Origin of the sequence: Alteromonas sp. B31-7 (assembly GCF_015767655.1) — a bacterium.
GTDB lineage: Bacteria > Pseudomonadota > Gammaproteobacteria > Enterobacterales > Alteromonadaceae > Alteromonas > Alteromonas australica.
Genome location: NZ_CP065233.1, coordinates 4,152,344 through 4,210,014 on the forward strand (window position 1 = coordinate 4,152,344; position 57,671 = coordinate 4,210,014).

Annotated in this window: 49 protein-coding genes, 2 tRNA genes, 3 rRNA genes and 1 pseudogene (1 of these 55 cut by a window edge); 19 read left to right on the plus strand and 36 right to left on the minus strand. The window is 45.1% G+C overall.

Translation table 11 applies throughout. The annotated features are described in order from the left end of the window. The first annotated feature begins 218 nt into the window (after positions 1 to 218). Entirely contained in the window at positions 219 to 2,015 is a 1,797-nt protein-coding gene (locus tag IUA53_RS18165; protein WP_044055735.1) for a cation:proton antiporter, read from the plus strand. A gap of 295 nt (positions 2,016 to 2,310) precedes the next feature. Here IUA53_RS18165 and IUA53_RS18170 read toward each other — a convergent pair whose 3' ends face one another. Next, positions 2,311 to 3,624 carry a 3-deoxy-D-manno-octulosonic acid transferase gene (locus tag IUA53_RS18170; protein WP_196897514.1) on the minus strand — a complete coding sequence of 438 codons (1,314 nt, stop codon included), beginning with the start codon at positions 3,622 to 3,624 and terminating at the stop codon, positions 2,311 to 2,313. A gap of 213 nt (positions 3,625 to 3,837) precedes the next feature. Between IUA53_RS18170 and IUA53_RS18175 the strand changes: the two genes are divergently transcribed. Continuing rightward, a complete protein-coding gene (locus IUA53_RS18175) occupies positions 3,838 to 4,806 on the plus strand; it encodes a glycosyltransferase family 9 protein (protein ID WP_231401189.1) in 969 nt (322 codons plus the stop codon). After that, positions 4,803 to 5,897: a glycosyltransferase family 4 protein gene (locus tag IUA53_RS18180; protein ID WP_196897516.1), complete on the plus strand. Its 1,095-nt coding sequence runs from the start codon at positions 4,803 to 4,805 to the stop codon at positions 5,895 to 5,897. Before IUA53_RS18175 ends, IUA53_RS18180 begins: the two co-directional genes overlap by 4 nt. A gap of 51 nt (positions 5,898 to 5,948) precedes the next feature. Here the strand turns inward: IUA53_RS18180 and rpsQ are convergent, their stop codons facing one another. Genes rpsQ through rpsJ form a run of 11 tightly spaced genes read right to left on the minus strand, consistent with a single transcriptional unit; the run spans position 5,949 to position 10,886 of the window. Next, complete coding sequence (gene rpsQ / locus IUA53_RS18185) at positions 5,949 to 6,206, minus strand: 30S ribosomal protein S17 (protein WP_044055731.1); 258 nt, start codon at positions 6,204 to 6,206, stop codon at positions 5,949 to 5,951. After that, on the minus strand, positions 6,206 to 6,397 hold the full coding sequence (rpmC, locus tag IUA53_RS18190) for a 50S ribosomal protein L29 (protein WP_012516965.1): 192 nt from the start codon (positions 6,395 to 6,397) through the stop codon (positions 6,206 to 6,208). The genes rpsQ and rpmC overlap by 1 nt, the downstream gene beginning before the upstream one ends. Beyond that, positions 6,397 to 6,807 carry a 50S ribosomal protein L16 gene (gene rplP, locus IUA53_RS18195; RefSeq protein WP_044055730.1) on the minus strand — a complete coding sequence of 137 codons (411 nt, stop codon included), beginning with the start codon at positions 6,805 to 6,807 and terminating at the stop codon, positions 6,397 to 6,399. Before rplP ends, rpmC begins: the two co-directional genes overlap by 1 nt. Before the next feature lie 2 nt (positions 6,808 to 6,809). Further along, positions 6,810 to 7,514: a 30S ribosomal protein S3 gene (gene rpsC / locus IUA53_RS18200; RefSeq protein WP_044055729.1), complete on the minus strand. Its 705-nt coding sequence runs from the start codon at positions 7,512 to 7,514 to the stop codon at positions 6,810 to 6,812. 9 nt (positions 7,515 to 7,523) lie between these two features. Beyond that, positions 7,524 to 7,856, minus strand: coding sequence for a 50S ribosomal protein L22 (gene rplV, locus IUA53_RS18205; protein WP_012516962.1), 333 nt, complete (start codon positions 7,854 to 7,856; stop codon positions 7,524 to 7,526). 11 nt (positions 7,857 to 7,867) lie between these two features. Beyond that, positions 7,868 to 8,143 (minus strand): 30S ribosomal protein S19, encoded by a 276-nt coding sequence (rpsS, locus tag IUA53_RS18210; protein WP_012516961.1) that lies wholly within the window; start codon positions 8,141 to 8,143, stop codon positions 7,868 to 7,870. A gap of 15 nt (positions 8,144 to 8,158) precedes the next feature. Further along, positions 8,159 to 8,983, minus strand: coding sequence for a 50S ribosomal protein L2 (rplB, locus tag IUA53_RS18215; protein ID WP_044055727.1), 825 nt, complete (start codon positions 8,981 to 8,983; stop codon positions 8,159 to 8,161). A gap of 14 nt (positions 8,984 to 8,997) precedes the next feature. Continuing rightward, the gene (rplW, locus tag IUA53_RS18220) at positions 8,998 to 9,297 is read right to left on the minus strand and encodes a 50S ribosomal protein L23 (RefSeq protein WP_012516959.1); all 300 of its coding nucleotides are present in this window, start codon (positions 9,295 to 9,297) and stop codon (positions 8,998 to 9,000) included. Then, the gene (gene rplD / locus IUA53_RS18225; protein ID WP_044055726.1) at positions 9,294 to 9,899 is read right to left on the minus strand and encodes a 50S ribosomal protein L4; all 606 of its coding nucleotides are present in this window, start codon (positions 9,897 to 9,899) and stop codon (positions 9,294 to 9,296) included. The genes rplW and rplD overlap by 4 nt, the downstream gene beginning before the upstream one ends. An 18-nt stretch (positions 9,900 to 9,917) precedes the next feature. Beyond that, a complete protein-coding gene (gene rplC / locus IUA53_RS18230) occupies positions 9,918 to 10,556 on the minus strand; it encodes a 50S ribosomal protein L3 (RefSeq protein ID WP_044055725.1) in 639 nt (212 codons plus the stop codon). Between the two features lie 18 nt (positions 10,557 to 10,574). Further along, positions 10,575 to 10,886: a 30S ribosomal protein S10 gene (gene rpsJ / locus IUA53_RS18235; RefSeq protein ID WP_006012796.1), complete on the minus strand. Its 312-nt coding sequence runs from the start codon at positions 10,884 to 10,886 to the stop codon at positions 10,575 to 10,577. 440 nt (positions 10,887 to 11,326) lie between these two features. Here rpsJ and IUA53_RS18240 point away from each other — a divergent pair, with 440 nt between their 5' ends. Continuing rightward, positions 11,327 to 13,543, plus strand: a complete 2,217-nt coding sequence (locus IUA53_RS18240; protein WP_081869416.1) for a GspE/PulE family protein — start codon at positions 11,327 to 11,329, stop codon at positions 13,541 to 13,543. Positions 13,544 to 13,582: 39 nt separating this feature from the next. Here the strand turns inward: IUA53_RS18240 and acnA are convergent, their stop codons facing one another. Beyond that, positions 13,583 to 16,297 (minus strand): aconitate hydratase AcnA, encoded by a 2,715-nt coding sequence (gene acnA, locus IUA53_RS18245; protein WP_196897517.1) that lies wholly within the window; start codon positions 16,295 to 16,297, stop codon positions 13,583 to 13,585. A gap of 313 nt (positions 16,298 to 16,610) precedes the next feature. Here acnA and gpmA point away from each other — a divergent pair, with 313 nt between their 5' ends. Next, entirely contained in the window at positions 16,611 to 17,357 is a 747-nt protein-coding gene (gene gpmA, locus IUA53_RS18250) for a 2,3-diphosphoglycerate-dependent phosphoglycerate mutase (protein ID WP_044055722.1), read from the plus strand. Between the two features lie 138 nt (positions 17,358 to 17,495). Here the strand turns inward: gpmA and IUA53_RS18255 are convergent, their stop codons facing one another. The 7 genes from IUA53_RS18255 to IUA53_RS18285 all read right to left on the minus strand — a co-directional run bounded on the left by IUA53_RS18255 (position 17,496) and on the right by IUA53_RS18285 (position 25,443). After that, positions 17,496 to 18,035 (minus strand): PH domain-containing protein, encoded by a 540-nt coding sequence (locus tag IUA53_RS18255; RefSeq protein ID WP_044446026.1) that lies wholly within the window; start codon positions 18,033 to 18,035, stop codon positions 17,496 to 17,498. A 279-nt stretch (positions 18,036 to 18,314) separates the two neighbouring features. Next, positions 18,315 to 18,430: ribosomal RNA gene (gene rrf, locus IUA53_RS18260) — 5S ribosomal RNA — on the minus strand. Between the two features lie 127 nt (positions 18,431 to 18,557). Beyond that, positions 18,558 to 21,433, minus strand: a 23S ribosomal RNA gene (locus tag IUA53_RS18265). A 455-nt stretch (positions 21,434 to 21,888) separates the two neighbouring features. Then, positions 21,889 to 21,965 (minus strand) — tRNA-Ile (locus tag IUA53_RS18270). Positions 21,966 to 22,060: 95 nt separating this feature from the next. Further along, positions 22,061 to 22,136 (minus strand) — tRNA-Ala (locus tag IUA53_RS18275). Positions 22,137 to 22,216: 80 nt separating this feature from the next. After that, positions 22,217 to 23,749: ribosomal RNA gene (locus IUA53_RS18280) — 16S ribosomal RNA — on the minus strand. Together the 16S, 23S and 5S rRNA genes with 2 tRNA genes alongside form the textbook arrangement of a ribosomal RNA operon. A gap of 473 nt (positions 23,750 to 24,222) precedes the next feature. Further along, on the minus strand, positions 24,223 to 25,443 hold the full coding sequence (locus IUA53_RS18285; protein ID WP_044059093.1) for an MFS transporter: 1,221 nt from the start codon (positions 25,441 to 25,443) through the stop codon (positions 24,223 to 24,225). A 557-nt stretch (positions 25,444 to 26,000) separates the two neighbouring features. Here IUA53_RS18285 and IUA53_RS18290 point away from each other — a divergent pair. Next, positions 26,001 to 26,210 (plus strand): hypothetical protein, encoded by a 210-nt coding sequence (locus IUA53_RS18290; protein ID WP_044058314.1) that lies wholly within the window; start codon positions 26,001 to 26,003, stop codon positions 26,208 to 26,210. Positions 26,211 to 26,313: 103 nt separating this feature from the next. Here IUA53_RS18290 and folE read toward each other — a convergent pair whose 3' ends face one another. After that, positions 26,314 to 26,997, minus strand: a complete 684-nt coding sequence (gene folE, locus IUA53_RS18295; protein ID WP_044058315.1) for a GTP cyclohydrolase I FolE — start codon at positions 26,995 to 26,997, stop codon at positions 26,314 to 26,316. A 188-nt stretch (positions 26,998 to 27,185) separates the two neighbouring features. On the opposite strand from folE, the gene folM reads away from it, so the two are divergent. The 3 genes from folM to IUA53_RS18310 all read left to right on the plus strand — a co-directional run bounded on the left by folM (position 27,186) and on the right by IUA53_RS18310 (position 29,974). Beyond that, positions 27,186 to 27,893 (plus strand): dihydromonapterin reductase, encoded by a 708-nt coding sequence (gene folM / locus IUA53_RS18300; RefSeq protein ID WP_196897518.1) that lies wholly within the window; start codon positions 27,186 to 27,188, stop codon positions 27,891 to 27,893. Between the two features lie 136 nt (positions 27,894 to 28,029). Beyond that, positions 28,030 to 29,091: an agmatine deiminase family protein gene (locus IUA53_RS18305; protein WP_044058317.1), complete on the plus strand. Its 1,062-nt coding sequence runs from the start codon at positions 28,030 to 28,032 to the stop codon at positions 29,089 to 29,091. Further along, positions 29,081 to 29,974 carry a carbon-nitrogen hydrolase gene (locus IUA53_RS18310; protein ID WP_044058318.1) on the plus strand — a complete coding sequence of 298 codons (894 nt, stop codon included), beginning with the start codon at positions 29,081 to 29,083 and terminating at the stop codon, positions 29,972 to 29,974. Before IUA53_RS18305 ends, IUA53_RS18310 begins: the two co-directional genes overlap by 11 nt. Before the next feature lie 84 nt (positions 29,975 to 30,058). Here the strand turns inward: IUA53_RS18310 and pdeM are convergent, their stop codons facing one another. Together pdeM and IUA53_RS18320 are read right to left on the minus strand one after the other, a co-directional pair. Then, entirely contained in the window at positions 30,059 to 30,793 is a 735-nt protein-coding gene (pdeM, locus tag IUA53_RS18315) for a ligase-associated DNA damage response endonuclease PdeM (protein ID WP_196897519.1), read from the minus strand. Positions 30,794 to 30,808: 15 nt separating this feature from the next. Further along, entirely contained in the window at positions 30,809 to 32,761 is a 1,953-nt protein-coding gene (locus tag IUA53_RS18320) for a tetratricopeptide repeat-containing diguanylate cyclase (RefSeq protein ID WP_231401190.1), read from the minus strand. 287 nt (positions 32,762 to 33,048) lie between these two features. Between IUA53_RS18320 and IUA53_RS18325 the strand changes: the two genes are divergently transcribed. Beyond that, on the plus strand, positions 33,049 to 33,936 hold the full coding sequence (locus IUA53_RS18325; RefSeq protein WP_231401191.1) for a trypsin-like serine protease: 888 nt from the start codon (positions 33,049 to 33,051) through the stop codon (positions 33,934 to 33,936). Between the two features lie 339 nt (positions 33,937 to 34,275). Here the strand turns inward: IUA53_RS18325 and IUA53_RS18330 are convergent, their stop codons facing one another. Continuing rightward, a complete protein-coding gene (locus IUA53_RS18330) occupies positions 34,276 to 35,196 on the minus strand; it encodes an AraC family transcriptional regulator (protein ID WP_044448891.1) in 921 nt (306 codons plus the stop codon). A 211-nt stretch (positions 35,197 to 35,407) separates the two neighbouring features. On the opposite strand from IUA53_RS18330, the gene IUA53_RS18335 reads away from it, so the two are divergent. The 5 genes from IUA53_RS18335 to IUA53_RS18355 are packed head-to-tail and all read left to right on the plus strand — an operon-like array spanning position 35,408 to position 40,451. Further along, a complete protein-coding gene (locus IUA53_RS18335) occupies positions 35,408 to 36,463 on the plus strand; it encodes an alpha/beta hydrolase (protein WP_196897520.1) in 1,056 nt (351 codons plus the stop codon). 12 nt (positions 36,464 to 36,475) lie between these two features. Beyond that, positions 36,476 to 37,567, plus strand: coding sequence for an alpha/beta hydrolase (locus IUA53_RS18340; protein WP_044448893.1), 1,092 nt, complete (start codon positions 36,476 to 36,478; stop codon positions 37,565 to 37,567). Positions 37,568 to 37,601: 34 nt separating this feature from the next. Then, positions 37,602 to 38,750 carry a (R)-mandelonitrile lyase gene (locus IUA53_RS18345; protein WP_196897521.1) on the plus strand — a complete coding sequence of 383 codons (1,149 nt, stop codon included), beginning with the start codon at positions 37,602 to 37,604 and terminating at the stop codon, positions 38,748 to 38,750. Positions 38,751 to 38,782: 32 nt separating this feature from the next. Next, positions 38,783 to 39,910 (plus strand): aldo/keto reductase, encoded by a 1,128-nt coding sequence (locus IUA53_RS18350; protein WP_196897522.1) that lies wholly within the window; start codon positions 38,783 to 38,785, stop codon positions 39,908 to 39,910. 25 nt (positions 39,911 to 39,935) lie between these two features. Beyond that, on the plus strand, positions 39,936 to 40,451 hold the full coding sequence (locus IUA53_RS18355; protein WP_052806737.1) for a nuclear transport factor 2 family protein: 516 nt from the start codon (positions 39,936 to 39,938) through the stop codon (positions 40,449 to 40,451). Positions 40,452 to 40,621: 170 nt separating this feature from the next. Here IUA53_RS18355 and IUA53_RS18360 read toward each other — a convergent pair whose 3' ends face one another. The 6 genes and pseudogenes from IUA53_RS18360 to IUA53_RS18385 form a co-directional block, all read right to left on the minus strand. After that, entirely contained in the window at positions 40,622 to 41,647 is a 1,026-nt protein-coding gene (locus IUA53_RS18360; RefSeq protein WP_044448895.1) for a hypothetical protein, read from the minus strand. Positions 41,648 to 41,764: 117 nt separating this feature from the next. After that, positions 41,765 to 42,187, minus strand: coding sequence for a hypothetical protein (locus IUA53_RS18365; protein WP_196897523.1), 423 nt, complete (start codon positions 42,185 to 42,187; stop codon positions 41,765 to 41,767). 395 nt (positions 42,188 to 42,582) lie between these two features. Next, positions 42,583 to 42,819, minus strand: coding sequence for a serine hydrolase (locus IUA53_RS18370; protein ID WP_044448898.1), 237 nt, complete (start codon positions 42,817 to 42,819; stop codon positions 42,583 to 42,585). A 206-nt stretch (positions 42,820 to 43,025) separates the two neighbouring features. Beyond that, on the minus strand, positions 43,026 to 43,904 hold the full coding sequence (locus tag IUA53_RS18375; RefSeq protein WP_196897524.1) for a dioxygenase family protein: 879 nt from the start codon (positions 43,902 to 43,904) through the stop codon (positions 43,026 to 43,028). Positions 43,905 to 44,116: 212 nt separating this feature from the next. After that, positions 44,117 to 44,266, minus strand: a pseudogene (locus IUA53_RS20430) (DUF4112 domain-containing protein); the annotation flags it as partial. Between the two features lie 125 nt (positions 44,267 to 44,391). Then, on the minus strand, positions 44,392 to 46,845 hold the full coding sequence (locus IUA53_RS18385; protein WP_196897525.1) for a ligase-associated DNA damage response DEXH box helicase: 2,454 nt from the start codon (positions 46,843 to 46,845) through the stop codon (positions 44,392 to 44,394). Between the two features lie 146 nt (positions 46,846 to 46,991). On the opposite strand from IUA53_RS18385, the gene IUA53_RS18390 reads away from it, so the two are divergent. Both IUA53_RS18390 and IUA53_RS18395 read left to right on the plus strand, forming a co-directional pair. Next, complete coding sequence (locus tag IUA53_RS18390; protein ID WP_332310830.1) at positions 46,992 to 48,008, plus strand: ligase-associated DNA damage response exonuclease; 1,017 nt, start codon at positions 46,992 to 46,994, stop codon at positions 48,006 to 48,008. Beyond that, the gene (locus tag IUA53_RS18395) at positions 48,009 to 49,592 is read left to right on the plus strand and encodes a cisplatin damage response ATP-dependent DNA ligase (protein WP_196897527.1); all 1,584 of its coding nucleotides are present in this window, start codon (positions 48,009 to 48,011) and stop codon (positions 49,590 to 49,592) included. It abuts the gene before it with no gap. Positions 49,593 to 49,651: 59 nt separating this feature from the next. Here the strand turns inward: IUA53_RS18395 and IUA53_RS18400 are convergent, their stop codons facing one another. Next, a complete protein-coding gene (locus IUA53_RS18400) occupies positions 49,652 to 50,620 on the minus strand; it encodes a carbohydrate kinase family protein (protein WP_044058325.1) in 969 nt (322 codons plus the stop codon). A 473-nt stretch (positions 50,621 to 51,093) separates the two neighbouring features. On the opposite strand from IUA53_RS18400, the gene IUA53_RS18405 reads away from it, so the two are divergent. After that, a complete protein-coding gene (locus IUA53_RS18405; protein WP_196897528.1) occupies positions 51,094 to 52,257 on the plus strand; it encodes an ROK family transcriptional regulator in 1,164 nt (387 codons plus the stop codon). Positions 52,258 to 52,334: 77 nt separating this feature from the next. Here the strand turns inward: IUA53_RS18405 and IUA53_RS18410 are convergent, their stop codons facing one another. The 4 genes from IUA53_RS18410 to ubiG form a co-directional block, all read right to left on the minus strand. After that, positions 52,335 to 54,323, minus strand: a complete 1,989-nt coding sequence (locus IUA53_RS18410) for an alpha/beta hydrolase family protein (RefSeq protein WP_196897529.1) — start codon at positions 54,321 to 54,323, stop codon at positions 52,335 to 52,337. 107 nt (positions 54,324 to 54,430) lie between these two features. After that, the gene (locus IUA53_RS18415; protein ID WP_196897530.1) at positions 54,431 to 55,090 is read right to left on the minus strand and encodes a glutathione S-transferase family protein; all 660 of its coding nucleotides are present in this window, start codon (positions 55,088 to 55,090) and stop codon (positions 54,431 to 54,433) included. After that, positions 55,090 to 55,698, minus strand: coding sequence for a glutathione S-transferase family protein (locus IUA53_RS18420; RefSeq protein ID WP_196897531.1), 609 nt, complete (start codon positions 55,696 to 55,698; stop codon positions 55,090 to 55,092). The genes IUA53_RS18415 and IUA53_RS18420 overlap by 1 nt, the downstream gene beginning before the upstream one ends. A 140-nt stretch (positions 55,699 to 55,838) precedes the next feature. Next, entirely contained in the window at positions 55,839 to 56,597 is a 759-nt protein-coding gene (gene ubiG / locus IUA53_RS18425) for a bifunctional 2-polyprenyl-6-hydroxyphenol methylase/3-demethylubiquinol 3-O-methyltransferase UbiG (protein ID WP_196897532.1), read from the minus strand. A gap of 140 nt (positions 56,598 to 56,737) precedes the next feature. On the opposite strand from ubiG, the gene IUA53_RS18430 reads away from it, so the two are divergent. Further along, entirely contained in the window at positions 56,738 to 57,097 is a 360-nt protein-coding gene (locus IUA53_RS18430; RefSeq protein WP_081869591.1) for a DUF2237 family protein, read from the plus strand. A 48-nt stretch (positions 57,098 to 57,145) separates the two neighbouring features. Here IUA53_RS18430 and IUA53_RS18435 read toward each other — a convergent pair whose 3' ends face one another. Next, positions 57,146 to 57,671, minus strand: the end of a protein-coding gene (locus IUA53_RS18435) for an aldehyde dehydrogenase family protein (protein WP_196897533.1). The gene runs 902 nt beyond the window's last position; 526 of the gene's 1,428 nt are visible here — the last part of the coding sequence; its start codon lies off the right edge, out of view; the stop codon is at positions 57,146 to 57,148.

The window sequence follows — 57,671 nt, forward strand, 5'->3', positions numbered from 1 at the left end:
GCGCTCTACGTAAAAAGTGAAAAAGTAAGCAAGAAAAATACTATGCCTAGGGATGAACAACAATAGTAAAATAGTCTGCGTTCTGATCTGCCTTCGTCTAAACTGAGTTTTAACTATATTAGGCGCAACAAATCCCATGACGTTTCCAACTAACACGTAGCGTAAATACTAGGAAATAGGGAACAAAAAATACAACAATTACTCATAAGGAATGCACCTTGTCTGATCCGTTGATGTCGTTAGTCGCAGTCGGTTTACTTTCAATAGGATGCCAATACTTCGCATATAAAGTGCGACTGCCTGCAATTTTGCCCCTACTTATTGTAGGTATTCTTGTCGGGCCCGTTTGGGGTGTGCTAGATGCCGACGCATTATTTGGCAATTTATTATTTCCGGTGGTTTCATTATCGGTGGCCATTATTTTGTTTGAAGGCTCACTAACACTGAAATTCCGTGATATTGCTGGCCATGGCAACATGGTGAGAAACCTCTGCAGTATAGGGGTAGTAGTGACTTGGGGGATTGCAGCAGTAGCCGCCCACTACAGCTTAAATATTTCCTGGCAACTCGCCTTTTTATTTGGTGCTATTGTCACCGTTACCGGTCCCACCGTTATTGTCCCCATGTTGCGCACTGTCCGACCTAAGACTAACTTAGCCAATATTCTTCGCTGGGAAGGCATTGTGATTGACCCCATAGGCGCACTATTAGCTGTCTTGGTGTTTGAGTTCATTGTCGCATCGCAAGGAAACGCTATCAGCCACACATTTATTATGTTTGGCAAAACCATCGGTATCGGTGTGGTGCTTGGTCTCGGCTCTGGTTACCTATTGGGCCTATCTATCAGAAAGGACTGGATACCCCATTACCTATTAAATACCGCGGTGCTAACGATTATTCTTGGCGTATTTGCGGCTTCAAACTATGTGGCCCATGAATCAGGGTTATTAGCTGTGACCATTACAGGTATGGTACTGGCCAACATGAAGAACGTAGATGTAGAAGATATTCTTGAATTTAAAGAAACCCTTAGCGTGTTACTTATTTCAGGTTTATTCATTTTGCTCGCCACACGCTTGAACCTTCAGTCAGTTATTGATGTAGGCTGGGGGGCTATCATTATTTTAATTGCCATTATGTTTGTTGCCCGGCCACTGGCCGTTATCGCATCTTCCATTGGTACAGGGCTTAAGTGGAATGAATTGGCCTTGTTAAGCTGGATTGCACCGCGGGGGATTGTGGCCGCTGCGGTATCAGCTTTGTTCTCATTAAAGCTAGAAGAAATAGGTTATGAAGGCGCTGGTATCATCGTGCCCATGGTATTTTTGGTGATTATTGCCACCGTCGTCGTGCAAAGCCTCACGTCGCGAAGTGTGGCGAGTTTACTAAAGGTACGTGCCCCCGCGCCCACCGGTTATCTTATTTTTGGTGGCAGTAAGTTTAATCGCCTATTGGCTTGCGAAATGCTCAATCAAGATATTGCCGTTACTATCGCAGATACAAACTGGGACGCCATCAGGGAAGCCCGTATGATGGATATCCCCGTGTATTTTGGTAATCCTATGTCTGACCATGCGGCTCGGCATTTAGACATTGCCACCTTTGGCACTGTATTAATTATGTCGCCCTATAAGCAACTTAATCCGCTTATTTCCTATCATTTTGAATACACGCAAGGAAAGGACAAAGTTTGGTCACTAACCAGCAACGAACAAGCTACCCGTCCAAGCCATCAAGTGAGTGAGCAATACGCGAAAAAACTCACGCTTTTCGACGAAGGCGTAACGTATGGCTACTTAGCTTCTGCAGTTAGTAAGGGAGCCAGTGTAAAAACCACACGTTTAACCGACGAGTTTTCGTTTGAGGATTATAACGACAAGTACAATGACAGAGCGACGCCGTTGCTGGCAATCAATAAAGAAGGGAAAAGCTATACCTTTATCAACGGTAACAGTATAGAACCTAAATCTGGTTGGCGAATTATAAGCTTGGTATTGCCGGAAGAAGATAAGTAAAGAAGAGTAGATTTGTGTAAGAAAGCACCCCGCCAAACGGCAGGGTGCCTCTCCCTGGAAAACGTGTAATCTGGTGACCCTCTTAAGCGGGGTTTTATTGTTTGATTTTTACCATGACTACGCCGTCGCCGATATAATAGCAACCACTAGGCCAATACTGCAAAATCATTAGTAAACAACGAGTTAAATTTAAACTAAAGTATATATAGTAAATATGATATAAAGAATGTAAGGCTATGGTGCAAAGTGCGCACCACCGTGGTGACCAAATTTCAAACGACGCCTATAAAAACGGCTAAATGACGTTGTGAACACAGGCTAATGTCACGTCCAATGCGCCTTTATTTTCATCCAGAACATCCCTGCCTAACTGGCCTACTTTAAGGCGTAAGGCTTCGTCAGCTAACCAGGCTCCACAGTGTACCGCAATGTCGTCTGCGCCTTCGCAAATATGCAGCGCCCCTCGGGTGTTTAAATATTCGCAGATTACAGGGTTGTTATAGGTATTTGGACCCATAAGAATAGGCACAGAGAACGCGGCAGGCTCTAGCGCGTTATGCCCTCCTTTATCGGCAAGGGAGCCACCCACAAATGCCATACTAGCAATACTGTATGCGTGATTAAGCTTCCCCATCTCATCTAACAAAATGACTTTACTATCTTCGGTTCCTTGATTATCCCTAAGAGTACTTGTGCGCAAATAATCAAGTCCGTTTTCCTTCAATAACTTAGCTACCTGCTCAAACCGCTCAGGGTGGCGCGGTACAATAATAAGCGTCAAATTAGGATGATCTCGCCACAACTTTATACAGGTATCTATCACTGCCTGTTCTTCAGGTTCGTGGGTACTGCCTGCAACAAAGACAGGGCGACTTCCCTTGGTGATTCCCACAAACGTATCGCTGGCATGGGGTAGTGACGCTACTTGGTCAAATTTTATATTGTTAGTGAGGGTTAGTTTATCGCTTGGCATACCGAGAAATAGGTAATTATTGTAATCACGCTGCCCTTGTGCACATACATGGCTAAGCTTATTGAGCATGGGGCTGAAAAGCTTACCTATTTTTTTGTACCGTCTGGCAGAACGATCTGTCATTCTGGCATTTATCACCATGACAGGTATATCACGCTTCCAACATGCATGAATAAGATTGGGCCACAATTCCACTTCAGTGATAAATACCGCTTTGGGCTTAATTCGCTTAATCATTCCTGCCATCGCCATATGTAAATCATAAGGAAGATAGAAATGATGCACCCCGTGGCCAAAAATATCTCTTACCCGAGCCGATCCGGTGGGCGTGGTTGTGGTGACAGTAATTTGCACGCCTGGCTCTTCTTGCATGATACGTTTAATCAAACACGAGGCTGCCACAACCTCACCCACAGACACACAATGAAAAAGATAGCCTTGCTTTTTCGGGGCATGCGAGACAAACCCGAATCGTTCGAATCGACGACGATTATAATCTTTATTCCTTGCTCGACCTCTACGCATTAATGTGACGAACGCAAAGGGGATCGCTAGCACTAAGAGAAAGGAATATCCCCATCGACAGATGTCTTCTACTAGCGTGGGACGATAGCTCTTGTTATTTACCACTGACATGACCCATGTTTACTCAAATGAAAGGCGACTGTGTAGATGACTCTACCTGCCTGAAACGTCAAATATATGAAGCTAATTCACAACGTCATTAAAGTGTCGCGAATTTATGATTAGCTAAAAGGATATTCTAAACTACTTCGAAGTATTATGCCGTCAACTTCACCTACGCCCAACGTATTGCTCATAAGGCTAAGCGCAATAGGCGACATTGTCATGGCTTCAGGACTGCCGTCAAGCATAAAACACGTTATGCCGAATGCGAAAGTGACATGGCTGGTTGAGCCAGCATACGCTGAAATGATGCGTCATCACTCACAAGTCGATGACGTGATAAGCTGGCCAAAAAACGAGTGGCGCAACTTAGCAAAGAAAAAGCGCTACTTCTCCTTATTAAAAGCCATCTTACATTTTCGTCAGACACTCAAGTCACACAGCTTTACTCATGCTATTGATGCACAGGGTCTACTCAAAAGTGCCTTTCTCGCTTGGTTAAGTGGCGCCGAAAAACGCATTGGCTTTATCAGTAAAGAACACAGCCATGTGTTGTTAACTGACCCAATACAAAAGCCTGTATCCAATGAAATAAGCAGCGAGTACCGCGCACTCGCTACCTTTATTGGCGCTTCGCATTACGCTTTAGATATGCAAGTGAGTCAGGCCGTTGATAATGACGCCCTCGCGAAACTCGGCGTACTTAATGTCACTCAGCCTTATATCGTACTTGCGCCCTTTACCACACGCCCACAAAAACACTGGCCTGTTGGGCATTGGCAAAGGTTAATAAAAGAGATAAGAAAAATGACGCCTTGGCCTATGGTTATTCTGGGCGGGCCAAGTGATGAGTGTGATGCCCAAGCCTTCTCGTTCACCGCAGACAATGTACATACACTGGCGGGTCATGCGAGTTTGGCGGAGTCAATTGCCTTGGTTGCCCACAGTGCACTTGTGGTTGGCGTTGATACTGGCCTTACCCATATGGGGACGGCATACAACAAACCCACCATTGCCATGTTTGGTTCAACCTGCCCATATACAAAAACCGATAACCCAGACACCCATGTTATCTATAAAAATTTGTCTTGCGCTCCCTGTAAACGAAAGCCTATCTGTGCAGGCACTTACGATTGTATGTGGGAAATATCCCCTGAAGACATCACTGCTATCATTAGGAAGTATCTGTGACCTTACGCGTATTGCACATTGAACTCGGCAGACACCTCTACGGAGGAGCCAAACAAGTTACCTATTTACTTAATGCTTTAGCTGATAGCCACGACATCGAGAATCATTTGCTGTGCCCGGTAAATAGCGAAATTAGCATCGCTCCGCTTTCAAAATGCCAGTTACATACTATTGCCTACCACGGTGAAACAGACCTCTTCGCGCTGGGTAAAATGATGCGTATTTGTCGCTCGGTAAAACCTGACTTGATCCATATACACAGTCGAAGAGGCGCGGATGTTTGGGGCGCGCTACTAACGAAATTCACTAAGATACCGGCAATTTGCACCCGGCGCGTAGATAATACGGAATCAAAGTTTGCTAAGTACAAGTATGGAAAATATGCCGCGGTAGCGAGTATATCCCACGGTGTGCATGAGGTGGTCAAACAGCATTGTGATAATGTTCAATATCAACCTGTTATTCACTCAAGCGTAGATTTAAGTGAATTTCACCACTACGCCGATAGAGAGTGGCTGCACGAGCGCTTTGCGATACCAAAGCATCATAAGGTGGTGGCTAATTTTGCGCAGCTTATTTCTCGAAAAGGGCAAGCCGATATCGTTTTGGCCATGAAAAAAGTGGTGCAGACCCACCCTGACGTCACCTGTTTACTATTCGGAAAAGGCAAGTTGCAAGAAAGCTATCTGGCACTGATAGAAAAGATGCGGTTAACTGAGCATGTGAAACTGTGTGGCTTTACTCAGAAAGTAGCAAAAATATTGCCTTGCGTAGACATAGTATTACATCCAGCCTACGCAGAGGGTCTAGGCGTTATTTTATTGCAAGCGGGCGCTGCTAAACGCGCCGTCATTGCCTGTCCAGTGGGTGGTATACCAGAAATTATTCATCATGAAGAAACCGGCTTAATGGTGTCGCCCGGCGATATTAACGGCATGAGCGCAGCCATTGAAAGATTATTAAATGACGAGGAACTTACTACAAAATTAGGGGAGCGACTTTTCCAACATATTAAAAGTGAATTTAGCCCTCAGGAAATGGCAAGACGATACCTTGCATTATATAAACAGGTCTGCGAGAAAAATGCATAAAAAAAGCCGCTCAATAGAGCGGCTTTTTAAGACTTTTTGAAAAGTTAGCGATTAAACGCCAGCTTTTTCAACAACGTCAACTAGAGTCCAAGTTTTGCTCTTAGACAATGGGCGACATTCACGAATAGTTACTACGTCACCTTTGTTGCACACGTTGCTTTCGTCGTGGGCGTGAAGCTTAGTAGAACGCTTGATGAACTTCCCGTAGATAGGGTGCTTAACAAAACGTTCAACAACAACAGTAATGGTTTTATCCATTTTGTTGCTAACCACACGACCTTGAACTGTACGAATTTTTTGCTCAGTCATTACGCATCAGCCTTTTGAGTCAGAATGGTTTTAACACGCGCGATGTTACGACGTACTTTTCTCAACTGATCAGTTTTTTCAAGCTGACCGGTTGTGTGCTGCATGCGCAGGTTGAACTGTTCGCGTAGCAGGTTAATCAACTCTGCGTTCAGCTCTTCTACGCTTTTGTCTTTCAGTTCAGTCGCTTTCATTACATCACCGTCCGAGTTACAAAGGTTGTTTTAAATGGCAGTTTAGCCGCTGCCAATTCAAACGCTTCGCGTGCAAGAGACTCAGGAACACCTTCCATCTCGTATAAAACACGACCAGGCTGAATTTGGCATACCCAGTACTCAACGTTACCTTTACCTTTACCTTGACGCACTTCAAGAGGCTTCTCAGTAATTGGTTTGTCAGGAAAAACTCGAATCCAAATTTTACCTTGACGCTTAACGTGACGAGTCATAGCACGACGCGCTGCTTCGATTTGACGCGCAGTCATTCGACCGCGGCCAGTCGCTTTAAGGCCGTAAGTACCAAAGGCTACAGTGCTTCCTGCAGCATAGCCGCGGTTGCGGCCTTTGTGCATCTTACGGAACTTCATGCGTTTTGGTTGTAACATGATTAGCCCTCTCGCTTAGCGTTGCGGCCTTTCTTCTTAGGTTGAGCAGCTGGTGCTTGCTCTTGAGTTGTAGGTAGTCCACCTAGAACCTCACCTTTGAAGATCCATACTTTAACGCCGATGATACCGTAGGTAGTTGCAGCTTCTGAGGTTGCGTAATCGATGTCCGCACGGAAAGTGTGCAGAGGAACGCGACCTTCACGGTACCATTCAGAACGTGCAATTTCTGCTCCGCCTAAACGACCGCTAACTTCAACTTTGATACCTTTCGCGCCTAGACGCATTGCGTTTTGTACTGCGCGCTTCATAGCACGACGGAACATAACACGACGCTCTAGCTGGCTAGAGATGCTGTCAGCGACTAACTGACCATCTAGCTCTGGCTTACGTACTTCAGCGATATTGATCTGAGCTGGCACGCCGGCTAGCTTAGATACGTGATTACGCAACTTCTCTACGTCTTCACCTTTCTTACCGATTACTACGCCTGGTCGAGCAGTGTGAATAGTCACACGGATGCTCTTAGCAGGACGCTCGATCACGATTTTAGAAAGTGAAGCGTTCTTAAGTTGCTTAGTCAGATACTGACGTACCTGATGATCGTTATACAGGTTATCTGCATAATCTGCAGTATTAGCGTACCAGGTAGAAGTCCATGGTTTGCTGATACCCAGGCGTATACCTGTAGGATGTACCTTCTGTCCCATTATCTACTCCTAGTTATCCGCTACAACCACAGTGATGTGACTGCTGCGCTTAAAGATACGATCAGCACGGCCTTTAGCACGTGGCTTGATACGCTTCATAGTTGGACCTTCGTCAACAAAAACTTTGGCAACGACTAGCTCGTCGATATCCGCGCCTTCGTTGTGCTCTGCGTTTGCAATTGCAGATTCCAAAACTTTCTTTACTAGCGCTGCGCTTTTCTTCGGGCTGTACGCAAGAACTTCTAAAGCTTTCTCAACGTGTAAACCACGAATTTGATCCGCAACCAAGCGTGCTTTTTGAGCCGACGTGCGGGCAAAACGGTGTTTAGCTAATGCTTCCATCTTCCTACCCCTTAACGTTTAGCTTTCTTGTCCGCGACATGGCCGCGGTAAGTACGCGTTGGCGCAAATTCGCCCAACTTGTGGCCGACCATTTCGTCACTAATAATGACAGGTACATGTTGGCGACCGTTATGGACCGCAATGGTCAACCCAATCATATCTGGGATGATCATAGAACGACGAGACCAAGTTTTAATTGGTTTACGTTCGTTCTTTTCCACTGCAGCCTCTACCTTCTTCAGCAAGTGAAGGTCAATAAATGGACCTTTCTTGAGAGAACGTGGCATGGTGAATCCTCGCTATTACTTGTTTCGACGACGTACGATAAGCTTATCAGTACGCTTGTTGCTTCGGGTTTTCTTACCTTTGGTAGGAACACCCCAAGGAGTTACTGGGTGACGACCACCTGACGTACGTCCTTCACCACCACCGTGTGGGTGATCAACCGGGTTCATGGCAACACCACGAACGGTAGGACGGATACCACGCCAGCGAGTTGCACCAGCTTTACCTAGTGAACGAAGCATGTGTTCTGCATTACCTACTTCACCAATGGTGGCGCGGCAATCAGATAGAACTTTACGCATTTCGCCAGAACGTAGACGTAAGGTAACGTAGTTTCCATCACGTGCTAGTATCTGAGCGTAAGCGCCAGCAGAGCGTGCAATTTGTGCACCCTTACCAGGCTTCATTTCAATGGCGTGTACAACAGTACCTACAGGAATGTTACGCATAGGTAGTGTGTTGCCAGACTTGATCGGAGCACCCGAACCAGACTGGATAGCATCACCTGCTTTCATACCTTTAGGAGCCAGAATGTAACGACGTTCACCATCTGCGTACAATACTAGAGCAATGTTTGCAGAACGGTTTGGATCATATTCTAAACGCTCAACTTTAGCTGGAATGCCGTCTTTGTTGCGTTTAAAGTCGATTACACGGTAGTGTTGCTTATGACCACCACCAATGTGACGAGTGGTAATACGACCATTGTTGTTACGACCGCCAGATTTGCTGTTCTTTTCAAGCAAAGGTGCGTACGGTGCACCTTTGTGCAGGTCAGGGTTAGTAACCTGAACAACGTGACGACGACCGGCAGAAGTTGGCTTAGCTTTCAATAATGGCATTTCTAATCCCCTTCTTACTCAGCGCCACCGACAAAGTCGATGTCCTGACCTTCTTTAAGAACCACGTAGGCCTTTTTCCAGTCGCTGCGTTTACCGAATGACATGCCGTGACGCTTGGTTTTACCCTTAACGTTCACAGTACGAACACCTTCAACCTCAACTTCAAACAGTTTTTCAACTGCTGCTTTGATTTCAGCTTTGTTCGCGTCTTTCGCTACTTTAAATACAACTGTGTTATTCGCTTCAGCAGCCATAGTAGACTTTTCTGAAACGTGCGGTGCTACTAGCACCTTCAGTAGACGTTCTTCTTTCATGCTAACGCCTCCTCAAGTTGTTTAACCGCATCAGCAGTGATTAGCACTTTTTCAAATGCAATCAAGCTCACTGGGTCGATGCCTGCTACGTCACGTACGTCAACTTTGTACAAGTTGCGTGCCGCTAGGAACAAGTTTTCATCAACTTCAGGAGTAACGATAAGAACATCATTTAGTTCATATTCGTTCAGTGCTGAAATAAGTGCTTTTGTCTTAGGTGCGTCAACACCAAACTTCTCAACAACAACCAAACGGTCTTGACGAATAAGTTCAGACAAGATGCTCTTAATTGCACCGCGATACATTTTCTTGTTAACTTTTTGATCAAAGTCACGAGGCTTAGCAGCGAATGCACGGCCACCACCAACCCAAATTGGGCTGCGGATAGTACCGGCACGAGCACGACCTGTGCCTTTTTGACGCCATGGCTTCTTACCACCACCACGTACTTCAGCGCGAGTTTTCTGCGCCTTTGTACCCTGACGAGCACCTGCACCGTAAGCTACAACGACCTGGTGTACCAGGGCTTCGTTGAATTCACGTCCAAAGGTCGCTTCGGATACTTCAAGAGCGCTTTGCGCATCTTTCAATGTTAATTCCATCAGTTCACTCCCCAGACGTTACGCTTTAACAGCTGGCAAAACGATAACATCGCCGCCAGTTGCGCCAGGTACGGCACCTTTAACAAGGATAAGGCTGTTTTCTACGTCTACACGTACAACTTCTAAAGACTGCGTAGTCACTTGCTTGTTACCAAGCTGACCGGCCATTTTCTTGCCTTTAAAAACTTTACCAGGTGATTGGTTTTGACCAATCGAACCAGGTGCGCGGTGAGACAAAGAGTTACCGTGAGTCATACGCTGTGAACTGAAGTTCCAACGTTTGATTGCGCCAGCAAAACCTTTACCCTTTGATGTACCAGTTACATCAATTTTCTTAGTGTCGTTAAAGATTTCAACAGTGATTTCACCGCCTACTTCAATATCAACACCTTCATTTTCTTCCAGGCGAAACTCAACTAGAGTGCGACCAGCTTCAACACCAGCTTTAGCAAAATGACCTGCTTCAGCTTTGTTGACGCGGTTAGCTTTCTTAGTTCCAGTAGTAACCTGAAGAGCGCGATAACCATCTGTTTCTTCAGTGCGTAACTGAGTAACACGGTTTGGGGTCGCTTCAATAACAGTCACAGGGATAGACGTACCATCTTCAGTGAAGATGCGAGTCATACCCACTTTACGACCGACTAGACCAATCGCCATTGTTATTACCCTCTCTTGTTAGCCCAGGCTGATTTGAACATCAACGCCGGCAGCCAAGTCCAAACGCATCAACGCGTCAACTGTTTTATCAGTTGGCTCGATGATGTCTACCAAACGCTTGTGAGTACGAATCTCATATTGGTCACGTGCATCTTTATTTACGTGAGGAGATGTCAATACTGTATAGCGTTCTTTGCGAGTAGGCAGAGGAATAGGACCGCTGACCTGAGCACCAGTACGTTTCGCCGTTTCAACGATTTCAGCCGTAGACTGATCGATCAACTTGTGATCAAACGCTTTCAAACGAATACGAATTCTTTGATTTGGCATCGATTAAGCTCCAATCGAAAGAACAAAAAAATTCACCCTTTCTCTTCCACTTATTTCGGAAAGAAAGGATGTGCGTAAACCGATGGTTCCCAATTGGAACCCTGTTCTTTATTCTCAGCACGCCCGCGACAGTCTTATCAGTAATGATGAACCTGCTGCTTCGACAACCACCCTAAAAACAGTGAGGTCGTGGCTAAAAATTCAATGCCTTATGTAGGCAGTGGGCGCGAATTATACAGAAGCCGCCCATCATTGCAACCACAAGATTGCTTTTTGTGCATCTTTTTTGCACAACGTCATATTTTCAAATAAACGCCTTCTTCTGCATTTACACGTGTCCCCGCCTTAAGTGCTATTGCAGCAATGGAGTCGGCGTTATATTGTGTGATGGAATTTAATGAATTGGATAAACCGCAGCCCTACGCTCGCGCTCAGTAATTATGGTAGAAGCACCTCAACCACCGCTTTTTGCAAACATAAAACGCATTCTTGATAATCATTCGTCATTATTAGACGCATACAGTTTGTTAGAGCCGATAATACTTGATTTGTTTAATGCTCAGCGTATGAGTATCTTCCAGCGTCGACGCCAACATCAAGACTTAGTGGCGCGTTTTAAAACCGGTAAAGAAACGCTAGAAATTAAAGTCCCCATCAGTCCCATGTCTATTGCTGGGTATGTGGCGCTTTCACAAACCCCATTGCTTATTGACAACCCTTACGATCAACAAGAGTTGAAAGCGGTTCATCCGCGCCTTCGCTTTGCCGATAAATTTGATAAAACAAGCGACTTTAAGACCCATAATATCCTTTGTATTCCTATCATGAATGCTGGTGTGCTGATGGGCGTCATGCAAATCATTAATAAGAAGGCCGGTGGGTTTACCCAGATTGATTTAAAGCGCGCTCAAGATTTGACCTTAGTATTAGGAGATAAGTTTCGCTTCGAACTTGGCGGCACTCACCATCCCTTCGACTTGCTTATTCACCGCCAGTTAGTGTCAAAAGCAGTTCTGTCTGAGTTAGAGGCGACAAGCAGCGACACCAAAACGCTCATTCAACGCCTAAGCTCTGAACACCGTATTGCAGACCAGGAAATTGGCAATGCGTTGTCGACACATTACCAAGTTCCCTATATTGGTTATCTCCCGGATAAATACCAAAGGTATGAGGGTGAAAGTAAGCTTAATCTTTCCTATTTAAAGCGAAATTTCGTTGCCGTTATTGCCGATGTACGAGACAACCCAATTGTGCTTATGGCTGAGCCGAATAATGCCGCGTTATTAATGGAAATTGAAAGCGCCCTTGGCATAGAAAGTTACGACATTGCGGTTGGCCTACCTAGTCAAATATTACAGTATTTAGGTGAAGGTTCTGGCGGTGGCACGCCTGGAGAAATGAGCGAAATTCTTGATGAGATTGGTACTACAGCGGAAGAAAAGGAAGAGCATCTTGACGAACTCTCTGATGACGCCCCGGCGGTGGTTCGCCTGGTAAGTCGCATTCTGCATGATGCAAAACGCTTGAGTGCTTCTGACATTCACATAGACCCCGAAAAGAATGCGCCCACGAGGGTGAGAATGCGAGTAGATGGTGTTTGTCGAGATATGAGCCAAGTACCTAACTCTCATCACAATGCGGTAATCGCACGGATTAAAATCATGTCTAATCTGAATATCGCAGAAAAACGGGTGCCTCAAGATGGCAAGCTCGCCTTTAACATGAACGGACAACTTGTGGAAGTTCGGGTTGCGACCATTCCCACGGTGGCTGGCGAAGGCGTTGTTATGCGTATTCTTGCTTCTGGTGGCGCTATGCCAATAGAAAAAATGAATTTAGCCCCCAGCAATCGTGCACGATTAGAAGACATGATTAAAAAGCCCCACGGCATACTCTTGGTCGTTGGCCCTACGGGTTCCGGTAAAACCACCACGTTGCATGCCATACTCGGCTACTTAAATACACCTGAAAAGAAAATATGGACAGCAGAAGACCCCGTTGAAATAACGCAGCCAGGTTTACAGCAGGTTCAGGTTAGCCCCAAAATTGGCTTTACCTTTGCAAACGCATTACGTGCATTCCTTCGTGCAGACCCCGATATCATTCTTATTGGCGAAATGCGCGATAAAGAAACCGCCCATGCAGGTATAGAAGCGTCGTTAACAGGGCACTTAGTTCTGTCAACACTGCATACAAATTCCGCCCCCGAAACCATTACGCGGTTATTAGATTTAGGCCTAGACCCGGTTAACTTTTCTGATGCCTGTGTGGGTATATTAGCTCAGCGTCTTATTCGAACCTTATGTAAGCAGTGTAAAGAAAAGTACGTGGCGTCAGAAAGTGACGTGGCTTTTATAAAACGTCAATATGGCAATGACTTTATAGAAGAACTCAAGCTTCCCGCGTCTCTTTCCTTGTTTAGAGCAAATGGCTGTGAAGAGTGTGGCCATACCGGCTATAAAGGAAGAACCGGTGTACACGAACTATTGGGGATGACGCCAGAGCTACGCTCGTTAGTCTACAAAGAGGCCAGTGTCGCGCAGATGAAACAGCAAGCTGCGAAAGATGGTATGCGAACCTTGGCGCAAGATGCCATTTTGAAAGTACTCAAAGGGGATACTGACATTGCCCAGGTTCAGATTGTCAGTGGTGAATAAAAAGGGAGCTTTACGCTCCCTTTCACATCGACTTACGAATTAAGCGTGTTTTAAATATTCACGAATCACGTAATGTAAAATTCCACCATGTTCGAAGTAGGTGAACTCATTAGATGTATCAATCCTAATATCCATCATGAACTTTGTGGTTTCCCCTTCGAAAGAGGTCATTTTCACTTGCACGTCTTTTTGGCCTCGCTCAATAGCATCTATAGAGAAGGTTTCATTCCCCTTAATGTTTAAGCTTTCAGCGCTGTCGCCAGATTTAAACTGAAGAGGTAAAATCCCCATCCCAATGAGGTTTGAGCGGTGAATTCGCTCATAGCTTTCAGCAAATACGACTTTGACGCCCATCAACGAGGGGCCTTTTGCCGCCCAATCTCGACTTGAGCCTGTACCATACTCCTTGCCGCCAATGACAATGGCTGGGGTACCTTCTTCTTTATAACGCATTGCCGCATCGAAGATAGACATGGCATCACCACTCGGGAAGTGAGTAGTAGCGCTGCCCGTTGTACCTGGTGCCAAATGGTTTTTTAACCTTACGTTAGCAAAGGTGCCGCGCATCATCACTTCATGGTTACCACGACGAGAGCCATAAGAATTGAAGTCTTTTACGTCAATACCATTTTCCTGTAAATACAAGCCTGCCGGACTGTTTGGTGCAATGGAGCCCGCCGGGGAAATGTGGTCGGTGGTAATGGAGTCGCCCACTTTAACGAGACAACGGGCGTTCTCAATAGACGTGAGAACTTCCGGTGTACTGCCCATGGTTTGAAAAAACGGGGGATGCTTAATATAGGTAGAGTCGGGCCAGTCATACACAGACGTTTTACTGACAGGCAAATCATTCCACACGCCGTTTCCTTTGAAAACGTCCGCATACTTTTCTTTGAACAAGTCACCAGACACATACTTCGCAATACGTGAATCAATTTCCTCTTTTGTTGGCCAGATATCTTTCAAATACACTGGATTTCCACTGTCATCAGTGCCCAAGGGTTCTCGAGTAATATCAATATTCATATTGCCCGCTATAGCGTAAGCCACAACCAACGGCGGTGAAGCCAGGTAGTTAGCCGCAATATCTGCATGAATCCGACCCTCGAAATTACGGTTACCAGATAAAACCGATGTCACCGTCAGCTTGGCCTTTCTAATGGCGCTTGAAATTTCGTCAGGCAGAGGACCTGAATTTCCAATACACGTGGTACAACCGTATCCCACTAAATTAAAACCAAGGGCTTTCAGGGGATCCATTAATTGCGCATCTTCAAGATACTGAGTGACAACTTGCGAACCAGGCGCGAGTGATGTTTTCACCCATGGCTTGCGCGCTAGGCCTTTTTCAACCGCTTTCTGGGCCAGCAAACCTGCCCCTATTAGCACGGAAGCATTTGACGTATTGGTACAGCTGGTGATAGCCGCAATAACAATTGCCCCATCTTCCAAATTAAATTTCTTGCCACCAAATTCAACATAGGAATCGTGTTCTTCATCAATTTCTGGTGCAACACCGCCTTCCGCTACAAATTTAGCCTCTTCTTCGATGACTTGTACATCAATCTGAGACTTATGCCACTCATTGAAGGCCTCCGCCGCGTTATCCAACGCGATTTTGTCTTGTGGACGCTTAGGCCCCGCAATGGAGGGAACCACTTCATTCAGATTGAGTTCTAGTGTTTCGTGGTACTGTGCATCTTTAGTGAAATCGTCATGCCACAGATTGGAAGATTTGGCGTAAGTTTCCACTAGCGTAATTTGCGCTTCGTCTCTTCCTGTCAGCCTTAAATAGTCGAGCGCCACATCATCAATAGGAAAAATACCACATGTGGCGCCGTATTCTGGTGCCATGTTTGCGATGGTCGCTCTGTCTGCAGTAGTGAGATGTTTTAACCCTGGACCATAAAACTCAACAAACTTACCCACCACGCCGTGTTGTCGTAACTGTTGGGTAATAGTGAGCACCATGTCGGTAGCCGTAACGCCGGCAGGCAATTCACCTGATAATCTAAACCCGACCACTTTGGGTAGTAACATAGTCACCGGTTGCCCCAACATTGCTGCTTCAGCTTCAATGCCACCTACGCCCCATCCCAATACACCTAACCCATTGATCATGGTGGTGTGGGAGTCGGTGCCAACTAACGTATCTGGATAAACTAGCGTGTCATTGCCGTCTTGCTTAGTAAACGCACATCGAGCTAAATACTCAAGGTTTACCTGATGCACAATACCTCGGCCAGGAGGAACCACTTTGAAGTTATCAAAGCTAGATTGCCCCCACTTAAGGAACTGGTAGCGCTCTTTGTTACGCTGAATTTCAATATCTGTGTTCTTCTCAAGGGCATCTTCTTCACCGAAGTGGTCAACCATAACAGAATGATCAATAACTAATTCCACTGGATTCAGTGGATTAATTGCCTGGGCATCACCACCAAGTTTGTTAATGGCATCTCGCATGGCGGCTAAATCAACAATGGCGGGAACACCAGTGAAATCCTGTAGGATTACCCTTGCCGGAACGAAAGAAATTTCATGTTGCGCATGGTTCTCGGTATCCCACTTAGCGACTTGCTCTATATCGTCGCTTGAGACAAACTCTTTGTCTTCATGACGTAACAAGTTTTCTAACAGGATTTTGATACAAAATGGAAGTCGGTCTAGTGCGTATTTTTCACTAAGATTGTCGAAACTAATTGCTTTATAAGCGTTGCCACTACTTTCTATAGTGGTAAATGATTGGTATTTCACGCGCTCACCTTCCTTATTTGCCTGTTCAATAAATAAAATTCACGGAGCAGCTAGTGTGTCTGCGTACACTTACCTGTTTCATTTCGTATCAGCACAAACCTATTTATGCTGATTGACCGTGACTTACCATGTATACGCAACAAAGGTGAAAAAAAGTTCATCAACACCGACCTGTAGAATTCCAGTTAAGGAAACTGGATTTTTTATTGCCAATCAAGGATGATAGCAGCACGATTTTCTATATACGTCTGAACGTCTATTTGATTAGGTGTTATTCAGATATATTCACTTTAACGCCACAGGTAACTTTACTATGTATAAACTGGTACTTATTCGTCACGGAGAGAGTCAGTGGAACCTTGAAAACCGTTTCACAGGCTGGCATGACGTGGATTTGACCGACACTGGCGTAGCGCAAGCTAAGACGGCTGGTCAATTAATGAAGGATGCAGGTTTTGAATTTGATCAGGCCTACACCTCAGTATTACTTCGCGCTATTAAAACCCTTAATATTGCGCTTGAAGAAATGGGACAACACTACCTTCCCGTTGAGCGTCATTGGCGCTTAAATGAACGCCACTACGGTGCGCTTACTGGCCTAGATAAAGCTGAAACTGCAGCTAAGCACGGTGAAGAGCAAGTTAAAATTTGGCGCCGTAGCTTTGATATTCCACCGCCAGCGGTAGAAACGGAAAGTGAACATTTCCCTGGACACGATGCACGTTATAACAACGTAGATGCAGAGATTCTTCCTCGCGGTGAAAGCCTTAAACTCACGATAGAACGCGTGTTACCTTACTGGCACGATGTTATTCGCCCAGACATTCAAGCTGGCAAACGCGTTATTATTGCGGCCCACGGGAACAGTTTACGTGCCCTAGTTAAATACTTAGACGGCATGTCTGATGAAGAAGTGCTTGGCTTAAATATCCCTACAGGTGTACCGCTAGTATATGAACTAGATGAGAACCTGAAGCCTATTTCTAAAGAGTATTTAGGTGATGCTGACGCAATTAAAGCAATGATGGATGCTGTAGCCAAACAGGGTCAAGCTAAGTAAAACACGTTTTGTTTTGATTAAGCTAAGCCAGCTGTGTGAAGAGCCTACATAGATGTACGTCTAATTAGAGCACTTTATTCAGCTGGTTTTTTTATGCGTGGCGAACCAGAGGTGTATAAAAACGACGTGGCGATAATACTACTGTTTTTTCTCTCTCAGCATTTCTTCTAAGAGCACTTCAATTCGCTTTACACTCGATAGTAGCTCTGTCATTTCGCTATCTTTTGTACGTTTGTTTTCATAGTTAGGCGTTGCAGCCGTATTCATTTTATCTTTTTGCGAAAGTATTGTTTCTCTAAAGCCCTCTGCATCATCAATTCCTATTAATGAAACTAGTGCACCTTGTGCTGACTGACCAGCAGTTTCAAAGCTAAGCCGGTATAGATCGAACATACGCATTAGGGGCCCCTGAATCATGGCTACGTCGGTAATTTTTTCTAACGGAATAGACTTCTCTTCTTTATGCCAAATACCGCGTTTAACAACTAACTTGCGTTCGGTAATCGTCGCAGACATTGCATTTATAATTTTGGAACTGAAAAATAAAAACAGGGGTATGGTAATAATCAGTAAAGGAATACCCACAACAGTGAAGGTTGAAAACAACAAAAAGCTAACTAGCCAATAGCGTTTAACCGCTGGGTTAAAGGCTGCGTTTAATATAACTGGTTCGGTCATCGAATATTCTCACCGTGTCTGAAAGTCATCCTAAACATGCCAACCTTCAAAAGCTTAAATCATACTATTAGCTTACTCGCTAAATGTTCACTTGTCTTGTGAAAGCAAAAGTAAGGACCAGCGTACTGGGTAAAGTGTAAACGGTGAGATTGATGGTGTGAGATTAATGGGGTCAGAGTACTTTATTGTGAATAAAAAAGTACTCTGACCCCATTTTTAGGCTTTGTCTAAACGCCAGAAAGCAAAAAACCCGCCGTAAGGCGGGTTTTTCTAATAGGGACTTGGCAGTGTCCTACTCTCACATGGGGAAACCCCACACTACCATCGGCGCTAATACGTTTCACTTCTGAGTTCGGAATGGGATCAGGTGGTACCGTATCGCTATGGCTGCCAAGAAATTTGGTAACAATTTGGGAAAGATAATATTAATTCAATCAGTGAGTAACTACTTTTTACTCTATCTTGCTTTTAGCTTGTCTTTGATTACAACGCCAACTTCTCACGAAGCCTTTTAGGCGTTGTATGGTTAAGCCTCTCGGGCAATTAGTACAGGTTAGCTTAACGCCTTACAACGCTTCCACACCCTGCCTATCAACGTCATCGTCTATAACAACCCTTCCAGACCTTAAAGGTCAGGGATGACTCATCTTTGGGCCGGCTTCCCGCTTAGATGCTTTCAGCGGTTATCCGTTCCGAACGTAGCTACCGGGCAATGCCATTGGCATGACAACCGAACACCAGCGGTTCGTCCACTCCGGTCCTCTCGTACTAGGAGCAGCTCCCATCAATCATCCAACGCCCACCCAGATAGGGACCGAACTGTCTCACGACGTTCTAAACCCAGCTCGCGTACCACTTTAAATGGCGAACAGCCATACCCTTGGGACCGACTTCAGCCCCAGGATGTGATGAGCCGACATCGAGGTGCCAAACACCGCCGTCGATATGAACTCTTGGGCGGTATCAGCCTGTTATCCCCGGAGTACCTTTTATCCGTTGAGCGATGGCCCTTCCATACAGAACCACCGGATCACTATGACCTACTTTCGTACCTGCTCGACGTGTCTGTCTCGCAGTTAAGCTAGCTTATGCCATTGCACTAACCTCACGATGTCCGACCGTGATTAGCTAACCTTCGTGCTCCTCCGTTACTATTTGGGAGGAGACCGCCCCAGTCAAACTACCCACCAGACACTGTCCACATTCCCGATAAGGGAACTATGTTAGAACATCAAACATACAAGGGTGGTATTTCAAGGACGGCTCCACATCATCTAGCGACAATGCTTCAAAGCCTCCCACCTATCCTACACATGTAGGTTCAATGTTCAGTGCCAAGCTGTAGTAAAGGTTCACGGGGTCTTTCCGTCTAGGTGCGGGTACACAGCATCTTCACTGCGATTTCAATTTCACTGAGTCTCGGGTGGAGACAGCGTGGCCATGGTTACACCATTCGTGCAGGTCGGAACTTACCCGACAAGGAATTTCGCTACCTTAGGACCGTTATAGTTACGGCCGCCGTTTACCGGGGCTTCGATCAAGAGCTTCGTCCGAAAACTAACCCCATCAATTAACCTTCCGGCACCGGGCAGGTGTCACACCCTATACGTCCTCTTACGAGTTTGCAGAGTGCTGTGTTTTTAATAAACAGTCCCAGCCACCTGGTCACTGCGGCCTCCATGTGCTTACGACGCGAAGTCTTCACACACAGAGGCGTACCTTCTCCCGAAGTTACGGTACAATTTTGCCGAGTTCCTTCACCCGAGTTCTCTCAAGCGCCTTAGTATTCTCTACCTGACCACCTGTGTCGGTTTGGGGTACGGTTCATATAATCATAAGTTTAGAAGCTTTTCCTGGAAGCAGGGCATCAACAACTTCACCACCTTGGTGGCTCGTCTCGTGTCTCGACTTTAAGAACCCGGATTTACCTAAGTTCTCGGTCTACGCACTTTCACTTGGACAACCAACGCCAAGCTTGCCTAGCCTTCTCCGTCCCTCCATCACTGATTATATAAGTACGGAAATATTAATCCGTTTCCCATCGACTACGCATTTCTGCCTCGCCTTAGGGGCCGACTTACCCTGCCCTGATTAGCATGGGACAGGAAACCTTGGTCTTCCGGCGTGGGAGTTTTTCACTCCCATTATCGTTACTCATGTCAGCATTCGCACTTGTGATATGTCCAGCAAGCTTTACAACTCACCTTCATCCACTTACACAACGCTCCCCTACCCAGCACAGTAAACTGTGCTGCCGCAGCTTCGGTATATTGCTTAGCCCCGTTACATCTTCCGCGCAGGCCGACTCGACTAGTGAGCTATTACGCTTTCTTTAAAGGGTGGCTGCTTCTAAGCCAACCTCCTAGCTGTCTGTGCCTTCCCACATCGTTTCCCACTTAGCAATATTTTGGGACCTTAGCTGGCGGTCTGGGTTGTTTCCCTCTCCACGACGGACGTTAGCACCCGCCGTGTGTCTCCCGGATAGTTCTCATTGGTATTCGGAGTTTGCAAAGGGTTGGTAAGTCGGGATGACCCCCTAGCCTTAACAGTGCTCTACCCCCAATGGAATTCGTCCGAGGCTCTACCTAAATAGATTTCGGGGAGAACCAGCTATCTCCCGGTTTGATTGGCCTTTCACCCCCAGCCACAAGTCATCCCCTAACTTTTCAACGTTAGTGGGTTCGGTCCTCCAGTTGATGTTACTCAACCTTCAACCTGCTCATGGCTAGATCACCGGGTTTCGGGTCTATACCTAGCAACTCAACGCGCAGTTAACACTCGCTTTCGCTACGGCTCCGCTATTCGCTTAACCTTGCTACTAAATATAAGTCGCTGACCCATTATACAAAAGGTACGCAGTCACCCCGAAGGGCTCCCACTGCTTGTACGTATACGGTTTCAGGTTCTATTTCACTCCCCTCACAGGGGTTCTTTTCGCCTTTCCCTCACGGTACTGGTTCACTATCGGTCAGTTAGGAGTATTTAGCCTTGGAGGATGGTCCCCCCATATTCAGTCAAGATAACACGTGTCCCGACCTACTCGATTTCACTGTAAAGCACGCTTTGTGTACGGGGCTATCACCCTGTATCGCTCCTCTTCCCAAAGGATTCCACTACACACTAAACAGCTTAAGGGCTGTTCCCCGTTCGCTCGCCGCTACTAGGGGAATCTCGTTTGATTTCTTTTCCTAAGGGTACTTAGATGTTTCAGTTCCCCTCGTTCGCCTCGTTACACTATGTATTCATGTAACGATACCTGTAAACAGGTGGGTTTCCCCATTCGGACATCTGTGGCTCAAATGCATTTTGTCGGCTCACCACAGCTTTTCGCAGACTTACACGTCCTTCATCGCCTCTAACTGCCAAGGCATCCACCGTATACGCTTCGTCACTTAACCATACAACCCTAAAAAGCCTTGAGTATCGGCCTCATGTCCGCCTTTTGAAATCGGACAAGGGTAATGTTGTATGCATGACAAGCTAATCGGAAGAATTGCCTTGCTATCAATCAATGTTGATAACAAGCAATTCAAGTCAAGTAGAGTAAAAAGTACGTCTTTCGACTTCTCAGTTACTCAATTTTGATTGATTACTATTAATATCAGCTTTCCAAATTGTTAAAGAACATTCGATGTTTCCTGCTAAAGCAGTACTTTCATCTTTAGAGTAAAAAACCCTAATCAATGCTTACTGAAACAGTAAATATTCATTAGGATTTGATGTCCATCTCGACACATACGCTAACGATGTGTATGACTACCAACACCTTTAGCGAGTAGCAAAATCGTCAGGAAGCTCTGCTTCCGGTAAAGCGATTTTTCACGACCACTTGCAAAGCAAGTAAGAAGGAGAATGGTAGGCTTGGGCAGACTTGAACTGCCGACCTCACCCTTATCAGGGGTGCGCTCTAACCAGCTGAGCTACAAGCCTATTTTCTTAGCCAGTCGGCGTTGTGACCTCACCGCTCTTATTCGAGGGCAGGGCTGCAACCATCCAAGCTACAAGCCTAGGGTAAAACAAGCAGATGGTGGAGCTAAGCAGGATCGAACTGCTGACCTCCTGCGTGCAAGGCAGGCGCTCTCCCAGCTGAGCTATAGCCCCATAAGCTTATGTCGTTCTTTATTTTTTAAACAAGACTATCTGTGTAGGCACTGCATCAAGTGCGTCTTTCGACGTAATGGTAAGGAGGTGATCCAACCCCAGGTTCCCCTAGGGTTACCTTGTTACGACTTCACCCCAGTCATGAAACACAAAGTGGTAATCGTCCTCCCGAAGGTTAGACTAACTACTTCTTTTGCATCCCACTCCCATGGTGTGACGGGCGGTGTGTACAAGGCCCGGGAACGTATTCACCGCAGTATTCTGACCTGCGATTACTAGCGATTCCGACTTCATGGAGTCGAGTTGCAGACTCCAATCCGGACTACGACATTCTTTAAGGGGTCCGCTCCACATCACTGTCTCGCTTCCCTCTGTAAATGCCATTGTAGCACGTGTGTAGCCCTACACGTAAGGGCCATGATGACTTGACGTCGTCCCCACCTTCCTCCGGTTTGTCACCGGCAGTCTCCTTAGAGTGCCCAACTTAAGGCTGGCAACTAAGGACAAGGGTTGCGCTCGTTGCGGGACTTAACCCAACATCTCACGACACGAGCTGACGACAGCCATGCAGCACCTGTGTCTGAGTTCCCGAAGGCACCAATCTATCTCTAGAAAGTTCTCAGCATGTCAAGTGTAGGTAAGGTTCTTCGCGTTGCATCGAATTAAACCACATGCTCCACCGCTTGTGCGGGCCCCCGTCAATTCATTTGAGTTTTAACCTTGCGGCCGTACTCCCCAGGCGGTCTACTTAGCGCGTTAGCTTCGCTACTCACGACTTAAAGTCACAAACAGCTAGTAGACAGCGTTTACGGTGTGGACTACCAGGGTATCTAATCCTGTTCGCTACCCACACTTTCGCACATGAGCGTCAGTCTTTGGCCAGGGAGTCGCCTTCGCCACTGATGTTCCTCCAGATATCTACGCATTTCACCGCTACACCTGGAATTCCACTCCCCTCTCCAAGACTCTAGTCTGCCAGTTCTAAATGACTATCCCAGGTTGAGCCCGGGGCTTTCACATCTAGCTTAACAAACCGCCTGCGTGCGCTTTACGCCCAGTAATTCCGATTAACGCTCGCACCCTCCGTATTACCGCGGCTGCTGGCACGGAGTTAGCCGGTGCTTCTTCTGTTGTTAACGTCACGGCTAGCAGGTATTAACTACTAACTTTTCCTCACAACTGAAAGTGCTTTACAACCCGAAGGCCTTCTTCACACACGCGGCATGGCTGCATCAGGGTTTCCCCCATTGTGCAATATTCCCCACTGCTGCCTCCCGTAGGAGTCTGGACCGTGTCTCAGTTCCAGTGTGGCTGATCTTCCTCTCAGAACAGCTAGAGATCGTTGCCTTGGTAAGCCATTACCTTACCAACTAGCTAATCTCACTTGGGCCTCTCTTTGCGCCGGAGCCTAAGCCCCGTTTGGTCCGTAGACATTATGCGGTATTAGCAGTCGTTTCCAACTGTTATCCCCCTCGCAAAGGCAAGTTCCCAAGCATTACTCACCCGTCCGCCACTCGTCATCTTCTAGCAAGCTAGAAATGTTACCGTTCGACTTGCATGTGTTAGGCCTGCCGCCAGCGTTCAATCTGAGCCATGATCAAACTCTTCAATTAAATATATCGAAATATGAATCGTCGTTGTGACACTCTTAACGAGTGCCCACACAGATTGTCTTGTCTAAATTGTTAAAGAACATCGTGCAGAATCATGACGCTTTTTGTCGTGACTTCTGCGCAAGGAGGACCAACATTACTCTCAGTTGATTCGTTTTCCTTGCTCACCCTGTTCGAGTGAGGTGCGCATTATACGCTGGAAGTTTTTGTTGTCAACACTTTTTGAAAATTTATTTTCTGAAGCGTTTCTTCTAAACTCCCGTCTTTACTGGCCTATAAAGGTAGTAGAGACTTACTTCAGGAGGTTTGCTGTTTTGCTTTTCCCCCGAAGCGGATGCGCATTTTAGGGAAATGAGCGCTCACGTCAACAAGTATTTTCAAAAAATAGGAAATTTGCGTTTTTTCGGTGCTTTTCTGTACACATGCATTAAATAGTGACCAGTAAACCTTGTTTAATGTTTACTGGTAGTACTTTACCCTTCACCATATTCGCTTGCTTCTAGCTCAGCTAACCTGGTTTGGGTTGGGTTTTTAACGTAGTTATAGCAAAGCCCTAAAAATAGAATAAGGGCAAAAACGGTCGCAACAATAAATCCGTATTTTGCATCGCCTCCATTCGCATCGCTCACCACCCCCATTATAAATGGACCCGCCGCTGCACCTGCAGCAGTAAAGAATAGAATGACGCCAGCCACACTACCGTGCTGATGTTTTGGAAAACAGCTAATTCCCTTTGAGTTAAACGTAGGGTAAATAACAGACATGAAGATGCCTGTTAAGGGGAACAAATACAGAGCAACGTGTTTGCCACCTACAAGGCCTAAGGTGAAACAGGTTACAATAGCACCGCTAAATAACATTAATACTAGTGCCCAGTTAAAGCGTGACATCATCCAAATACCTAAAAAGCGCCCTGCTGCTCGTAATATAAAGAAAGCAGTAACGGAATAAATGGCGAGCAATTGTGATGCGCCCTCACTGTAGCACTGGTAAGTTGCCTTCATACTTGTTGCATCACATACCAAATACGTTGGCATCCAAACATAAATAGCACTTTCAGCTGCCACATATAAAAATGCGCCTATCGAGAACCCCATTGCATAAGGGTTTTTGACCAAGGCTAGGCTGTTCCATAAAGACACTTTGTCTGTAGATGAAGAAGGTTGTGTATTGTAGGTGGGGTATTTCACGAACAGTGCGCCAAGGATAAGCAGCGTACATACGCCACCGGCAATAACGTAAAGCCATTGCCACGGCACCCCTTGGTGAATTAAGTACGCAACAATCAGCGGTCCTATAATTGCGCCTACACCAAAAAAGGCCTCGGCCCCGTTCATAGTAGAGGTATGCTGTTTGGTTGACGTTGATATATCGCCAATTAGCGCCAATGCGCCTGTTTTAAATATTCCAACAGCCACCCCAGACAAACTCATCAGACTTACAATAAGCAAAAAGTCATTGGCGACCAAAAAGCTATAGCAGGCTAATCCAAATAGAAGCAAACCAATAATAATAGTAGGTTTGCGTCCAATCTTATCTGCAAGAAAACCCAAAAATAAGCCAGATAGAGCAATTCCCAACATAGGTAGAGAGTGCATTAAGCTTGCTTGGGCGTTGGTGACAGAAAATGCCACTTTAACCTCTTTAATGATCTCGCCAACAGAGTCAGATGTCATCGCAAACATCATGAACATCAAATAGGTTAACCAGCGAATAACCCTGCTGTTTGGATCCTGGTTCGTCATAGTTTTACTCGTTATTAACTGCTTTTTGGTTTGGGTAAACTAGCCAACTTACACCCTACATTTACATGCTTTCAAAAATAACACGAATGTGAAATACGTAACTCAGCTGCTATACAAAACGAAACTTAATCGATTAAGATAAAAGTTAACAGAATATGAAAACCCTGTAAACCTTTTAATTTCGCCGGCACCAAGTGATCATTTTATTCATAACTAGGTAGAAGAACCTAGTTGATAACCAATAAGTGTTAAGTCGCAAGCGTATTATCCGCAGTCCCTTGTGACTAGCGCAGTAAAGGCAAACTCCCACCGAGGGAAAACTATTTTTCTTTACATTTTCTAGGGTTAGTTGAGTGCACTTAATTTATCGGCGCATTTCGTCAATAAGTGGCTATATTTTAGGGAACGAACTTATGCACGTAAAAGTATAAGCGCGTTGCACGTTACATGCGTGGTGATGTCAGCAAGGAGCATTAAAGATATGGAAAGTCTAATAAGGAAGTGTCATGAACAAAAACCAACCTCTCGAATACTTGTGTCCATACTGTGGCGTTATAAACGCGTTTGAACTCAATTCATTGCGAGACATGTATCACGAGCAGGTAGAAACGTGTTTTTGCTGCAAAAAGAAACTTAGCCTAACGGCGGCTGATGGCGTAGAAGGTCAAATCAACTTGGTGATTACTGAACTGGAAAATGAACTTCAGGTTAAATAACGTATTCCATCAATAGAAAGGAATTCGCCCACACTAGCCTAGCGCTTGCTTAACCTGGCTGTTGGTGTGGGCGTAAGCGAATCACCTATTCAATGAATTGTGCTTAGGCGAAGAATTGTCGTCTTAGTTCTGCATCTTCTAAGAACTTCCCACCTAACGCAGACGTCTTGGTGTAGGAATTGGTATCACGAATACCTCTTGCCTTCACACAATAATGTGTGGCGTTAATGCTCACCGCAACATCTTCAGAACCGGTTAAGGTTTGGATGGCAACCAACACTTGCTGAGTTAAGCGTTCTTGTACTTGTGGGCGCTGAGCAAAAAAGCCAACAAGACGATTGATTTTAGATAATCCTAGCACGGTGTCTTTCGGAATATAAGACACAGTAGCGGTTCCATCGATAGTGACAAAGTGATGTTCGCAAGTACTGGTAAGGCTGATATCAGATACCTGCACAGGCTGGTCTAAACGCATTTTATTTTCAATTTGCGTAATTTTTGGAAACTTACGGTAATCGAGGCCGCCAAAAATTTCATCGACGTACATTTTGGCGATGCGCTTGGGAGTATCGCATAGGCTATCGTCCGATAAATCGAGACCTAGCGTATCCATGACCTCTCTCATAGCACTTTCAATTTTCAGTCGCTTTTGCTCGTCAGAAAGGCCATTACCTGCCATAGGTGTTTCTAAACCTTTCTCTTCTAACGCTGCTCTTACACGCTGTGCCGATTCGGAAATGGAGGGATCCAGCGCATCGCGCACGATTACCGCTTCTTTTGCTAACATTAACTTATTCCGTAATTACTTCTTTTTTGACCTTATACGCCCAATAAAACGTAAAGATCCGTTGGGCATAAAGATGACATTATTTTAATCTAATGGCAGTCCTCTATACCTTACTGGTAGTGTGATTTCGTTACACTACTATACCTCATTAGAGTAGTCCGCCCCCTACACAGAAAAAGGAGACTTACTTGTCGTTACCTGTGTTAATTACCGGCGCTAGTCAGCGCCTTGGATTGGCTATGGCTGAAAGCCTTTTAGACCAAAAAATTCCCGTTGTTATCACCTACCGCACATACAAGCCGTCGGTGGCGTCACTTAAAGAGAGAGGGGCTACTGTTATACAGGCAGATTTTAGCACTGAGCAGGCTATTGATCGAGCAATTGCTGAGATTAAGGCAATCAATAAAAGCTATCGCGCCGTGATTCACAACGCCTCCGACTGGGCAATTGATGACAAATACGAGAACAAAGACCAATTAATGGCATATATGATGCGCATTCATGCCCTTGTGCCTTATCGCATAAATTTAGCGCTAGAAACCCACCTTACCAACCACAACTTGGTGGCCGACATTATTCACATGACCGATTATGTACAAGAAACCGGTAGTGAAAAGCACATGGCGTATGCGGCAAGCAAGGCTGCATTGCACAATTTGACCTTGTCCTTCGCGAAGCGCTTAGCCCCTAAAGTAAAAGTAAATAGTATCGCGCCTGCGTTATTGATGTTCAATGAAGGAGACTCGGATCACTATAAAGAAAAAGCGCGCACTAAGTCCTTACTTGAAGTTGTGCCAGGTGCACAAGAAGCAGTAAAGGCAATGCGCTATTTGATGCAAAGTGAATATATTACTGGGCAAACTCTTCATCTCGATGGTGGCAGGCACTTAAAATAAAGCGTGGGGTAAATGTTGCGTATTCAGTCACGCAAAATTTTATTCTTTTCCAGCAATTAAATTCATGAAACCAGCTATTGGTAGGCAACCATTCCCTAGCTATAATTGTGGGTTTACACAAATCAACGAGATTAACATGCAAGGTAACCGAGTCATGGCTCCGGAATGGAACCAAGTGGATGCAGTACTTTTAGCTTGGCCCCACGCTCAAACTGATTGGGCGCCGTGGCTTGAGCATGCACGATTAACCTATATTAACGTCATTAATGCGGTTAACCGTTATGGTGCCGGCGTAATCCTATTGTGCGCACCTGATGACATTGATGCGCTTCAAGCACGCCTACCTGAGCAAGCAAAAGTGCTGATTATTCCCGCGTCGTTCAACGATACTTGGATGCGTGACTACGGCTTTATGACTTGTATAGACAGTGAAGGTAACGGCGCACCTGTAGAGTTCAAATTCAATGGCTGGGGCGAAAAATTCGATGCCTCCGAAGACAACCTAGCTAACCAACGCTATTTAGCGTCTTTGTGTCAATTGCCCCTGCGCAGCAGTCCGATTGTTGTGGAAGGCGGCGCGCTTGAAATTGATAGCACAGGGCACCTGCTCACCACCGCGCAATGCTTACTTAACCCTAAACGAAATGGCGATATGGATTTAAACTCATACGCTGAAGTGTTTACGCAGATGCTTGGCTGTAACAAAGTCACCGTGCTTCATAATGGCCATCTTGAAGGTGATGATACCGATGGGCATATCGATACCCTAGTGCGCTTTACGCCAAACAATGGTTTGGTCATTCAAGCTGCCTTTAACCGGCCACAAGATAGCCACTATGCGGGGTTGAAAGCATTATGTGAAGAGTGCGAACAATACCTCCCTCAGCACACGCAGTATCATTTACCTTTGCCCTATATTGTGGACGAAGACGGGGTTAGGCTACCGGCTTCTTATGCCAACTTTTTGATCTGTAACGACGCTGTTCTGCTACCCATTTATAAGCAGGATGAAGACGCCATTGCCATTGACGTTATGCAAAGCGCCTATCCCAACCATGTTATCGAACCCATTGATTGTTCTGTTTTGGTTAAACAGTATGGCAGCTTGCATTGTATTTCGATGCAAGTTCCCACCAACACACTGCAGGCTTCTGTACTAGCGCTGCTGGAAAAAGGAGTATCAATTTATGCCCAATAAAACCCTTAAAGTAGGCGTGGTTCAGCAAGCTGTCGCCGACAATAACAAGCAAACTAATTGGAATAAAAGTGCTGAGCAAGTGGCTAAGTTAGCCGATGAAGGGTGTGAGTGCATATTATTGCAAGAGCTTCACAGTACCTTGTACTTTTGCCAGCAAGAAGATACCGATGCGTTTGATTTAGCCGAGCCGATTCCTGGGCCCGCTACCGATTTTTTTGGTGAACTTGCTGAGAAGCATAATATTGTGTTGGTGACCTCTTTATTTGAGAAACGCGGTTCTGGCTTGTATCACAACACCGCGGTGGTATTTGATAGAAGTAAAGAAATTGCAGGTAAATATCGTAAAATGCACATTCCCGATGATCCAGGTTTTTATGAGAAGTTTTACTTCACACCTGGCGATATGGGTTTTCAACCTATACAAACCAGTGTGGGTAAATTAGGTGTATTGGTTTGTTGGGATCAATGGTATCCAGAAGCGGCGAGATTAATGGCCATGGCAGGCGCGGACTTACTATTTTACCCGACGGCCATCGGCTGGGACCTCAACGACACTGATGATGAACGCGTTCGCCAACATGGTGCCTGGGAAACCATTCAACGTTCTCATGCTGTGGCCAATTCCGTGCCTGTTATTGTGGCTAACCGTACTGGATTTGAAGCTTCTCCTGTGGACGGCGACCCTGGTATTCAATTCTGGGGGCAAAGCTTTATCGTTGGCCCACAAGGTGAAATTCTTGCCAAGGCAGACGCCAACGAAGAAACCACATTAACTGTTGAACTTGACCTTGCCCGCACTGAGCAAGTTAAGCGTATCTGGCCTTACTTTAGAGACAGACGCATTGATGCATACGAAGATTTAACCAAACGGTGGCGCGATTAAGGCAGGACGCAAGTAAGTTTATGTGAAACGGGCTACGTGATTGCCCGTTTCTTTATGCGATGCTGTTGTCTGAAGGACACAGAATTACACCTTAAAAATCGCACGGTCATACAACATATAACAAGCACGGGATTTTTCGGACACTAATGCCAGCATAACCTCATCATTCACATCTAAGCCCCCGGTGAATTGACCAAACGCAGGCATGATGAATAAGTTGTCAGAAATCACGAAACACTTACCGGAAAATCGGCGTCGAGAAATGGTTTTTCGTGTTTTAGGGTGGTAATGCCCTATGACTTGCGGCGTGCTTTCAGCCTGGCCGGTTGCACTTACACTACTTTTCAGCGCGTCTGGTTCATGGCGAAACACCACACTATCGTGCGCTATTTCATGACAAGGGTTGCCGGGAATGCCTACAGGCAAATCAGGATCGTGATTCCCCTCTACCCAATCCCATTGGGAAACGCTATTGACGATATCGCACAACAGGTTTTTGTCTTGTAGCGTCATGCGGGACAGACTGTGATTATCGTGAAAGCTATCACCCAAGCTAATCACCCGAGCAGGCATATAGTCTTTTATAACCAGCTGCAACCGTTTCAGCGTAGCTACTGAATCTATACTTGGCAGCGGATTACCATAACTACGTAAATAGCTGCCTTTCTCAAGGTGTAAGTCGGATACCACCAGCCAATCGAGCGCAGGTAAATAGGCCACTCCTCTGGCATCTAATACCCAAAGCAGTTCTGAAAACTTCACAATACTGATGTTTCGCAAGGCCACCTGCGACGATAGCCACTGCTCACTTATTGCCACTCTTTATTTACTTCCTCAGTCGATGACGACTTGATTTCTACCGTTTTCTTTAGCTCTATACAAGAGGGTGTCTGCACGTTTAATTAAAGAATCCAAAGAATTAGGTGATTTGCTATTTAGCGTTGCTCCTACGCTAAATGTCATCTCTTTGTTTGGATTAAAAGCTTCAATGGCATCGCAATATTTTTGGAAGGCGACGGCAAGCTTTTGAAAGATGCTTCTAACTACTTTTTCATCTGCCGAATTTAAGACGAATAACCATTCCTCACCACCGTATCGGCCAAATTCGTCGCCTTTAGGTAGTGTATCTTTTGCTGCATTGGCAAAAGCAATTAGCACCATGTCGCCTATGTCGTGGCCATACTCGTCATTAATCTTTTTAAAGTAGTCTAGGTCAACAATAGCGAAGGATACACTATGATGAGCTAGCTTAACGCTGGCAGCATTAAGTATTCCCCTACGGTTGAGACAGTTTGATAAATGATCGGTTGATGCCATACGATGGTATTTTTTTCGTTGGCGCACTTGCCGATAAAATAAAAGCAAAGCCACAAGTACTAAAATAAACGCTATTGCCGCACTAAGGCGCCAAATTATTTTTTGTTGATACTCTTCTTTTGCCTGAAGTTCACTGATATTTTTTTGGTATTCTAACCTTCGAATTTCATCTTCTTTTTCTTTGACTTCAAACTTGACTTGCAGGGCTTTAATATTGCTTTCGCTGGTCGCTTCATAATGCTTATTAATGAAAAAAAGCTTTTTCTCCAGCGCTTCGAATGCTTCATCTACTTGATTAATCTTACGTTTTAGTTCATACCTTTCACCAAAAAACTCTGCTTTATAAATACTACGGCTAAATTTTTCAATGAGGTTAAAAACGTCATCATTTATTTGATTCGCTACTTCCAAGTTACCCTTTTCAATATATATATTACTCAGCAGGATCATAGAAGCCAGTTGCATATCATGAATACCCGAAGCCCGTGCAAGCTCTATATTTTCCTGAGCTAACTGTAAAGCCTCATCAAGATTGCCTTGAAGATATTGAACATTAGCAATGGAATATTGAGCAAAAGCCAACCCCTTTTTCATGTTTACTTTTTCAAAATAAGCTAGGGCTTTATGTAAGTAGAGCAACGCATTTTGGGTGTCATCGTTTTCTAGAAGTATATTGCCTAGGCTCCAATATGCCTTAGCAGTAAAAAGGCCGTCATTCGTTTTTTCAAACGTACTAACAGCCTTTTTAGCGTAATATATCCTTTTATCGTTTTCACTAAGGTAGGTGTAGGCGTCAGCTATTTTTCGGTAAAAATAGCCTTGAGAAGCTACATCGCCTGTTTGCATCGCCAACTCGAGGCCATCTAAAGCCGCTTTCAGCGTTTTGCGCAACGCATCATCAGCCGTATAGTAATAAGCTAAAGCTCGATAGATAGTAATTTTTTCATCGTTTGAATGTTGCGATAGCTCTACTTCTAGCTTTTTCGCAAGTGCTTGTGCTGGGGCTGGATCATCCATTAATGTTAAAGACTTTAATTTCGTCTCTAGAAATAATAAATGAATGTCTTCTCGTTCTATGAACTCTTTTTTATCTAAGTAATATTGAAGGTGTGACGTTAAATCGCTGTATTTTTCTTGTCTGAAAAGAAGCTCGGAATAAAGCGCTGCCGCTTCAGCGTGAAGCGAATTCCAACCCTTTTCTTTAGCCAAATTAAATACTTCCTTTAGGCTTTTTTCATTTTCAAGGTAATCAAGTCTGCTTTTTCTTACGTCACTAATAAACTGCTGAATCGCTTCACGATTCGGCGTATCTAGAGAGAGCTCGAGTGCTAGGCTCTGAAGGCTAAAAGAAAACACGGAAGCGAGCACGAATGCTCTGAAAAAATATCGAATACTTAGGCCTCTTGAGTGGGTGTTATTTTCAACAATTATCACTTTTGAACCAGCAAACTTAATCACACCATTTATCACTATAGCACTTCTTTACAAAGTTAAACCCATGTTTTTCGTTAATAATTTCCATCTAAATTGAAGTATTCAACGCTAACTCTAACTCACGCAGACAATCATGATTCAATAAGACTGCATGACAAGGTCTACTTTACCCTTATGATGATTGTTTAAAGGGTAGATTCACTTATCAATCTCACCCTAATACCTCTATCATCACGTTTTCGTCACGTTTTTTCACACAAAAATCATTACATTGATTCATAAATTGAGCACCCTGTAATAAATCAACAAGGGACGACTTAGTAATGAATTCAAACCTAATAATACGAACTTTAGCGCTGTTGCTGACACTGGCTGCCTTTCATTCATACGCGGTTATCACCCGACATGATGTGGACCCAGCCCGTTATAAAATCGATACACCACCAGAATATTTTATTGATATGCCTTTTCAAGGTGCAGCAGTCTTAATTGATAAACATTGGTTACTTGCTCCTGCACACGTTATCTACACGTTTATGTATGAATATGAAAACAAACCCATAGCCATACACGGGGTCGATAACGTAATTGCAGAGGTTATTTTGCACCCTGATTACGAACGAGTAGGGGCATCATCAGATAACTCCCTGTTGACGCAGCTTAATAACAGCGTAGATATTGCATTAATCAGGCTGGAACATCCGGTGACACATGTTTCGCCTATTCCACTTTATGGTAGCAACGATGAGAAAGGTATGAAAGTTACAGGATTTGGTCGCGGTGCCATAGGCACAGGGCTAACTGGCGAGGTTGAAGACAGTCAAGGACCAGGCTACGTGACCTATTATTGGTATCAAATCACAAAGTTCTTCTCAGACTGGGCATTTACTCAGGAAAACTATCAGCTTCAACAGTACAATAACCAGATAACTGAAGCCTCACAGCAATGGCTAAAATTTTCATTCGAAAAAGAAGACAACGCCATGCCCCTTGAAGGGACTATTGGTTCAGGGGACAGTGGTGGCGCGATTGTGATTTTTCGAGATGACAAGCCAGTTTTACTAGGCATGGCTTCATGGCGAGAATTTGAAGGAGATGTGAAGCAATTTAGCTTTGGACACTATGATGAGGTTGCAGTTTTTACACGGGTTTCATATTTTAAGGACTGGATAATGGAACATGTTGAAACTGCTGAGGTAATTTTTAGGTAGTTAGCTGCCTAGAAAGCAATGATGTATTCATCCTATGATTACACCATGAGGACGTCAGTCTCTCACACCGTTGGTATCAATGATTGTAAATTTCTCAAGATAGCGTGTGAGCGAAGCAGTTTCGTCGACTTACCTCACCAGCCCTTAAAATATTCAGTCAAACAGATTTGGATTCAGCGGTAAGTACTAATTGATGCTTCCGCGTGTGTCTGGCTGCTTAAGACAATTAGCGGACATTCACTTGCAGGGATTCAAGTAAATATGTCCGACTTCAATTTGCGAAAAATAGATAGTGAAGCTGATGCCTATGAATCACGCAGATTATTCACTTCATTACCTTTAATTTCCCGTTTGCGCCAATTTATATCGCAACTCGTTGACATCTTTCGCTGGGGAGCACCCGTACATTCGCCCGTATTCACGACTAAACTGGGAGGGACTTTCGTAACCAACCTGAAATGCCGCAGTTGCAGCGTCGAGGTGCTCGGTTAGCATTAAACGTCTGGCTTCCTGAAGTCGAACTTGCTTTATATATTGCAGCGGACTCATCGCAGTCATATTTCGGAAATGGTGGTGAAACGTTGAGACGCCCATATTAGCGACCCGAGCCAGATCCTCCACCCTGATATGTTCTGAAAATTGAGATTTGAGCCATGCGATTGCCTTTGCCACCTGATGCGTTTGCGTACCCATTGCGGCGAGTTGCCTAAGCTTTTCACCCTGGTCCCCGACAAGCAAACGATAAAATATTTCTCGTCTTATCATGGGCGCGAGCATCGGAATATTTGTACTCTCATCAGCCAAATCAAGTAGTCGTTGAAACCCGCTGATTAACGCTGGTGTTAGTTTACCCGTTGCCATACCACGATCTGAACGTTGCCCCTTGGGAGGCGGTAGTTGGCTGTCCGCCATCAATTGCGTGATGTCCTGATAGTCGAAAGTCAGCTTAAGACCAAGATAAGGATGTTCGGCACTTGCTTCCGTGATTTGAGCTACTACCGGTAAATGAACACCTGAAAACAAATAGTGCTCTGTGTCATAAAAGAAGGTTTCCTCACCTAATTGAACACGCTTTGCTCCCTGTGCAATCAGACACACACTGGGTTCATATGCGCCGGCCATCGGAATGTTCGCGTCAATTTTCTTGAATACCGTCAATCCAGGAACATCTGTCGGGCAGTAATCATCGTGTACGGTCAGCTTCGAAATGCTTGATGCTAAGTGCTTCATATTGTTTACATGGGTAGGATCGGTTTTCATCTTTATGCCACATTACAGATGTTTCAGATACAGTCAGTATAGCCACCCTGTAGGCGCTAATACATAGATCTAATTTGTACTCAGAGAAATAGGCAATTATTGAACAGAATTTGATTACTGACTTTTTCTCGCCGTTACTATCCTTAAAAGCATGAGATTAACTCTTGGTGTGTGAGCGCTATTTGGCACATTTTTAAGTATCGGGAAAAATATGAAATCACTGGTTAAAACGGCTGCATTCCTACTGTCGGCAAATCTATTGTCTGCTGAAGTATTGTCGGCGGACTATCGACAGAATCCATTTACGTTGACCTACAAAGGGGCCATTACGAAAAACGTTGAGGGTAAGGTCAATATTCATGCGGTGAGTTATAAATTAAATAACATCGACATCGCCGCGAATGTGTACACTCCACCTGGTTTTGACCCGTCGAAACAATATCCTGCGATTGTCATCGCTCACCCTAACGGTGGTGTGAAAGAGCAGGTTGCGGGGCTGTATGCTCAACGACTATCGGAACAAGGCTACATCACCATCACTGCTGATGCCGCTTACCAAGGTGCCAGCGGAGGTGAGCCTCGAAATATTGATAAACCGGCTAACCGTATTGAAGACATCCACGGCATGGCGGACGTCATTTCTACCTACCCTGGGGTTTCAACATCCAAGATTGGACTTCTTGGCATTTGTGGTGGCGGTGGCTACTCCCTTAAAGCAGCGCAATCCGACAAACGTTTCAAATCCATCGCGACACTTAGCATGTTTAATTCTGGACGTGTTCGCCGAAACGGTTACATGGACTCTGCGCTAGATACCATTCAGCAACGTTTAACGTCCGCTTCTGAAGCGCGAGAAATCGAAGCCAAGACTGGAGAAATCCGTTATGTCGGTGATGCAAAGCTAACCGACGAACAAATTGCAGCCTTGCCCTTCGATCTTTACCGACAAGGATTCGAATATTATGGCAAAACCCATGCCCATCCAAATTCGACTTTTCGCTATACAGAGAGCAGTTTGTTGTCGCTGATGAATTTTGATGCGGCGACGAATATGGATCTTATTAATCAGCCCTTATTGATGATTGCCGGTAGTAAAGCGGATTCATTGTACATGACCAAAAACGCGTTTGAATTAGCGACCAAGTCTGAGGATAAGCAATTATTTCTTATCGAGGGTGCTACACACATTGAGACCTATTGGAATCCTGAATACGTTTCAAAAGCCATGACGCAACTCAGCCACTTCTTTGATGACGTATTGAAGTAAGGAGTTAGTGACATGATTTCGATCATAAGAAGCTATCGTTCGTTGACTCTAGTGGCGTCAACAGTTCTGGTACTGAGTGCATGTAGCACTACCTATAAGACAAATGACTCAGCATCCCCTTTAATGCTCGCAGAACAAGGTAGTTTCGCAGTGGGTGGTACTGTCATTCAAAAAGAAGGGGAATTTGATCCGATAAAATTGACGTCTGCCGGGCAAACGTTACATGGCGATCACGCTTATGTCTTTTATCAAATTCCAGTCAATGAACGAAAATACCCGTTAGTAATGTGGCATGGTTTCGGGCAGTTCTCGAAAACGTGGGAATCTACACCAGATGGCCGTGAAGGTTACCAGAATATATTCCTACGCAAAGGGTACGGCGTTTATTTGATTGACCAACCCCGGCGTGGTAACGCCGCAAAAGGCACACAACCTGGTAGCTACGAGCCGATTCCGAATGAGCAAATGTGGTTCAATACTTTTCGCGTTGGTACATGGCCTGACTACTTCCCCAATGTACAGTTTCCGACAGATGAAGCGTCGTTAGAACAATATTTTCGACAAATGGTGCCTGATGTCGGCCCTATCAATATCAATGTAAATGCTGATGCGGTTGAAGCCTTATTTACCAAGATTGGCGATGGCATCCTGGTTACCCATTCACACAGTGGTGGCATGGGGTGGCAGGCAGCCATGCAGAGTCAGCACATTAAGGCCATTGTTTCTTATGAACCCGGTAGTAACTTTGTTTTCCCTGAAGGCGAAGCGCCTGCCCCCAAGCAGAGTAGCAGTGGTCTATTAACTGCGGTAGAGGTTCCTTTGGATGATTTTAATAAGCTGACTCAGATCCCAATTGTTATTTATTACGGTGACAATATTCCTGAAAAACCCAGTGAATTGCCTGGCGAAGATGGCTGGCGAATCAGGCTTGAGATGGCTTATGAGTGGGCTGATACCATAAACCAACATGGTGGAGATGCTACCGTTATTCACCTTCCCCAAATAGGTATTTATGGCAACACACACTTTCCATTTTCAGACCTGAATAACAACGAAATAGCAACGCTTATGTCGGATTGGTTGCATGAGAAAGGTTTAGATTAAAAGTACACGAATCATTCTATTACGGGAGGAAATCATGTCGCAAAGTATTAGTTTATCGTTAAAACAGGTCATCGTAACGCCGCTTCTTGGGTTATTTGCGTTGTTCGTCAGTGCCGTCGATGCCACAGAAGAAAGTCAGTCTCTAGACAAACGCCAAGCCGCTATGATTCCGATTGCTGCACTCACGGCATCAGGCGATGTACAAACGCTGAATGAAGCGCTCAAGGCTGGGTTGGAAAATGGGTTAACCGTCAACGAAATTAAAGAAATTTTCATCCACTCTTATGCGTATGCAGGGTTTCCCCGTGCACTAAACGGCATTATGACTTTTATGGATGTGGCTTCAGAACGAAAAGCGCAGGGAATGACCGATGAGGTAGGCAGAGAAGCGACACCGCTTCCGGATGATTACAACGCGGATAGTTATGGTCATCAGGTTCGCAATGCACTGGTAGGGCGAGATATGTCCAATCGCAAAACGGGCTACGCGGGCTTTGTACCAACTATAGAGACATTTCTCGTAGAGCATTTATTCGCAGATATATTTTATCGGGACGTACTAACCGTTAAAGACAGAGAGCTACTCACTATTAGTATGCTTTCTGCGATACCGGGGGTTGAAGCCCAATTGACGTCGCACATGAAGTTATCACTAAGGGTCGGTTACAGCCCCGCACAGTTGCTCGAATTCACACGCATTCTAAAGGACTCCGTGAGTCAGGACAGCGCAATAAGAGCCAGTCACGTTCTTAGTAGTGTTGCGAATATCGATGTGAACAACGAAACCACTAAGCACGTCACTGTGAGCACTGATTCAACAGTTACACAAGGCTCACCAACTAACTTTAGCGGTGTAGCGAAAGTCAGTTCTCGGTTCACGTCGCCAATAAAAGGCCATTATCGCGGAGCATTGGTGGAGTTTGAAGCGGGAGCTCGTACTGCCTGGCATACCCACCCGAAAGGCCAAACACTCATCATTATCTCAGGAAAAGGACTGGTTCAGAATGAAGGTGGGGATATTCAGCAGATGTTACCGGGTAATGTTATCACTATCCCACCCAATACCCGGCATTGGCACGGTGCTGCGCCAGATTCATTCATGTCACACATCGCAATTTCAACGCCAGACAATGGCGAGACCGTAACCTGGATGGAGTTGGTCTCGCAGGAACAGTCTCATTAATAATTTTAACCTGATTTGACCGGAACAGTTTTATGCAAAACAGAAGACAATTTCTTTTATCGGGGGCGAGCCTGGCGGCTGCATCACTGCTGAGTACCAATATACAGGCGTCAACCTCTGAACAAAAGAAGCGCACAATTTCAACAAGTCCAAACACACGAAAGCTTGGCAAACTGCAAGTTTCGTCTATTGGATTGGGCGTTCAGAACATGAGCCGGAAGTACGACACATCGGTTCCCAATCGACAGGAAATGCATCAAGTGATCCGAAGCGCCTACGAGGAGGGAGTCACATTTTTTGATGCGGCTGAAGCGTATGGTCCCTTCGAAGTCGAACGTATTCTTGGTGAAGGCGTTAAACCGTTTCGGGACAACATCGTCATTGCCACCAAATTTGGCTGGAATATTGACCAACAGACCGGGGAGAGATTACCGGGATTGAACAGTCGCCCTGCCCATATCAAGATGGTTGTCGAAGGCATGTTATCGAGGTTACAAACGGACCGTATTGATTTGCTTTACCAGCATAGAGTGGACCCCGATGTACCCATTGAAGATGTGGCCGGTGCAGTAGCAGATCTGATGAACGAAGGAAAAGTCCTGCACTGGGGGCTATCAGAAATGGGCATCAATACACTCAAACGCGCACATGCGACCTTACCTGTTAGTGCCGTACAAAGTGAATATTCGATGTTATGGCGCGGTCCTGAAAAATCTGTTTTGCCGTTGTGCGAGAAATTGGGCATCGGCTTTGTTCCCTGGAGTCCGCTGGGAGTACAGTTTTTAACAGGATGGATTGACGAAAATACTCGTTTTGCACAAGGCGATTTTAGAGCTACGGAGTCTCGATTTAATCCTGAAAACCTCGCTCATAATATGTCACTCGTAAAGCTATTAATGCAATGGTCTGAACGAAAAAATGCATCACCAGCGCAAATCGCGCTTGCCTGGTTACTGCATCAGAAACCCTGGATTGTACCAATACCAGGAACAACCAGTTTGGCACATATGCAGCAAAACACAGCTTCAAGAGATCTTTCTTTCTCTACGGCAGAGATGCGCGAGCTAAACGATTCGCTGGCTTCAATCACGATACAAGGCCAGCGACTACCCGACTTTGTTCAGGTGTTTTCTGACGTTGAAGCACCTGAAAAACTCTGATCAAACCCCATACCCCGGAGACACTATGAAATCAATAATCCCAGCACCATTTTGGCTAATGTTACTGCTATCGGTTTTTCCATTCGGCTCTGTGATGGCACAGCAAAGCCCTCAAGTGAACTTACAAGCCGAAATGCCTGCCGAAGGCGGCATGCAGAAAACAGAGGAAATACTTTCGGCCTTGTCAAAACAAAAATGGCAATGGATGGCTGACAAAAATGTCGATGCCCTTGCTCCTTTGTTTCACAAAGAATCAAAATTTGTCCATATGAGCGGTTCCTGGAAAAAAGATCGTGAGTTAGAAATTATTAAAAGCGGCAGTATTTGGTACCAAAATACCGTTGTCCATGACTGTGATGTGGAAATTGTTGGTCAAACCGGTGTTGTCTGGAGCCGCATTACCTTAGATGCCCATGTGCGTGGCCAGGACGTTTCAACCGAATTTACCACCACGGAAGTCTATGTAAACACCGCCGGAAATTGGCAGTTACTTGCCCTGACCTTCAGTAGTGTGCGTGACACTCACAAAATTGAGCACTAAGGGCTGCCGGTAACGTGGCCTGCGATACTCAATGACTAACAACGAAAATTAAGCCGTTTTAGACAAACAGCAGACGGTCAACGCCTGATTAACAGGCAATAATAGAATTGGCTAAAATAAGCGACGAATGAGCAAAAGCCAACTGTACTTTATCCTTGTTTAACAGATTTTTATGCATATTTGAACACCACATGTTTAGCTATTGTTGGTATTTCAAGATACTCATATGCAGCATTAACTTTTTTAATAAAATGCTCATCATTGGATAAAAGGAAATTACAAAATGATGCTATAGATGCGTGACTATTATCACTTGCTGCTGCAATAAATCGTCTTTCTTTGTGTACTTTTGAGTCAGGATAATACCCCAAAGTGTTTAACATATTATAAATAACCGTCACTTTTTGGTGTTTAAAATATGGCTGTTCTGGGTAAATAGGATTCTTCTTTAGTTGAAAAAACTCATCAATATCCATGTTTACTTGGCTATAAGTTGGGAGAGTTTTTAGTTTACCCCAAATTTTGACAAGCACATTTGGTGGTTCAATATTATTGAGTTGCTTGGGGCCAATTCCGACCTGTGAACGGAAATCTTTAATGCCATCCCAATTTTTATCATCTTCGATATTCTCAAGCATCATGCTTTCAGTTTTTTCTAATGTTGCTTTGTACTGGGAAATCATTTCCTGAGTGTAGCTTTGTAACTCGCTTTGAGTCTCTTCGGGAAACTCGTCAGAGTTATCCATTATTGATTCCATTAGCTCGGAGAATGCAGAGATTTGTTCATTATGAATATCATTTATGCTATCGCCTTTTCTTCCACCAGAGAATTTGAACAGCCATTGTTGCATTGCATATTCTATGTCGACACTATCGTCAATATTTTCACAATATTCTTTATAGACAACAAAAGGATCACGATCTCTTATTGTGGCGTTGTCAGTGATAGCAAAGCTAGGCGGTTCAACAATTAATTTTAAATAGTTAGCTTTAAGATCTTTAAGCACGTTAAGGAAAATCTCTTCAAAACCTTTAGAACGTCGAATTTCCTTGAGCGTTTCATCTGAATAAACTACTTGATAATCTTTTATAAGCATTTGGCCGAATTCACCTACTCCTTGTTTCGTGAAAAAATCTAAAACATTCTGATCAAGGTAAACAGTTGGCTTTCTTTTGTATGGTGGAATTGACTCCATTGCTTAATCCTTTATGCATAACTTTCCAATAACGGGCGCAGACATGTGGGGCATAATGGCGAAGCCGCCCCACGTGTATGCGTCCCAGCGAACGTAGTGAGTGTGTTGATTGGGTTGTTATGCACGTGCCAATTCAGGTTGATAAACCACTTTATCAAGCTTTAAGTTTTCTGATGCGCTCAACTTGTTCAATGCTTCACTAAATTCTACTGAGAATAATCGTCTGTTTACACAATGTATTTTTACTAAAACTTCAGCACGGCTTGTTTTAACTAACGTAAATGAAGAGAGTAGCACTTCTCCCGTTTGAATAGGAAGTAAAACACTGGGCTCGAGTAACTTACCAAACAGTGAACATTTATAGAAATTAAGAACTTTGTCTGAAACTTCTCGCTGAATTAAGTTGTATTCCGAAAGCTGTTTATCAAACGCGGTATGAACATTTTTAGGAACTGCTTGTAAACACGCCTTAATTGCGATGTGTTCGTGAACACTTAGTCGAGCTTTGCTATGAAATAATTTTAAGAGCAATGATTTCAAAATTTACACTCTAGTGCATAACAATTTAATAGCGCGCAAATCGCGCGTTTTTCTCCCGAGCGTGTGCTCGTTTTAATCTATAGTGCCATCGTTTCAAGTTTACTGAAAGTCAAAGAATACAAAGGTTGCGCATAATTGGAGCTAATTATGTTTAGGACAAAACGCGCGATTGGGTCGTTTTCCTGAATATAGGGGAAAGGTCGGTACAACTGTATATGCAAACAGATATCTAACTCTCAACTTCCGGTTTACGTACTTTGCTGCCTAACCTCGAACACTGACGGGCTTTAATAAACAAAATATAGTCACCACTACTTATAAGTTTGAGTTGAGCCTTGCGCTCAAGTGGTTGAGTGTATCGCTAACCTTAGTTGAGGATGAACGCACTGGAAACTTCAGGGTTCTTTAAACATCGTTGTAAGCAACCTTTCTCGTAGCGTTTTTCCGCTCACTTCGTCAATTAGAATAGTTAACAGCACATAGCCTATGTTGCCATAGTGCCATTTAATGTCTGGCGCATGGGCAAGAGGCAACGTTTTAACAAGAACGTGAAACTCTTCCACCGTAAGATAGTCTTCATTGCCAATACGAAACGGGTTACCCGATACAGCGGAAGACATCAATAAGGTCATAGGGTCCGCATCCCAAAAACGTATTCCACACCTTCGTCTTCTAACGCTTTTACAAACAAGTCAGACGCTTTCATGTGCTCCTCTCTCCTTTTAAGCTAAAAAATAATAGAGATCTTCGCTACGAGAAACCATCATAGGGATTTAAGACAGATAAAAAAATGCCCGCGAGCAAGCGCGGCATAATTTCAATGAAGGAAGAGGCGTGTTTATTCGCTAATAATAATACGTTTATAGGCAAGTAATGAGCCGTCTTCATTCTGTTCTATATCGAACAGGTAATCGTTATAGTCACTGCCAAAAACCGTATCTTGCCCTAGCAATGTATAAGGCTCTCCATGATGACTGTAGTCAACATGATTAGTACAAATGTCCTGACAAAACGCGTCAGTAAAGCCGAACTGAGAAATCAACTGATCATTGTTATTGCGACGAATGCGGAAGTGAATATGTATTGCTCTACTGCTATACCAACCAGGGAAGCAACTTTTTAGATTAACTCTGCCGCTGGAATCTGTTACCGCAATGCCTCGAAACCATTTGGCGCTCAGTGCGTCAGATTCATTGTCGGTACAGAAAGAGGAATTAAAATTGCTGCTGTCCGCACTGTCACTTGTATCACCAGAATAAATACCGTCAACATCACAGTGCCATACTTCAATTTCGTAGCCAGAAAGCGGATTACAACTTTCATCGATAAGCTGAAGACACAACATCATCGGTAGCCCGGTTTGCTCTTCGGAGATATCATCAAGATAGTCACTTTGAAAATAGCAAGGGCCTTCCGTTTGCGCGCCAGTTAGCGCAACGCTGCATACTGAACTGCTCTCGAACAAAGAATCATCTGGGAAGTCAGATACCATTGAGGCAGTGCCGCCACTTGCCCAGCCATCGGTACTCGTATCACTGCCATTATCGGTGCTATCGTCAGACCCAGTGGAACCATTTGTGTCAGAAGTGGTGGAATTAGAATCAGAACTACCGCAACCCCATAAGCCAATAGCGATAGGCGCTAGGGTAAGTCCAGCTGCCGTTTTAATGAAACGACGTCTCTTCAATGTTGTTTTATTATCTCGCTCTAAGGTCATTATTATGTTTCTTAAAAGTTGTGGTATTTGTAAAGACTACCTATACACAATTGCGTTCTACTCTTTACGCAAACTTTACGAGAGCTGACCAAATTATTAACTCAACATTGCGAATATTAGGCTCCATTGCTTTGCGACTTCCATTGTTCAAGTGCCTGTTGGGTCGCTTTGTCTACATTCGCTTTATTTTCAAAAATCCACCAACGCTCCATAATTCTTACATTCTTCTGATTTGCTTTGTAAAAAATATCAGCGACATCTCCGACAAAAGGAATAAGTTCCCTTTCAATGTAATCTAAGAAAGCATCCGCTTTACCGCTGGGTACATCGGCAGTTGCGTGTGGGGTAGGCGTATAATCTATCTATCAATATTCAAACTTACGAATGCTTTAGCAATAATGGTGAGTATTTCCAGGTAATGAGTTTGGTCTTCTCTCAAATACCTAGGCGTGTGTCAGACTTGTCCCTGCTCCACCGCTGTTAGCTTTTATGACAAAAGCGCCCGTACTTCATCCAGCATACTTTCCGCTTCGGCATACAAGTTAGCTTGTTCTAGCATGGCGTGGGCGCCAGCCCCCTTTATTTGCTCACTTCTTACATCTAAAACAATAGGAATGGCCATAGGAGACACCTTTTCAAGGTTGACTAATGTGGTTTTGCCTACATACCGAATAAGCAAATTCGCTAAGCGCTTTATGTCCAGCAGCTCACGCTCAGCATCTGCTCGGGCTACGGTTAGTAAGATATGGTCGGGGTCGTGCTCTCTCAGCGTATCGTAAATTAAATCGGTTGAGAAAGTGACTTGCTTCATGGTTTTTTGCGCCGCATGGTAGCGCTGCTCCGTTAATCCACTCACCACAGCCACCTGCCTGAATGAACGCTTCAGCATTGGCGCCTGTAACATCCAATCTTCTAACTCATCGCCTAAAATATCCGGTTGAAATAAGGTGGTAAGCTGCGCCTCACTAATACGATTTACCGCGCTAATCGACAGCCCATAGTCTGTCACACTAAAACTCAGCGGCTTAATGCCCATCTTTTCCATACGCCGGGTAATTAACATGCCTAAGGTTTGGTTGGCCTTTCTGCCATCAAAGGTATAAAAAAGCGTGTAATGGGTTTGTCTAAATGGAAATTGTTCAACCAACAGTTGCCCTGGAGACGGTAAGGTTGAGAAAGCTTGTTGCAAGCCTAACCACTCTTTCACTTGCGCGGGTAAATTACGCCACATGGAAGGGCTAGCAAGAATATCCCTTACGCCGTCGGCTAAGAACGTAGATAAGGGCATTTGCCCTCCGGCATAACTCGGTATTTTTGCTTCTTTCGCATTCGCCGGTTTTGCATGTAATTGCATGTCGCGGATAGCCTCAAATTTAAGTACTTGCCCCGCAAAGTAAAAGGTATCTCCTGGCACTAACTGTTGCGCGAAATACTCTTCAACTTCGCCGATAACTTTACCTTGATTGCCCCGCCGAATGCGCTTTACTTTTAATCTTCCTGCTTCGACTATGGTACCTATATTTTGCCGGTGCCGCTGAATCACTCGCTTGTTCGCGGGCGAATAGGTGCCATCGTTATTTTTAGTCAGCCGTTGGTATCGTTCATAGGCATTTAAGGCGCTACCGCCATCAAGGGTGAATTGCCACAATTTGTTAAAGTCGTCTTTGTCCAACCCTTGATAGGGCGTGGCGTTTAGTATTTCTTTATACAGCGCTTCAGGTGTACTAGGGTAACTACACAAACAATTTAGTATGAACTGAGGGATAATATCCATCGCCCCGGGCTGGGGAGACTCACCATCTAGCTGCCCTTTTTTGATCGCGGTAATCGCCGCCTGGCACTCTAGCGCCTCAAACCTATTTGCTGGCACAAGAAGCGCATCACTCGGTTCATCCAATCTATGGTTGGCTCGGCCTATTCGCTGGAGTAAACGGCTTACCCCTTTAGGCGCGCCAACTTGAATGACTTTATCCACATCCCCCCAGTCGATCCCAAGCTCAAGTGCTGACGTACACACTACAGCTCGTAGTTCTCCAGTAGCCATCAAGGATTCCGTTTTTCGCCTTTGCTCTTTACTCAAAGAGCCATGGTAAAGCGCAATGGGCAGCGCCTGTGTATTGGCTTCCCATAAATGTTGGAATAGCATCTCAGCTTGTGCTCGCGTATTGACAAACACTAAAGCAGTGCGTGCTTGAGCGATAGCGTGGTAAATATCATCAATAGCATAGCGCGCCATAAATCCGCCAAACGGTATCCTAGCCTTGGATTTCACTATTTTTATCTTTGGCTTTTTACCCGCTTTCACTTTTATAACGTGAGCCGTTTTTTCACTACCGGCCAACCAAGCACCTAACGTTTGGGGGTAAGCCACAGTGGCTGATAACCCTATCCGTTGAAGGTCGGGCGACAACGTATTTAGCCGCGCTAAGGCTAGCGATAAAAAGTCGCCCCGTTTGTTCGTATTTAAGCTGTGCGCTTCATCGATGATCACCCGCTTAAGCTTGCCAAATAAGGTGTCTGCGTCCGCATAACTTAGCATCAGCATAAGAGACTCTGGGGTAGTGAGCAAAATGTGCGGCGGCTTTCGTCGCTGCCTTTGCCGTTTATGAGAGGGGGTATCTCCGGTACGGGTTTCGGCAGTAATCGGCAATGCCATTTCTTCAATGGGCTGCAGCAAGTTTCTGTGAATATCTTGAGTCAGTGCTTTTAGCGGCGAGATATAAAGTGTATGTAGGCCCTTATGCTGATTTTCAGTTAGCTCGACTAAGCTAGGTAAAAACCCCGATAGGGTTTTCCCAGCGCCCGTAGGCGCTATTAGTAACGTCACCTTGTACTTATCTTTATTCACTAACATTTGCTTTTGATAAGGTCGCAAACGCCATGCCTTACTCGAAAACCAATGTGTAAAAACGTCAGGAATTGTTGGCCGCTTGGCTGTCATAAACGCTCGTTGGATGTCTTACATCAGAGTAAAATCTATACGTTGCTCATTCCCATAGGTTTATTTTGTTTCATATTCAACCAATTGCAACCTACCAACGTACCCATTTTCAACGTTGTTAAAACACCCTTAATGTAGGAGTCATGGTGCACCCGTCAAAGTGGATGAAGCCAGATGAGATTGGCTTGTTTTGCATACCCGGTGGTTTTTATATCGACCCCATGCAAAACGTGAGCACAGCCTTGATAACCCATGGACACGCAGACCATGCGAGGGCTGGTCATAAGCAGGTATTCGCTAGTCGCGAAACCCTCGCGATTATGCGTACTCGTTATGGTGACGACATGGCCGAAGAGCAGCACGTGGTTGATATGGAGGTGACCTATCATTTTGGTGAAGTGGCCGTTACCTTTTTCCCCGCAGGGCATATTTTAGGCTCGTGTCAGATACTGATTGAATATGGGGGCTATCGACTCGTGGTATCTGGAGATTACAAACGCAGACATGATCCTACTTGTCCGCCATTTAAGGTTATCCCATGCGACATTCTCATTACGGAAGCCACCTTTGGTTTACCGGTTTTTACTCACCCTCCCATTGACGTTGAAATTGCTAAATTGCTTCACTCTCTTACTGTGTTCCCTAACAGATGTCACCTTGTGGGTGCCTATGCATTAGGCAAATGTCAGCGAGTGATTTTGGCGCTAAGAAATGCGGGATACACGAAACCCATTTACCTTCATGGCGCTCAAATTAAGTTGTGCCTTCTGTATCAAGAAATGGGGATCGCATTAGGCGAGCTTGTACCGGTCAGCGAAGTGAACGACAAAGCTTCTCTGGCGGGAGAAATAGTGCTTGCGCCACCATCAGCCCTGGCCGACCGCTGGTCTCGAAGTTTGCCCCAAGTTCGCCCCGTCATGGCCTCTGGCTGGATGCAGATACGGGCGCGAGCGAAGCAACGGAATGCAGAGTTACCTTTAATTATTTCCGACCATTGCGATTGGCCAGAACTGTTACAGACCATCACAGAAGTTAACCCTAAAGAGGTCTGGGTTACTCATGGAAGGGAAGATGCGCTCATGTATCAAGCTGAAAAAATGGGTTACAAAGCAAGGGCTTTATCATTAGTGGGCTACGACGAAGATGAACAAGGGGCATCATGAGTGAAAGCGTTCAGTGAATTACTAGAACAAGTGTATTTTACATCGAGTAATAATGCGAAAGCGGAGCTTATTAAAGCCTATTTAGCCGCCACGCCCGATCCGGATAGGGGGTGGGCAATTGCAGCCATGGCCGGAACATTGAAGTTCGACTTTTTTAAGCGAAATACAATAAAGAAATTGATTAGCGAAAACGTGGATCCGGCCCTTTTTGCGATGAGTTATGATTATGTAGGCGAAGTCAGTGAAACTGTGGCGCATTTATGGCCTCACTACACGCCCGTTAGCCCTTTGCCTTCACTTAGTGAAACCGTAGAAACCTTTCAACATGTTAGCCGAAAAAACGTATCAACTACCTTAGCTCAATACCTTTCTAAAATGACACCCGCGCAACGCTGGGCACTACTTAAGCTGGGCACTAGAGGGCTTAGAATAGGAGTATCTGCCCGTTCCATTAAACACATATTGGCAGACTATGGAAATAAAGATATCAAGGACATTGAAACCTTGTGGCATGGCGTAAAGCCACCTTATACAGAACTGCTTGAATGGTTAGACAACAAGGCGCCAAAACCAGATATTTCTGGCCACGTGACCTTTCACCCCGTGATGCTATCCCACCCCATAGAAGACAAAGAGATTGATACGTTCACCCCCAAGGATTGGCAAATAGAAAACAAGTTTGATGGTATACGGGTACAACTTTCTTGCCACACTGGTGCCGCCGCCCCTGAAAAGGCACTTTATTCAAGAACGGGGGATGATATTAGCCAGAGTTTTCCTGACTTGCTAGGCGCGGTATCGGGTCATATGGTATTAGATGGTGAGCTGCTCGTCATGCATGGCGACACGGTAGACACCTTCAATGCGTTACAGCAACGCTTGAACAAAAAGCGCCCTTCTCAAACTCTACTTTCCTCCTTGCCCGCTGCCCTTATGGTATATGACGCCCTTGTATTAAACGGTAAAGATATGACTCACCTTCCTTTAGTACAGCGTCGTCAGCAACTTGAAAAATACCTGTCCAAGGGGGCACCTGAACGCCTTCATTTATCACCCTTACTGCAGGCCGATTCGGTCAATGACCTGCGCGATTTACATCTAAGCGTGTGTGAAAATCGTGCAATAGAAGGTTTAATGCTGAAGCGTTTAGATGGCACTTATGTACCGGGGCGACCTAAAGGACAGTGGTATAAGTGGAAGCGAGATGCGCTCACTGTAGATGCGGTGATTATGTATGCACAACGTGGGCATGGAAAGCGCTCTAGCTTTTACTCCGACTTTACCTTCGGAGCATGGCAAGGTGAGCGGTTATTACCCATAGGGAAAGCCTATTCTGGCTTTACCGATGAGGAGTTAAAAAAGCTAGACAATTGGGTTAGGCGCAACGCTATTGGCCGCTTTGGCCCAGTAAGGGAAGTGAAAAAAAGCTTGGTGGTTGAAGTGGCCTTCGACGCCGTGCACCCATCAAGTAGACACAAGTCGGGGGTTGCTATGCGGTTTCCTAGGATCCACAGAATTAGATGGGATAAACCGGCCGAACAAGCCGATACCCTTGCAAGCGTTAAGTCGCTCATTGAAACCTAAAAGCGCAGGCTACTTATTGCCTGTAACCTGGCAATAAGTAGCACCAATATATGTCAGAACTATTGTGCAATATCAGTTTGTGTAGGCAACGCACTGAATGCGCCATACTGCGTCACGGTGAATGCGCCACAGCGAATAGCAAATTCTGTTGCAGCACTCACATTCTCAAAACTTTCTACCCAAGCATTAAATTCTGTGGTGTTGGCCACCTGCGTAGTGAGGTAATAGAGGAAACCTCCGATGAAGGAATCTCCAGCTGCTGTGGTATCTTTTACATCCATTTTAGGTGACGCTAACGTACCGCTAAATTCCCGCGTGATGTATTGAATAGGCTCGCCACCGTCGGTAACCAATACCACTTTCACGCCACTGTCTAACCATTGCTGGACTTTTTCTTTGGCATTTTCTTCGCCGTACAATTCAGCCAGCTCTTCTTTACTCGCCTTCAGCACGGTCACTTTCTTAGCGACTTCGTCAATACGACCCGGCGCGTTCGCTGTATCATCCCAGAAAGCCGGGCGGTAATTGATATCTAAACACACCATCATATTGGCTTGCTTAGCTTTCTCTAAAATATATTCTGTACCTGGAATGAGCTCTGGCCCTGCGATAGATCCTGAACAAAAATGCAATATGCTGCTTTCATCACAGTTTACTGTAGCCAGGTCGTCTTCGTTAATATGTTTATGCGCTGCATTGTCGACATAAAAATCAAAAGAGCGCTCACCATCTGCGTCTAGGTTGACGAACGCAAGAGCTGTATTGCCTTTGTCACAACGCCATACATGGTCGGTGTTCACGTTATAGTGGTTTAACATTTCCGTTAAAAATGCGCCGAAAGTGTCATTACCCACTTTCGACACCATGGCACTTTCTCCGCCTAACTGAGCAACCCCAACGGCCACATTAGCAGGAGCGCCACCAGCATAAGGCTGGAATGGCTTCATTGCGGGAATATTGCCCTCTTTGGGCGCGGCGCCTTGGCTCAACATATCGATTAATACTTCGCCTAAACATAAAACTTTCATTTTCCACCTCAGAGCATTTCAAGTAGTTAGTCATTAACATTTTTTGTTTGAGCGAAGGTATTGCTGGAGTACATTGCTCACTTTCGCACCTGAGAGCCTAGCGCAGTATGTCATGCTTTGCTCATATTAAGTGCCAATGCGTTAATGATTCGTTAATCAAATTCGCGACAGTATTCACCAACGCGACAAATAAATCAACCATGTTGATTTATTTATTTCGTTGTTTGTTTTTTAAACTCACCGTCGTCATTTTTATGTTTTTGAATCTAGGGAATTTTTAGAGTAGGTTGATATTTATGACAGTAATCTAAAAACCTCAGTGCAAATACCTAGGTGAGCGAGTTCATTTCACAAATCATAATGAGGCAGTTTAGACATGACATGAATCTTTTTATTACGGCAGGGAGGCAAAATAAATCAGCAAATATGATATAAATGATGTTATACACCGCGCGAAGGAATGATCAACTCACATGACGACTGCAGAAGCTCCAACCCTTCTCGACCCTCGTACTCAAAACGAACGCGACATGTTACGGCTTATAAGGCAAGAACGTGCCTTACCTAAAGCTGAGATAGCCAAGCGTACGGGCCTGTCCGCGCAATCAGCGACAGTGATTATTAATAAACTTGAGGCGGATGGGCTAGTGTGTCGGTTACCCGCGATTCGTGGAGGGGTAGGCCAACCCAAAATTCCCTTTGGCCTAAATGCACAAGGTGCATTTAGCGTCGGGCTTAAAATTGGTCGCCGCAGTTATGACATGCTGTTGCTAGACCTTTCTGGTCACGTTCGTGCCACACTTCATGAAAATATCGCTTACCCCACGGTAGACTCTTTACTTACCTTTTCACAGCGTGCCTTTGCACTTTTAGCACAACAACTGAATGAAGAAGGTGTATCACGCATTCGAGGCTTGGGTGTTGCCATGCCCTTTGAAATATGGAGTTGGGCTGAAGAAGCTGGTGCATCAGTTGAAGCGTTGAACGCCTGGCGTACCGTTGATATTAAGCAAGAGCTTGAAAACCAACTGCATTTACCGGTATTTGTCAGTAACGACGCCACCGCCGCATGTGGCGCAGAAATGGCCTTTGGTAATAGCCAACGTCTTAATAACTATATGTATATGTTTGTGGGTACATTTTTAGGTGGCGGCTTGGTCATTAACGGTAATTTATTTACCGGTAAATCGGGTAACGCAGGGGCAATAGGTTCGTTACCCTTCCTTGCGCCGCACAGCACACATGGCGCAGAATCCAGCCAGCTTATTACGCAGTCATCTTTGTACCTACTAGAAAAGGCACTGACCCATAAAGGTGAAAACGGCCTTCGCATTTACGATGACACTGAACATTGGCCTGCTTATGGTGAAGTATTGGATAATTGGATACAGCAAGCTTCATTGGGGTTAGCTCACGCTGCACACTGCGCCTTTACCTTGCTTGATCTTGACGGCGTTATTATTGAAGGGGCTATGCCACTAAAAATAAAGCAGCAGCTGGTAGAGAAAACAAAAACGGCACTTGCTAATGTAGACCATCGAGGCGTTAATTTCGGGGGCGTAAAAGCGGGCGAAGTTGGCAGTAAAGCCCAGTCTATCGGCAGCGCTAATTTGCCTTTAATTGCTAACTACTACTAAATTTCACACCCACTAAGCCATAGAGAAAGGAAGTGATTCACCACTTCCTTTAACTCGTTAACGGGTTTTCTCTAAAACTAGGCGCCTTTAATATTACGCGCAAGAAAATTTAGCAGCCCTTGATACAATTCTTTTCTGTTTTGTTCATCATATACGCCGTGGCCCGCTTGCTTGTACTTCAAGTACAAAGGGGTTTTACCTTGTTTTTTAAGCGCGTTGTATAAAGCTTCAGAGTTCACTTCAGGCACGCGAGTATCTTTTGAGCCATGAATAAGCATGACGTTCGCTTTAATTTTATCCACATGATAAAGAGGCGAGAATGCACGAAGCTGCTGAGGATCGCTCCCAAGTACACGTTGTAAATACTCTTTCCCGCCCCAGCTGTTGGGAATATCACTTTCAGTAAACATGAAGTTAAGGTCGTAAATACCCACGTACCCAATCGCGCATTTGTACAAGTCAGGCGCTTTTACTGCCGACATTAAGGCCGCATACCCACCGTAACTGGCGCCGTATACACAAACACTATTGCCATCTACATAGCCTTTGTCTATCGCCCAATTGGCTGCGAAGGTAATATCATCAATCATTTTACCTCCCCACTCTCTATAGCCTTTCTTTCGAAACTCGTCGCCGTAACCATAGCTGCCTCTATAGTTAACTTGCAATACCGCATACCCTTCGTTGGCCATGAGTTGAACTTCAGGGTTGTACTCCCAATAATCTCGGGTTCCAGGCTGGTGTGGCCCACCGTGGATCATGACCACAAGGGGGGGCTTTTTCGCTGTGGTGTGTTTCGGCAACGTCAGGTACCCATTCAGGGTAACGTCATCGTCAGTATTGAACTGAACAGGCATCATTTTGCTTAACGTACGAGGGTCAATCCAAGACGCATTAGCCCACAAAAATTTTGCTTTTAGGGTATCTCGTTGGAAAAGATAGTATTCGCCTGGGTTGATATCACTGCTAACGTGAACCAGTAGTTTAGAACCATCTGCACTTCTGCTGGAAATCATGGCTGTTTGACCCGCAAAAGCTTCGGCTAGCATCTTATGAATGTCCACAGTGCGAGATTCCACACTACTATAGACATACTCTGACGCCCCAGGGAATGTCAATGCAACTGCGGGTACACCCGCTTCATTTGACGTGTAAGATTCTATGTCTGTTTTATGGCCAGTAAAAAGCGTGGTTAACGTGGCAGAACCAAAATCGTATTGATAATAGGTCAAAATACCGGTTTCTGGCGGGCGGCCCAGTAGTATGAGCTGCTGACCATTTTTACTTAATTTTACCGGCGACAGCGAGTCTGAAATACCTAATGCTGTGCCTAAATCTTGCCAAGGCGCATCGCTATTTTGTCGATACGCGCTAAAGTAATCTCCCTCTTTCGTGCGCCAGCTCATGAATTTAACCTCACCCTTACGGTTTGCAAAAGCCACCGCGCCGGGGTGAGGTAACACTTCAACTTTTCGCTTCTTACCGTTGAAAACATTAAGCTTACTAATAATAGGCTCACGTTTTCTTGCATCGTAATAGGTATTCCTCTCTTTCGACCAAGGGTATTCAATAATAAGAATGTGCTTTTTGTCGTGTTCTAGGTAACTCAATATTTCCTGAGTAGCGAAATTGTCTTCTCTGTTTGATATGCGGCTTCCAACTTTTGCATCACCGGCTCTATAGCCATAGATCATCAACCTATGGCTGTTATCAATATTGGCTGCGTATAGCTCACCGGTGGGAATTGGCTGGTCAAAATTATGGGTCTTTTCGGCATATTCAAACACCACCCTTTCATTACTGACCCAATTAACGGAGTGAATAATGTCCCTTTTATCCGGTTTTAGTCCGCCCACCGGTTTCATGGAGTTTGTTTCGAGAATAACCATAAATACACGGTTGTCTGCCCTAACACGGGCGGCTAGGTGTTTGCCGTCGGGTGATAACTTGAGGTCAAGGTAGTCGCCGTGCTTAACAAAATCGTCAAGGGGCAAAGAAGAGAGAGCCGGTTTAATACTTAAAAATAAGAAACACAGTATCACCAAGCAACTATAGACAACTTTCATTTAAAATCCTTTTTAGAAATACTTATTGTTTTTATTACCATAATTGCTGTATTGGCAAGTCTCAAGTATCACTAACTGTTTTTTATACTAAAGACTAATCTCACTTTTTAACGGGTTACCACGCTTTTAGCCCCTTTTAATAGGTCTTCCTTATCTATTTTATTGGGTACTGCGACTCCTCGGCGCGCAGCGGGCCTATCTTCAATACTGTTTTTCCAGCGCTGTAAATTCGCTAACCCCTCTATGCTTACCCCCGACCATTCATAAGTGCGCACCCAACACCAGTTGGCCATATCAGCAATACTGTAATCGTTTACTAGGTATTCGTTGTGGCTCAAATGCCCGTCCAAGACGGTAAACAGACGCCTAACTTCATTTTGGTAACGATGGATAGCAACAGGAATTTTCTCGTCTAAATAGCGATGAAACACGTTTGCCTGACCCATCATGGGGCCAACGCCGCCCATCTGGAACATTAACCACTGTAAAACTTGGCTTCGCTTTTTGGCATCCTTAGGTAGATACTTTCCACTACGCTCTGCCAGGTAAATCATAATGGCACCAGACTCAAAAACGACAAAGTCATCATTCGCTTTATCAATAATCACGGGGATACGACCATTCGGGTTCATGGCTAGAAAGTCAGGCTGCTTCTGCTCCCCTTTCATTAAATTAACCCCATGCACCTGATAGTCAATTTCCATTTCTTCAAGGGCGACAGAGGCTTTCCAGCCATTCGGCGTTGCAGCTGTATAAAGTTCTATCATTAGGCTTTTGCGCTCGCTCGGTGGGTTATGGCGTCATACCAACGCTGTAAATGCGTGTGATCTTCCCTTATTCGAATTTTAACAACACGAGCAAAATCGATGGCACACACTGCCGTAATATCAGCTATTGAAAAGTGATCACCCGCAATATACTCATTGTTGGCCAACCGGCGTTCTAAGATAGACAGGTACTTGGCGGCGTTTATTCCAGCCTGTTCGCCATACTCTGGTACCGGCACCATTCTGTCTTTGAAATACCCAGTGGTATGTTGGAAACACATGCCGACTTGCATCATAAAGGCTAACTCAACCTGGCGCTGCCACATGGAAATGATGCCCTTTTCAACGGGCGTTTTACCCATTAATGGAGGCTCGGGTTGCAGCGCTTCAAAGTACGTACAAATAGCATCGGTTTCAGCGATACAGGTGCCGTCATCTAGCTCTAAAATGGGAATTTTCCCTAAAGGGTTTTTAGCTCGCATTTCGGGGCTTAAATTCTCGCCCTTTTGAATGTCGACCTGAACGTAATCTACGTCAATGCCTTTTTCTGCTAAAAACATGCGTACCCGGCGAGGGTTCGGGGCGGTGCGGGTTTCATAGATTTTCATAAGCATACCTAACATTTTATTAACATGCTTAGCATACTGGCCAGATTTAACAGATACAAATAACGATGAAAGGGGGTGAACTATTCAGCAATTGAATATTATCAGGTATGACTTAACAGGGTATGGCGCTTCTCATAACCTCATCCAGCTAGGGTACGTTCAAAGCAAAGCAGGTAATTGACTGCCATGCTAGCACTTAGCTTCCATTTACCGGTAAACGGATTCAGTGTCATTCCCGTTTGGTACTTTAGCGTGAGATGTTCCCCAGACCATGCATCAAGCTCGCTAGGTTTAGCAAACTTTCGCCAGTCATGCGTGCCTACAGGTAAGTAACGTATCACATATTCCGCCCCCACTATCGCAATGACAAAGCTCTTCACAGTGCGATTAAGGGTAGCCAGAATCAGTAAACCGCCAGGCTTAACCAGTTGCGCGCATTCTTTTATTAATTGTTGTTGATTGGGTACGTGTTCAACCACCTCAGCATTGATAACCACGTCAAACTGCGCACCGTCGCTAGCAAGCTCCGAAGCCAGTCGATGGCGGTAGTCTACGTGTATCTGGTTGGCTTTGGCGTGACGTTTTGCGACTTCAATACTGGTAGCACTGGCATCTACCCCTGTCACCAATGCCCCTTTTTGTGCTAAAGGTTCACTGATTAAGCCGCCACCACAACCAATATCAACGATAGAAAGGTTGTCGAAAGGTGCGTCTACATGTTGTCGGTTAAAGTGTTGACGTATTTGCTGCTCAATAACCTCTAATCTTGCTCGATTAAAGTCTAAAGCCGTTTTGTACTTACCGTTTGGGTCCCACCAACTTTCTGCTAGAGCATCAAAGCGGGCAATTTCTGCCGTTGATAAATTGATCGGCGCTGACTTTTCGCTTTTGTCTATCATGAGGAAGTCGCTATGCCTTTTATTTATTATCTATAATGTACTAAGTGTGAGAGGCTTTGTCATACTACCCCCCAGGCTACCTGCGTGTGGCTGCTTGGACTTTACCTAAAGTGTATACGTTGTAACTGAGGCTTTTGATTTTGGCAAATGCAAAAAATGTTTATGGTAACCCGCTACAACTCTGTTGCGGAAATACGGGTTTTACGCGGGAAGGATTCTGCTATGTGCCCGACGCCGATGTGGGCAATCACAGTGTTTGCGCAGTCATGACTGACGAATTTCTGCAGTTTTCTCTTCAACAAGGTAATGATCTCATTACGCCATGGCCAAGCATGGCATTTCCAGGATTGTTAGCGGGCGATAGGTGGTGTTTATGCGCCGCTCGATGGCTTCAGGCATATGAAGCGGGCGTGGCACCCAAAGTACGATTAGCTGCCACCCATGAGCGCGCACTCGATATTATTCCGCTTTCTGTTCTAGAGGCCCACGCAGCGGAATAACAGCATACTGTTTTGTGGCTACATAGCCCTTTCAGCGTGAATCATGGCTTACGGTGTTCGAATTACCATTAGGCGCGTTTCCGTCATATCTTCTATGGCGTACTTAATACCTTCGCGCCCTAAGCCAGAGTCCTTCACGCCACCGTAAGGCATGTTATCCACCCGCCAACTGGGTACATCTCCAATAACCACTCCACCGACTTCTAACGTATTCCAAGCTTGATGGGCCTTATAGATATCACGGGTAAATACACCGGCTTGTAATCCATAGCGGCTGTTATTCACTTCTTCTAGCGCTTCCTCAAAGTGGTCGAACGGATACAGCACAGAAAGAGGCCCAAAAGCTTCTTCTGCACTGGCGTCGCAGGCTTTAGGTACATTTTCCATTACCGTGGCCTCAAGCATTGCGCCCTTTCTTTTACCGCCGCACAAAATGGTGCCACCTTCTTCTTTCGCGCGCTCAATCCAATTGTGTAAGCGTTCAGCTTCCGACTCTGAAATCATCGGCCCAATAAAGGTATCTTCGCTTGCAGGATCGCCTGCAACCAAGTTACTCACCTTGTCCACATAGGCC

Excerpts from the sequence above, each read along its gene's own strand:
- IUA53_RS18170 (WP_196897514.1), bottom strand. The coding sequence starts at position 3,624 with ATGTCAGTGGTAAATAACAAGAGCTATCGTCCCACGCTAGTAGAAGAC.
- IUA53_RS18175 (WP_231401189.1), top strand. The coding sequence starts at position 3,838 with ATGGCTTCAGGACTGCCGTCAAGCATAAAACACGTTATGCCGAATGCG.
- rpsQ (WP_044055731.1), bottom strand. The coding sequence starts at position 6,206 with ATGACTGAGCAAAAAATTCGTACAGTTCAAGGTCGTGTGGTTAGCAAC.
- rpmC (WP_012516965.1), bottom strand. The coding sequence starts at position 6,397 with ATGAAAGCGACTGAACTGAAAGACAAAAGCGTAGAAGAGCTGAACGCA.
- rplP (WP_044055730.1), bottom strand. The coding sequence starts at position 6,807 with ATGTTACAACCAAAACGCATGAAGTTCCGTAAGATGCACAAAGGCCGC.
- rpsC (WP_044055729.1), bottom strand. The coding sequence starts at position 7,514 with ATGGGACAGAAGGTACATCCTACAGGTATACGCCTGGGTATCAGCAAA.
- rplV (WP_012516962.1), bottom strand. The coding sequence starts at position 7,856 with ATGGAAGCATTAGCTAAACACCGTTTTGCCCGCACGTCGGCTCAAAAA.
- rpsS (WP_012516961.1), bottom strand. The coding sequence starts at position 8,143 with ATGCCACGTTCTCTCAAGAAAGGTCCATTTATTGACCTTCACTTGCTG.
- rplB (WP_044055727.1), bottom strand. The coding sequence starts at position 8,983 with ATGCCATTATTGAAAGCTAAGCCAACTTCTGCCGGTCGTCGTCACGTT.
- rplW (WP_012516959.1), bottom strand. The coding sequence starts at position 9,297 with ATGAAAGAAGAACGTCTACTGAAGGTGCTAGTAGCACCGCACGTTTCA.
- rplD (WP_044055726.1), bottom strand. The coding sequence starts at position 9,899 with ATGGAATTAACATTGAAAGATGCGCAAAGCGCTCTTGAAGTATCCGAA.
- rplC (WP_044055725.1), bottom strand. The coding sequence starts at position 10,556 with ATGGCGATTGGTCTAGTCGGTCGTAAAGTGGGTATGACTCGCATCTTC.
- rpsJ (WP_006012796.1), bottom strand. The coding sequence starts at position 10,886 with ATGCCAAATCAAAGAATTCGTATTCGTTTGAAAGCGTTTGATCACAAG.
- IUA53_RS18240 (WP_081869416.1), top strand. The coding sequence starts at position 11,327 with ATGGTAGAAGCACCTCAACCACCGCTTTTTGCAAACATAAAACGCATT.
- gpmA (WP_044055722.1), top strand. The coding sequence starts at position 16,611 with ATGTATAAACTGGTACTTATTCGTCACGGAGAGAGTCAGTGGAACCTT.
- IUA53_RS18255 (WP_044446026.1), bottom strand. The coding sequence starts at position 18,035 with ATGACCGAACCAGTTATATTAAACGCAGCCTTTAACCCAGCGGTTAAA.
- IUA53_RS18285 (WP_044059093.1), bottom strand. The coding sequence starts at position 25,443 with ATGTTCATGATGTTTGCGATGACATCTGACTCTGTTGGCGAGATCATT.
- IUA53_RS18290 (WP_044058314.1), top strand. The coding sequence starts at position 26,001 with ATGAACAAAAACCAACCTCTCGAATACTTGTGTCCATACTGTGGCGTT.
- folE (WP_044058315.1), bottom strand. The coding sequence starts at position 26,997 with ATGTTAGCAAAAGAAGCGGTAATCGTGCGCGATGCGCTGGATCCCTCC.
- IUA53_RS18305 (WP_044058317.1), top strand. The coding sequence starts at position 28,030 with ATGCAAGGTAACCGAGTCATGGCTCCGGAATGGAACCAAGTGGATGCA.
- IUA53_RS18310 (WP_044058318.1), top strand. The coding sequence starts at position 29,081 with ATGCCCAATAAAACCCTTAAAGTAGGCGTGGTTCAGCAAGCTGTCGCC.
- IUA53_RS18325 (WP_231401191.1), top strand. The coding sequence starts at position 33,049 with ATGAATTCAAACCTAATAATACGAACTTTAGCGCTGTTGCTGACACTG.
- IUA53_RS18330 (WP_044448891.1), bottom strand. The coding sequence starts at position 35,196 with ATGAAAACCGATCCTACCCATGTAAACAATATGAAGCACTTAGCATCA.
- IUA53_RS18335 (WP_196897520.1), top strand. The coding sequence starts at position 35,408 with ATGAAATCACTGGTTAAAACGGCTGCATTCCTACTGTCGGCAAATCTA.
- IUA53_RS18340 (WP_044448893.1), top strand. The coding sequence starts at position 36,476 with ATGATTTCGATCATAAGAAGCTATCGTTCGTTGACTCTAGTGGCGTCA.
- IUA53_RS18345 (WP_196897521.1), top strand. The coding sequence starts at position 37,602 with ATGTCGCAAAGTATTAGTTTATCGTTAAAACAGGTCATCGTAACGCCG.
- IUA53_RS18350 (WP_196897522.1), top strand. The coding sequence starts at position 38,783 with ATGCAAAACAGAAGACAATTTCTTTTATCGGGGGCGAGCCTGGCGGCT.
- IUA53_RS18355 (WP_052806737.1), top strand. The coding sequence starts at position 39,936 with ATGAAATCAATAATCCCAGCACCATTTTGGCTAATGTTACTGCTATCG.
- IUA53_RS18360 (WP_044448895.1), bottom strand. The coding sequence starts at position 41,647 with ATGGAGTCAATTCCACCATACAAAAGAAAGCCAACTGTTTACCTTGAT.
- IUA53_RS18370 (WP_044448898.1), bottom strand. The coding sequence starts at position 42,819 with ATGACCTTATTGATGTCTTCCGCTGTATCGGGTAACCCGTTTCGTATT.
- IUA53_RS18375 (WP_196897524.1), bottom strand. The coding sequence starts at position 43,904 with ATGACCTTAGAGCGAGATAATAAAACAACATTGAAGAGACGTCGTTTC.
- IUA53_RS18385 (WP_196897525.1), bottom strand. The coding sequence starts at position 46,845 with ATGACAGCCAAGCGGCCAACAATTCCTGACGTTTTTACACATTGGTTT.
- IUA53_RS18400 (WP_044058325.1), bottom strand. The coding sequence starts at position 50,620 with ATGAAAGTTTTATGTTTAGGCGAAGTATTAATCGATATGTTGAGCCAA.
- IUA53_RS18405 (WP_196897528.1), top strand. The coding sequence starts at position 51,094 with ATGACGACTGCAGAAGCTCCAACCCTTCTCGACCCTCGTACTCAAAAC.
- IUA53_RS18410 (WP_196897529.1), bottom strand. The coding sequence starts at position 54,323 with ATGAAAGTTGTCTATAGTTGCTTGGTGATACTGTGTTTCTTATTTTTA.
- IUA53_RS18415 (WP_196897530.1), bottom strand. The coding sequence starts at position 55,090 with ATGATAGAACTTTATACAGCTGCAACGCCGAATGGCTGGAAAGCCTCT.
- IUA53_RS18420 (WP_196897531.1), bottom strand. The coding sequence starts at position 55,698 with ATGAAAATCTATGAAACCCGCACCGCCCCGAACCCTCGCCGGGTACGC.
- ubiG (WP_196897532.1), bottom strand. The coding sequence starts at position 56,597 with ATGATAGACAAAAGCGAAAAGTCAGCGCCGATCAATTTATCAACGGCA.